This window comes from uncultured Salinisphaera sp. (genome assembly GCF_964012375.1).
Taxonomy (GTDB): domain Bacteria; phylum Pseudomonadota; class Gammaproteobacteria; order Nevskiales; family Salinisphaeraceae; genus Salinisphaera.
This window is the reverse complement of the sequence record NZ_CAXGSH010000007.1, coordinates 1-55,872: the sequence shown is the minus strand read 5'-3', so window position 1 is coordinate 55,872 and position 55,872 is coordinate 1. Positions and strand designations below refer to the sequence as shown.

Annotated in this window: 54 protein-coding genes (1 of these 54 only partly in view); 24 read left to right on the top strand and 30 right to left on the bottom strand. The window is 64.2% G+C overall.

Annotated features, from left to right (window positions below; translation table 11 throughout):
- A protein-coding gene (locus tag ABNU97_RS02605) for a TetR/AcrR family transcriptional regulator (protein WP_348765194.1) crosses the window boundary here: on the bottom strand, nt 1–155 show its beginning. Its footprint begins 472 nt before the window's first position; 155 of the gene's 627 nt are visible here — the first part of the coding sequence; it begins with the start codon at nt 153–155; the stop codon falls past the left edge of the window.
- A gap of 74 nt (nt 156–229) precedes the next feature.
- Here ABNU97_RS02605 and ABNU97_RS02600 point away from each other — a divergent pair, with 74 nt between their 5' ends.
- On the top strand, nt 230–709 hold the full coding sequence (locus tag ABNU97_RS02600) for a hotdog fold domain-containing protein (protein WP_348765193.1): 480 nt from the start codon (nt 230–232) through the stop codon (nt 707–709).
- Between the two features lie 66 nt (nt 710–775).
- Nucleotides 776–1,240, top strand: coding sequence for a DUF4442 domain-containing protein (locus tag ABNU97_RS02595; RefSeq protein ID WP_348765192.1), 465 nt, complete (start codon nt 776–778; stop codon nt 1,238–1,240).
- A 19-nt stretch (nt 1,241–1,259) separates the two neighbouring features.
- Here ABNU97_RS02595 and ABNU97_RS02590 read toward each other — a convergent pair whose 3' ends face one another.
- From ABNU97_RS02590 to ABNU97_RS02570, 5 genes are all read right to left on the bottom strand, one after another.
- Complete coding sequence (locus tag ABNU97_RS02590) at nt 1,260–1,577, bottom strand: hypothetical protein (RefSeq protein ID WP_348765191.1); 318 nt, start codon at nt 1,575–1,577, stop codon at nt 1,260–1,262.
- Between the two features lie 287 nt (nt 1,578–1,864).
- Complete coding sequence (locus tag ABNU97_RS02585; RefSeq protein WP_348765190.1) at nt 1,865–4,165, bottom strand: TonB-dependent receptor; 2,301 nt, start codon at nt 4,163–4,165, stop codon at nt 1,865–1,867.
- Between the two features lie 163 nt (nt 4,166–4,328).
- A complete protein-coding gene (locus ABNU97_RS02580; RefSeq protein ID WP_348765189.1) occupies nt 4,329–5,597 on the bottom strand; it encodes a sensor histidine kinase in 1,269 nt (422 codons plus the stop codon).
- A 64-nt stretch (nt 5,598–5,661) separates the two neighbouring features.
- Nucleotides 5,662–6,303, bottom strand: coding sequence for a response regulator transcription factor (locus tag ABNU97_RS02575; protein WP_348765188.1), 642 nt, complete (start codon nt 6,301–6,303; stop codon nt 5,662–5,664).
- A 443-nt stretch (nt 6,304–6,746) separates the two neighbouring features.
- Nucleotides 6,747–8,258: an aldehyde dehydrogenase family protein gene (locus tag ABNU97_RS02570; RefSeq protein ID WP_348765187.1), complete on the bottom strand. Its 1,512-nt coding sequence runs from the start codon at nt 8,256–8,258 to the stop codon at nt 6,747–6,749.
- Nucleotides 8,259–8,600: 342 nt separating this feature from the next.
- Between ABNU97_RS02570 and ABNU97_RS02565 the strand changes: the two genes are divergently transcribed.
- The 6 genes from ABNU97_RS02565 to ABNU97_RS02540 all read left to right on the top strand — a co-directional run bounded on the left by ABNU97_RS02565 (nt 8,601) and on the right by ABNU97_RS02540 (nt 13,404).
- Complete coding sequence (locus ABNU97_RS02565) at nt 8,601–10,532, top strand: sigma-54-dependent Fis family transcriptional regulator (protein WP_348765186.1); 1,932 nt, start codon at nt 8,601–8,603, stop codon at nt 10,530–10,532.
- A gap of 93 nt (nt 10,533–10,625) precedes the next feature.
- The gene (gene pqqB, locus ABNU97_RS02560; protein ID WP_348765185.1) at nt 10,626–11,537 is read left to right on the top strand and encodes a pyrroloquinoline quinone biosynthesis protein PqqB; all 912 of its coding nucleotides are present in this window, start codon (nt 10,626–10,628) and stop codon (nt 11,535–11,537) included.
- The gene (gene pqqC, locus ABNU97_RS02555) at nt 11,534–12,280 is read left to right on the top strand and encodes a pyrroloquinoline-quinone synthase PqqC (RefSeq protein WP_348765184.1); all 747 of its coding nucleotides are present in this window, start codon (nt 11,534–11,536) and stop codon (nt 12,278–12,280) included. The genes pqqB and pqqC overlap by 4 nt, the downstream gene beginning before the upstream one ends.
- Complete coding sequence (pqqD, locus tag ABNU97_RS02550) at nt 12,277–12,561, top strand: pyrroloquinoline quinone biosynthesis peptide chaperone PqqD (protein WP_348765183.1); 285 nt, start codon at nt 12,277–12,279, stop codon at nt 12,559–12,561. The genes pqqC and pqqD overlap by 4 nt, the downstream gene beginning before the upstream one ends.
- Before the next feature lie 305 nt (nt 12,562–12,866).
- Nucleotides 12,867–13,109: a type II toxin-antitoxin system ParD family antitoxin gene (locus tag ABNU97_RS02545; RefSeq protein WP_348765182.1), complete on the top strand. Its 243-nt coding sequence runs from the start codon at nt 12,867–12,869 to the stop codon at nt 13,107–13,109.
- Nucleotides 13,102–13,404: a type II toxin-antitoxin system RelE/ParE family toxin gene (locus tag ABNU97_RS02540; RefSeq protein ID WP_348765181.1), complete on the top strand. Its 303-nt coding sequence runs from the start codon at nt 13,102–13,104 to the stop codon at nt 13,402–13,404. The genes ABNU97_RS02545 and ABNU97_RS02540 overlap by 8 nt, the downstream gene beginning before the upstream one ends.
- A gap of 57 nt (nt 13,405–13,461) precedes the next feature.
- On the opposite strand, the gene pqqE is transcribed toward ABNU97_RS02540, so the two are convergent.
- Both pqqE and pqqA read right to left on the bottom strand, forming a co-directional pair.
- Nucleotides 13,462–14,640 carry a pyrroloquinoline quinone biosynthesis protein PqqE gene (gene pqqE, locus ABNU97_RS02535; protein ID WP_348765180.1) on the bottom strand — a complete coding sequence of 393 codons (1,179 nt, stop codon included), beginning with the start codon at nt 14,638–14,640 and terminating at the stop codon, nt 13,462–13,464.
- A 64-nt stretch (nt 14,641–14,704) separates the two neighbouring features.
- Entirely contained in the window at nt 14,705–14,782 is a 78-nt protein-coding gene (gene pqqA / locus ABNU97_RS02530; RefSeq protein WP_209059483.1) for a pyrroloquinoline quinone precursor peptide PqqA, read from the bottom strand.
- A gap of 266 nt (nt 14,783–15,048) precedes the next feature.
- On the opposite strand from pqqA, the gene ABNU97_RS02525 reads away from it, so the two are divergent.
- Both ABNU97_RS02525 and ABNU97_RS02520 read left to right on the top strand, forming a co-directional pair.
- Nucleotides 15,049–16,473 carry an ATP-binding protein gene (locus tag ABNU97_RS02525; RefSeq protein ID WP_348765179.1) on the top strand — a complete coding sequence of 475 codons (1,425 nt, stop codon included), beginning with the start codon at nt 15,049–15,051 and terminating at the stop codon, nt 16,471–16,473.
- Nucleotides 16,473–17,846: a sigma-54 dependent transcriptional regulator gene (locus ABNU97_RS02520; protein ID WP_348765178.1), complete on the top strand. Its 1,374-nt coding sequence runs from the start codon at nt 16,473–16,475 to the stop codon at nt 17,844–17,846. Before ABNU97_RS02525 ends, ABNU97_RS02520 begins: the two co-directional genes overlap by 1 nt.
- 9 nt (nt 17,847–17,855) lie before the next feature.
- On the opposite strand, the gene ABNU97_RS02515 is transcribed toward ABNU97_RS02520, so the two are convergent.
- The 3 genes from ABNU97_RS02515 to ABNU97_RS02505 all read right to left on the bottom strand — a co-directional run bounded on the left by ABNU97_RS02515 (nt 17,856) and on the right by ABNU97_RS02505 (nt 20,078).
- The gene (locus ABNU97_RS02515) at nt 17,856–18,515 is read right to left on the bottom strand and encodes a hypothetical protein (protein WP_348765177.1); all 660 of its coding nucleotides are present in this window, start codon (nt 18,513–18,515) and stop codon (nt 17,856–17,858) included.
- Nucleotides 18,516–18,590: 75 nt separating this feature from the next.
- A complete protein-coding gene (locus ABNU97_RS02510) occupies nt 18,591–19,238 on the bottom strand; it encodes a hypothetical protein (RefSeq protein WP_348765176.1) in 648 nt (215 codons plus the stop codon).
- Between the two features lie 177 nt (nt 19,239–19,415).
- Nucleotides 19,416–20,078 (bottom strand): response regulator, encoded by a 663-nt coding sequence (locus ABNU97_RS02505; protein WP_348765175.1) that lies wholly within the window; start codon nt 20,076–20,078, stop codon nt 19,416–19,418.
- A 416-nt stretch (nt 20,079–20,494) separates the two neighbouring features.
- Here ABNU97_RS02505 and ABNU97_RS02500 point away from each other — a divergent pair, with 416 nt between their 5' ends.
- The 6 genes from ABNU97_RS02500 (at nt 20,495) to ABNU97_RS02475 (ending at nt 25,056) form a co-directional block, all read left to right on the top strand.
- A complete protein-coding gene (locus ABNU97_RS02500; RefSeq protein WP_348765174.1) occupies nt 20,495–21,439 on the top strand; it encodes an NADP-dependent oxidoreductase in 945 nt (314 codons plus the stop codon).
- A 99-nt stretch (nt 21,440–21,538) separates the two neighbouring features.
- Entirely contained in the window at nt 21,539–22,426 is an 888-nt protein-coding gene (locus ABNU97_RS02495) for a LysR family transcriptional regulator (RefSeq protein ID WP_348765173.1), read from the top strand.
- A 96-nt stretch (nt 22,427–22,522) separates the two neighbouring features.
- Entirely contained in the window at nt 22,523–23,395 is an 873-nt protein-coding gene (locus tag ABNU97_RS02490; protein WP_348765172.1) for an SDR family NAD(P)-dependent oxidoreductase, read from the top strand.
- Between the two features lie 79 nt (nt 23,396–23,474).
- Nucleotides 23,475–24,017, top strand: coding sequence for an XRE family transcriptional regulator (locus tag ABNU97_RS02485; RefSeq protein WP_348765171.1), 543 nt, complete (start codon nt 23,475–23,477; stop codon nt 24,015–24,017).
- Nucleotides 24,014–24,709, top strand: a complete 696-nt coding sequence (locus tag ABNU97_RS02480; protein WP_348765170.1) for an AzlC family ABC transporter permease — start codon at nt 24,014–24,016, stop codon at nt 24,707–24,709. Before ABNU97_RS02485 ends, ABNU97_RS02480 begins: the two co-directional genes overlap by 4 nt.
- Nucleotides 24,706–25,056, top strand: coding sequence for an AzlD domain-containing protein (locus tag ABNU97_RS02475; RefSeq protein WP_348765169.1), 351 nt, complete (start codon nt 24,706–24,708; stop codon nt 25,054–25,056). The genes ABNU97_RS02480 and ABNU97_RS02475 overlap by 4 nt, the downstream gene beginning before the upstream one ends.
- A 28-nt stretch (nt 25,057–25,084) precedes the next feature.
- Here the strand turns inward: ABNU97_RS02475 and ABNU97_RS02470 are convergent, their stop codons facing one another.
- From ABNU97_RS02470 to ABNU97_RS02455, 4 genes are all read right to left on the bottom strand, one after another.
- A complete protein-coding gene (locus ABNU97_RS02470; protein ID WP_348765168.1) occupies nt 25,085–26,116 on the bottom strand; it encodes a ketoacyl-ACP synthase III in 1,032 nt (343 codons plus the stop codon).
- Nucleotides 26,117–26,390: 274 nt separating this feature from the next.
- On the bottom strand, nt 26,391–27,515 hold the full coding sequence (locus ABNU97_RS02465) for an FAD-dependent oxidoreductase (protein ID WP_348765167.1): 1,125 nt from the start codon (nt 27,513–27,515) through the stop codon (nt 26,391–26,393).
- Complete coding sequence (locus ABNU97_RS02460; protein ID WP_348765166.1) at nt 27,512–27,943, bottom strand: rhodanese-like domain-containing protein; 432 nt, start codon at nt 27,941–27,943, stop codon at nt 27,512–27,514. Before ABNU97_RS02460 ends, ABNU97_RS02465 begins: the two co-directional genes overlap by 4 nt.
- Before the next feature lie 193 nt (nt 27,944–28,136).
- On the bottom strand, nt 28,137–29,288 hold the full coding sequence (locus ABNU97_RS02455; RefSeq protein WP_348765165.1) for an MFS transporter: 1,152 nt from the start codon (nt 29,286–29,288) through the stop codon (nt 28,137–28,139).
- A 109-nt stretch (nt 29,289–29,397) separates the two neighbouring features.
- On the opposite strand from ABNU97_RS02455, the gene ABNU97_RS02450 reads away from it, so the two are divergent.
- From ABNU97_RS02450 to fhuB, 4 genes are all read left to right on the top strand, one after another.
- The gene (locus ABNU97_RS02450) at nt 29,398–30,153 is read left to right on the top strand and encodes an IclR family transcriptional regulator (RefSeq protein WP_348765164.1); all 756 of its coding nucleotides are present in this window, start codon (nt 29,398–29,400) and stop codon (nt 30,151–30,153) included.
- A 199-nt stretch (nt 30,154–30,352) separates the two neighbouring features.
- A complete protein-coding gene (locus tag ABNU97_RS02445; protein ID WP_348765163.1) occupies nt 30,353–31,120 on the top strand; it encodes an ATP-binding cassette domain-containing protein in 768 nt (255 codons plus the stop codon).
- A 26-nt stretch (nt 31,121–31,146) separates the two neighbouring features.
- A complete protein-coding gene (locus ABNU97_RS02440; RefSeq protein ID WP_348765162.1) occupies nt 31,147–32,046 on the top strand; it encodes an iron-siderophore ABC transporter substrate-binding protein in 900 nt (299 codons plus the stop codon).
- The gene (fhuB, locus tag ABNU97_RS02435; RefSeq protein WP_348765161.1) at nt 32,043–34,007 is read left to right on the top strand and encodes a Fe(3+)-hydroxamate ABC transporter permease FhuB; all 1,965 of its coding nucleotides are present in this window, start codon (nt 32,043–32,045) and stop codon (nt 34,005–34,007) included. The genes ABNU97_RS02440 and fhuB overlap by 4 nt, the downstream gene beginning before the upstream one ends.
- Nucleotides 34,008–34,218: 211 nt before the next feature.
- Here the strand turns inward: fhuB and ABNU97_RS02430 are convergent, their stop codons facing one another.
- The 7 genes from ABNU97_RS02430 to ABNU97_RS02400 all read right to left on the bottom strand — a co-directional run bounded on the left by ABNU97_RS02430 (nt 34,219) and on the right by ABNU97_RS02400 (nt 40,197).
- Entirely contained in the window at nt 34,219–34,953 is a 735-nt protein-coding gene (locus ABNU97_RS02430; RefSeq protein ID WP_348765160.1) for an SDR family oxidoreductase, read from the bottom strand.
- A 24-nt stretch (nt 34,954–34,977) separates the two neighbouring features.
- Nucleotides 34,978–35,388 (bottom strand): ester cyclase, encoded by a 411-nt coding sequence (locus ABNU97_RS02425; protein WP_348765159.1) that lies wholly within the window; start codon nt 35,386–35,388, stop codon nt 34,978–34,980.
- A 17-nt stretch (nt 35,389–35,405) separates the two neighbouring features.
- Nucleotides 35,406–36,179: an MBL fold metallo-hydrolase gene (locus tag ABNU97_RS02420; protein WP_348765158.1), complete on the bottom strand. Its 774-nt coding sequence runs from the start codon at nt 36,177–36,179 to the stop codon at nt 35,406–35,408.
- A 68-nt stretch (nt 36,180–36,247) separates the two neighbouring features.
- Nucleotides 36,248–36,826, bottom strand: coding sequence for a TetR/AcrR family transcriptional regulator (locus ABNU97_RS02415; protein WP_348765157.1), 579 nt, complete (start codon nt 36,824–36,826; stop codon nt 36,248–36,250).
- Nucleotides 36,827–36,909: 83 nt separating this feature from the next.
- Nucleotides 36,910–37,704, bottom strand: a complete 795-nt coding sequence (locus ABNU97_RS02410; protein WP_348765197.1) for an SDR family oxidoreductase — start codon at nt 37,702–37,704, stop codon at nt 36,910–36,912.
- A gap of 492 nt (nt 37,705–38,196) precedes the next feature.
- Nucleotides 38,197–39,756 carry a BCCT family transporter gene (locus tag ABNU97_RS02405; protein ID WP_348765156.1) on the bottom strand — a complete coding sequence of 520 codons (1,560 nt, stop codon included), beginning with the start codon at nt 39,754–39,756 and terminating at the stop codon, nt 38,197–38,199.
- Between the two features lie 39 nt (nt 39,757–39,795).
- Nucleotides 39,796–40,197, bottom strand: coding sequence for a hypothetical protein (locus tag ABNU97_RS02400; protein WP_348765155.1), 402 nt, complete (start codon nt 40,195–40,197; stop codon nt 39,796–39,798).
- Nucleotides 40,198–40,299: 102 nt separating this feature from the next.
- Here ABNU97_RS02400 and ABNU97_RS02395 point away from each other — a divergent pair, with 102 nt between their 5' ends.
- Nucleotides 40,300–41,199, top strand: a complete 900-nt coding sequence (locus ABNU97_RS02395; protein WP_348765154.1) for a LysR substrate-binding domain-containing protein — start codon at nt 40,300–40,302, stop codon at nt 41,197–41,199.
- A gap of 1,123 nt (nt 41,200–42,322) precedes the next feature.
- Here ABNU97_RS02395 and ABNU97_RS02390 read toward each other — a convergent pair.
- Nucleotides 42,323–43,999: a multidrug ABC transporter permease/ATP-binding protein gene (locus ABNU97_RS02390; RefSeq protein ID WP_348765153.1), complete on the bottom strand. Its 1,677-nt coding sequence runs from the start codon at nt 43,997–43,999 to the stop codon at nt 42,323–42,325.
- Nucleotides 44,000–44,006: 7 nt separating this feature from the next.
- Nucleotides 44,007–44,759, bottom strand: coding sequence for a siderophore-iron reductase FhuF (gene fhuF / locus ABNU97_RS02385; RefSeq protein ID WP_348765152.1), 753 nt, complete (start codon nt 44,757–44,759; stop codon nt 44,007–44,009).
- A 220-nt stretch (nt 44,760–44,979) separates the two neighbouring features.
- On the opposite strand from fhuF, the gene ABNU97_RS02380 reads away from it, so the two are divergent.
- Nucleotides 44,980–46,536 carry an NAD(P)/FAD-dependent oxidoreductase gene (locus tag ABNU97_RS02380; RefSeq protein WP_348765151.1) on the top strand — a complete coding sequence of 519 codons (1,557 nt, stop codon included), beginning with the start codon at nt 44,980–44,982 and terminating at the stop codon, nt 46,534–46,536.
- A 999-nt stretch (nt 46,537–47,535) separates the two neighbouring features.
- Here the strand turns inward: ABNU97_RS02380 and ABNU97_RS02375 are convergent.
- The 3 genes from ABNU97_RS02375 to ABNU97_RS02365 all read right to left on the bottom strand — a co-directional run bounded on the left by ABNU97_RS02375 (nt 47,536) and on the right by ABNU97_RS02365 (nt 51,465).
- Complete coding sequence (locus tag ABNU97_RS02375) at nt 47,536–49,593, bottom strand: TonB-dependent receptor (RefSeq protein ID WP_348765150.1); 2,058 nt, start codon at nt 49,591–49,593, stop codon at nt 47,536–47,538.
- Nucleotides 49,594–49,673: 80 nt separating this feature from the next.
- A complete protein-coding gene (locus ABNU97_RS02370) occupies nt 49,674–49,961 on the bottom strand; it encodes a hypothetical protein (protein WP_348765149.1) in 288 nt (95 codons plus the stop codon).
- 229 nt (nt 49,962–50,190) lie between these two features.
- Nucleotides 50,191–51,465: a PQQ-dependent sugar dehydrogenase gene (locus tag ABNU97_RS02365; RefSeq protein ID WP_348765148.1), complete on the bottom strand. Its 1,275-nt coding sequence runs from the start codon at nt 51,463–51,465 to the stop codon at nt 50,191–50,193.
- A gap of 177 nt (nt 51,466–51,642) precedes the next feature.
- Here ABNU97_RS02365 and ABNU97_RS02360 point away from each other — a divergent pair, with 177 nt between their 5' ends.
- Complete coding sequence (locus ABNU97_RS02360) at nt 51,643–52,140, top strand: Hsp20/alpha crystallin family protein (RefSeq protein ID WP_348765147.1); 498 nt, start codon at nt 51,643–51,645, stop codon at nt 52,138–52,140.
- 354 nt (nt 52,141–52,494) lie between these two features.
- Here the strand turns inward: ABNU97_RS02360 and ABNU97_RS02355 are convergent, their stop codons facing one another.
- Nucleotides 52,495–53,139, bottom strand: coding sequence for an NAD(P)H-dependent oxidoreductase (locus ABNU97_RS02355; protein ID WP_348765146.1), 645 nt, complete (start codon nt 53,137–53,139; stop codon nt 52,495–52,497).
- Between the two features lie 123 nt (nt 53,140–53,262).
- On the opposite strand from ABNU97_RS02355, the gene ABNU97_RS02350 reads away from it, so the two are divergent.
- Nucleotides 53,263–54,141 (top strand): LysR substrate-binding domain-containing protein, encoded by an 879-nt coding sequence (locus ABNU97_RS02350; protein WP_348765145.1) that lies wholly within the window; start codon nt 53,263–53,265, stop codon nt 54,139–54,141.
- A 20-nt stretch (nt 54,142–54,161) separates the two neighbouring features.
- On the opposite strand, the gene ABNU97_RS02345 is transcribed toward ABNU97_RS02350, so the two are convergent.
- Both ABNU97_RS02345 and ABNU97_RS02340 read right to left on the bottom strand, forming a co-directional pair.
- Entirely contained in the window at nt 54,162–54,698 is a 537-nt protein-coding gene (locus tag ABNU97_RS02345; RefSeq protein ID WP_348765144.1) for a 2,4'-dihydroxyacetophenone dioxygenase family protein, read from the bottom strand.
- 81 nt (nt 54,699–54,779) lie between these two features.
- Nucleotides 54,780–55,872: FtsX-like permease family protein (locus tag ABNU97_RS02340; RefSeq protein ID WP_348765143.1), on the bottom strand; the 1,093-nt coding region annotated here is incomplete at its 5' end.

The window sequence follows — 55,872 nt, the reverse complement described above, 5'->3', positions numbered from 1 at the left end:
CCAATGCTGCTGTTCGCCTGGCGACGTATTTGCTCGATGGTCATGCCGGTCAGGCCGTGCTCGTCGAAACAGGCAAGCGCGCTGGCCAGCAGCTTGTCGCGGCTGGAGCGCGATGCGGGCGCGTCGGTGTTCGCCGTCGTGGTTGCTTCAGTCATATTAGAATAATATTCTAGAATTAATTTCTAGCTGTTGCACGGTGCGCAGCGCTTATTCGAAGGTGCAACAGGCCATGTCCAAGGCATCCAAAATCCTCAAGATGTGGCGTCGGCTGGAACGCCGGCCCGGCGGTCGCTGGCTATTCAGCCGCGCCGTGGGTTGGCAGGCCCCTTATTTCTCCACGATTCGGCCGGCGGTTCGGGTGCTCGCACCGGGCAGCTGCGAGGTCGGCATGGATAAACGCCGGGCGGTGACCAATCATATCGGCTCGGTGCACGCCATCGCGATGTGCAATCTCGCCGAACTGGCCGGCGGCTTGATGACCGACGCGACCGTGATGCCCGACTATCGCTGGATTCCCAAGGGCATGACGGTCGAATACCGGGCGATCGCAAAGACCGACCTCATTGCCCATGCCCGCCCGCGCGATGCCGACGCGCCGCTGACGGCCAATGCCGACTATCCGGTGGTCGTCGACGTGCGCGACAGCGCCAGCCAGGTCGTTCTGCACGCCGAGATCACGATGTGGCTCTCGCGGCCGAAGTCGGGTTAGCACGTCGGGCAGTCGTATTGCGGTGTGTTGCGCGGTCACCAGGCAACGGTTCACAAGGGAGGCGTCATGAAACCCGGCACGCTGCGGCGAGCAATGAATATCTGGCCGCCGTTTCTATTCAGCGGTATTCGCGTCAATCGCATTTCCGGCGACTGGCGCCATGCCGAGGTGCAGCTCAAGCTGCATCGTTGGAACGCCAACTATTTCGGCACCCAGTTCGGCGGGCACCTGTTCAAGATGTGCGATCCATTCTGGGCGATCCTGGCAGCCGAACGTCTCGGCAAGGGCTATTACGTATGGGACGCAGCCGGTGCGATCGAGTTCGTGTCGCCGGGCCGCGAGACCGTCCATGCCGTATTCGATTTCGACGATACGGCACGCGATGAAATCGTTGCCGCCACCGCCGACGGTGGCAAACACCTGCGGTGGTTCGAAAACGAGATCAGAACAGCCGACGGCACGCTCGTGGCGCGTGCCCGCAAACAGCTTTACGTACGCCGCAAGGACAAGGGGCGCACGGGCCCTGGATGAGGTCGTTCGCCCCGTAGGCTCAGCCGGCGAACACGATCCGCCAGACGCTCATACGGACCCGATCGGAAGCGGCCGGATCCGAGGCTTGCGCGGCGTCTGCCGTGCCCAGGCCCGCCAGATCGGCGGCCAGCAGTCGGCCGAAGCGGCGCAGGCGATGACGCGCCATGAACGACAGCACGGCGATCGCGCCGAAGATGAGTCCGCTGGCCGGCTCGCCGTGCAGCATGGCGACGCTCAGGCCCAGGCAGATGACGCCGTTGAGCACGAGCACGCTGTCGTATTCACGGATATTGACCAGTCGTTTCTGTAGCAGCGACCGGGCGTCTGTCATGTTCATTGCTTGATCTCTCGCGCAGGGTTTTTACGGCACGCCCGAGTATCGGCGCGCAGAGCGCCGGATGAAGTGTTTCAGGTCAAATATCTTGGTTTTTTTCGCTGCCGACGATATCTGTTGCGCAGGCGCCTGTTTTCTTGAGCGAAACGTGCCGTGCGGGCCGGCGAGAGACAGAGAATGCGTCATCTCGTCGCGGTGCGTCGTCGAGGCAATTAAGAACAGGCGGCCGACCCGCGTTACGGAACAACGCCCTGCGGGCCGGCGCCTGCCGGAGGAGATCGAAAAAGAGCCTATAGTTCCACCCGGACTCCGCCCCAGATACCGCGCGGCGCGCCGGGGCCGATGAAGCGGGTGGCGTCGTCGTAGCGATCGCCTTCGAGCACTTCGTCGGCTTCGCCGTAGAGGCCGAAGGTTTCGTAGTCGGAATCAAGCAGGTTGTTCACCCGGATGAACGTCGTGATGCGGTCCGTGATCCTGAACGCGGCATTGGCGTTGACGATGGCATAGCCGTCGATCTTTTCATCGTCGGTGTTGGATTCGTCGCCGCGATAGATCTGGTCGCCGTTGCCGACCACGTCCATGCCCAGCCGCAGCCGGTTCGTCGGCGCCCAGTCGATGCCGACATTGAACAGATGTTCCGGAATCAGCGGGATGCGATCGCCCGAGTTGACCTGCTGGGTCGGGTCTTCGCCGGGCGCTGCGTTTTCATCGGCCAGCGGATGGTTGGGCGAATTGGTGACGAATGAATCGCGGAACTCGGCGTTGAGATAGGTGTAGTTCGCCGACAGCCGCCAGCGCTCTGCGAAGGCCCAGTCCAGGCCCAGCTCGACGCCCTGACGCCGGGTTTCGCCGACGTTGTCGAAATAGCCTTCGAAACGGGATTGGGCGGCGATGAAGAGGATGTCGTCCTGATTGTCCGAGCGGAACACGGCCGCATGCCAGCGCAGGTCGTCGTTGCCGCCGCGCAGCCCCAGTTCGTAGGTGGTGGTCACCACCTGCTCGAGCGGCGGATCGTCCACGAAGCCGTTGGGCAGGCGACACGGCGCATCCGGGTTGGCGCAGGTCAGTTCGACCGGCGTGGGCGCACGCGACGACTGCGACACGCTGCCGAAGGTGGTGAGGCTGTCGTTGACCTGCCACGTCAAACCGCCGGCCAGGTTCAGACGCTTGAATTCGTGATCGCCGGACAGGCTGGTGTCGTCGTCATCGTCGCCGCCGGCGAATTCCACGTCCGGAGAGGTGTCGTGCAGCGAGATCGAGGTGCGGTTGTAACGTCCGGCCAGCGTGCCTTCGAGCGTTTCGGTAATCGGCACCCGCTGCATGAAGAACAGGCTGGCGGTGCTGTTGTGCGCCGACACGCCGGTCAGCGATTCGCCGGATACGATGCCGCTGCCTACGGTGCCGCGTTCGTCGGTGAGGCTAGCCAGCTCCGTCTGCTGGGAGAAGTCGCTGCTGGCATAGTCGAGGCTGGTGCCCACGATCAGCTCGCCGCCGAGCACGCCGTTCTGGCGACCCTGCAGATTCAGGCCAAAGCCGTTTTCCTTGGTCTGCGACGTGTTTTCGGTGCCGCCGATCACGCTATCGCTGGCGACCAGCGGATTGCCGTCGGCATCGAAGACGATTTCCTCGTCGCCGCCGTCTTCGGCTTCTTCACAGAGCAGGCCGGCATTGCCGGCGTCTTCGCAGTCCTCGAACTCGGAGCCGTCGCCGTTGAACGTGTTGATTTCGTTGCGGCGGTAATAGGCCCCCCAGGCCAGGGTGAAATCCTCGCTGTAATCGCGCGTGCCGCGCAGGTTGAACATCACCATTTCCGGGCTGGTTTCATCGGGGTAGGTGAACACCGCGTCGCGACCTTCGGCGTCGGCGAGTTCGGCCGGGATGGCGCCGTTGCCGCGCAGGCTGTTGTCGGCCGCGGTGATCGAAAAGTCCAGCGTGCCGTTGTCGGTAATCGTGGAGAACTGGGTGAACAGCTGGGCCACGTCGGAGTCGGAGAAATCGCGCCAGCCGTCTTCCGACATGCCCTGGGCGGCGAAATACCAGGCATCGGTACCGTTGTTGCCACCGGCCTGCACATGGCCGCCGAAGCGCCCGAAGTCGCCGCCGAACAGCTCGGCCTCGGCGCCCTGGTAGGTAAAGCCGGTCTTGGTCTTGAGCGACAACGCGCCGCCCAGCGTGTTTTGCCCGAACAGCGGATTGGAGCCGGGGATGAGATCGATGGATTCGATCGCCACCTGTGGTATCAGGTCCCAGTTCACCGTGTCGCCGAAGGGTTCGTTGATGCGCACGCCGTCCTGATAGATCGACAGGCCCTGCGGCAGTCCGAGCAGCGGCGAGGCGGTATAGCCGCGGTAATTCAGATCCGGCTGGAACGGGTTGTTGGTGGCGTCGTTGACGTGGACGCTGCCCAGTTCCTGCTGCATGTACTGGTTGAGATTAAGCGTTTCGGCCCGCTCGATGTCCTGGCTTTCGGCGTGTTGCACGTTGGCCGGATAGCGATCGGCATCCACCTCGCTGCCGGCAAACGGCGTCGCGCCGATGATGTCGATGCCGCCCAGTTCGAGTGGCTGGGCGGTCGCGTTCTGTGTGCCCATGACGCATACCGCGCCCACCGTAAGGCCTAGTCCCCTGCGATAGTTCATCGCTCCCCGCACCGTTTTTATTATGTAGTGCTATCGAGTCTCGGCCGTGCGGATTGCGCTGCTCAATGGGGATTCTTCCCGATTTCGGCGGTATGCGACCTTTTGCCGAGGCCGTCTAGGCGAGCGGAATATCGGCCTGAATGCGGGTGCCGTGGCGACGTCGACTGTCGACCTGCAGATGTCCGCCAAGCAGGTCGATACGTTCGGCCATTCCGGACAGCCCGAGGCCGGGGCGGTAGGCGTCGGTATCGAAACCGCGCCCGTCGTCACGCACATCGACCTGCAAGCGATCGGTTCCCAGGGTCACCGAGATATCGATATGGGCAGGCCGGCCGTGCCGCAGGGCGTTGGTGAGCGCTTCCTGAACCAGGCGGAAGACGTGGATCGCGATCGGGGTGGGGATATCCGCCAGGCGGTCGTTGCCCGAGTAGACGAACGACACATCGCGATGGCTGCGCTGACGGCCGGCGACGTGGTTTTCCAGGGCCGCGTCGAGGCCGAGCTCGTCGAGACCCGGCGGACGCAGGCGCTGCATCATCAATCGGGTCTGGTCGTAGATCTGCCCGGCAACCGCGGCAATGGCTTCGGCGGATTCGGCGACGCCGGGCGGCAGCTTTTTGCCGCGCGAGAGAATGCCGGCGGCGTCGGCCCGGATTGCGGTCAGGCTCTGGCCGAGTTCGTCGTGCAGTTCGCGCGCGATGTTGTGGCGTTCGTCTTCCTGAATACGCAGCGAATGTTCGCGCAGGCGCCGGTTTTCGCGCTGGGCGGCGTCGAGCGTGGCGGCCATGTGATTGAACTGGGCCGCGATACCGTCGAACTCCGGCAGCGAGAAACGGGGCAGGCGAATACCGTAGTCGCCGTGCTCGATACGCGCGAGCGCGGCGTCGATACGCCGTACCGGTACAAGGGCGCGCCCGAACAGACGATAGACCACCACGATGGTCGCCAGATAGAACACGATCAGAAGGGCGAGCAATCCGCGGGTGTCCTGCCAGGCTTCCGCGATTTCGTCGTCGGGGTCGGCGAGGATCACCATGCTGTAGTCGGGTGCGACCGCGAGCCGGCGTTCGGGCAGGGACTCGGGCCGGGTCAGGGCGGCAAACCAGGCCGGTGCGCCGGCCGACTCGGGGTTGGTGCAACCCCTGGGCGACGCCTCGCCACGCTCGATCAACGACAGGCATAGATGGCGCAGGTGGCCTATATCCGACAGCTGCCGGGCGGCGGCAAGGGCATCGTCGTCCCGGCGGATCGTGTTGTCGACCAGGTCGCCGGCCAGGGCGATGCTGGCCTGCATCTCTTCGGTCACCGCGCGCTGGGCGTTATGGATGACCAGCCAGGTCGCCGCGCCCAGAATGACGGCCAGCAGCAGGGTCACGGCAATCATCAGCCGTTGCCGCAGGCGCAGTCGCCGGCTGGCCTGTCGCGGCGCGGGGGATTGCCGACACGCCCTAGAGCCCGACGACACCGGTACGAATCGCCAGTCGGGTCAGCTCGGCGGTGCCGCCCACGCCCAGCTTCGCGCGTAGACGCGATGCATGATTGGCGACGGTCTTGGGGCTGACGAACAGCTCCTCGGCGATATCGTTCACGCTCGAGCCCGAGGCCAGCAGGCGGAAAATCTCGAACTCGCGCGAAGACAGACAGGCCAGCGGCGACGTGCTGTCCTGTGCCGAGGCGACGATATCGTCAGCCAGGCCCGGGTCCAGATATTCGCGCCCGCAGGCCACCTGACGCACGCCCTCGATCAATACGTCGGCCACCGCCCGTTTGCCGATATAGCCGGTCGCCCCCGCGGCCAGCGCACGGCGCACGAAAATGGCTTCTTCGTGTACCGAAAACACCAGCACCCGTGTACCCGGGTGACGGCTGCAGATACGTCGCGTGGTTTCGATGCCGCTCATGCCCGGCAACGACAGGTCCATGACGATCACGTCGAAGTTGTGCTCGCGGCACAGGGCATAGGCGCGTTCGCCGCTATCGGCCTCGCCGGCGACTTCGATATCGCCGGCCAGCTTGAGCAGGCGCGCATAGCCGGCGCGCACGACGGCATGATCGTCGACGAGCAGAACCCGGATCGGCTGCTTGGGCATGGCAAACTCCTGACGCATTCGAGTACGCGTTAGGCCCTACGATAGCGTAATCGAACAGCGGCCCGGGCGCGCCAACCCGGCGACGGCAAAAGAAAACTTGATTATCCACGAAGCTCGGCACCGGCGTGAAGCCTTGAGCACGCACGCTGCTGCCGAGACATCCAGGCACGAAGGGACTATCAGAAAATCCGCGTAATCCGAGAAATCGGCGGTTCCTCTCGAGGAACGAAGCCATTACACGGTCGATTACGCAACTGCATGGACATCGTGCGGCGCCTGCGCGCTGCCTTTAGCCGTGTCGCGTGCATTGGCGGGCCCACTGCCTGCTTGAGCGCAGCAGCGAAGCCGCATACAAGGATCAGTAAAGAGAAAGCCGGCTGCAAGGGGGCGCAGCCGGCTTCGGGTACACGGCCGCCGAGGGGGCGCGACGGCCGTGTGCCGGGCTACAACGACACCGTCACGGTCTTGGTTTCGGTGTAGTTGTTGAGCACCTGGGCGCCCATTTCGCGGCCCCAGCCGGACTGCTTGTAACCGCCGAACGGCAGCGCCGCGTCGAAGATGTTGTAGCAGTTCACCCACACCGTGCCGGCCCGCAGCTTGGCGGCCAGCTTGTGCGCGCGGCCGATATCCTGCGTCCATACGCCCGAGGCCAGGCCGAACACTGTGTCGTTGGCCCGGTTGACCAGATCGCGGTCGAAATCGGAGAACTTCGTCGCCGTGACCACCGGCCCGAAGATCTCTTCCTGCACCACCTTCATGTCGTCGGAGACATCGGTAAGCACGGTCGGCTTCACGAAATAGCCGTCGCCTTCGCCGCGTTCACCGCCGGCGGCCGCTCTCGCGCCCTGGCTCTTGCCGGATTCGAGATAGCCGGTCACCCGGTCGAACTGGGTACGCGATACCAGCGGTCCCATCTGCGTTTCCGGATCCAGCCCCGGGCCGAGCTTGATGTTGCGCGCGAACTCGGCCACGCCTTCCACCACCTGGTCGTACACTTTTTCATGCACGAACAGCCGCGAACCGGCGGCGCAGCACTGGCCATGGTTGAAGAAGATCGCGTTGGCCGCGCCCGGAATGGCTTTGTCCAGGTCGGCATCGTCGAGCACGATATTCGGCGATTTGCCGCCCAGCTCCAGCGACACTTTCTTGAGGTTGCCCTTGGCGGCATCGACGATCAGCCGGCCCACTTCGGTCGAGCCGGTAAAGGCGATCTTGTCGACCATGGGGTGCGCCGCGATCGGCGCGCCGGCCTCTTCGCCGAAGCCGGTGATGATATTGACCACGCCATCCGGCACGCCGGCTTCCTGCATGATCTCGGCGAGCTTGAGTCCGGACAGCGGCGTTTCCTCGGCAAGCTTCATGACGATGGTATTGCCGGTGGCCAGCGCCGGCGCCAGCTTCCAGGCCGCCATCAGCAGCGGGAAGTTCCAGGGGATGATCTGGCCGCATACGCCCACCGGTTCGCGCCGGGTATAGGCATGCCATTCGGCACCCGGTGCATAGGGCACGCTCGGGGTGATCATTTCGCCGTTGAGCTTGGTCGCCCAGCCGGCCATGTAGCGAAACATCTCCGCGGCCAGCGGCACGTCGGCGGCCCGGGCGATGGAAATCGGTTTGCCGTTGTCCAGCGACTCGAGCTGGGCCAGCTCTTCCTGATATTCCATGATCAGATCGCCGATCTTCCAGACGATCTGCTGGCGTTCGGCGGGGGCCATCTTCGTCCACGGGCCATCGTCGAAGGCACGGCGCGCGGCCTTCACGGCCTTGTCGACATCCACCCTGGTGGCCGACTGGGCCTGGGCGATGACCTGGTCGTTGGACGGGTTGTAGACGTCGAACGTCTCGCCCGATTCACAGGCCACCCATTGGCCGTCGATCAGCATCTTGCGCGGGCTGTCGATGAATTGCTGGACGCTCGGTTCGAGCGATACTTCGGAAGCAGCTACTGCACACATATCGATTCTCTCCTCCATTGGTTTTATCGCGCCGGCAATCGCGTTGCGGGCCTCGGTTTTTACGTATTCGTCGTAGGTACGGCGAAACCGCAGATCCAAACCGCAAGATTCAGGCCATACGCCAGACGCATGAAAATCAGCGGGTTGCGCAAGCCGCCGGCCGCGCGGTGAGGGCTCGGCTGTCACGTTTTCGATACAGCAGCGTTGCAGCCTGCGCCACGGCTGATACACCCGCTTGTCTGCGCTTTTCGAACCTGCTAGAACCAAGACAGACCCGCGTCACAAGCGGGCGACATAAATGCGAAGACCCGTGCAACGCGCGGGTTCGTGCGAGGAGCAGCGATGGTCGATCTGGCGGCGCATCCTTCGACGGCGACAGTCCACGGCGACTCGGCCGATCTGGTGGCGGGTTCCTGGAACCGCTGCATTCGCGATTACGGGCTCGACCCGGCGCGTATCGAGCTGGACGTGGTGTCGCGCAGCCAGCTCAGCGCGCATCGCGACGAGCTGGCCGAGGTCGTCTGTCTCGCCCGCGACGAAATGGACAACCTGGCCGCCCAGATCGCCGGCGCCGGCTATGCGCTGATGATTACCGGCGCCCACGGCGTGATCCTCTACAACCGGGTGGACGCCAGCCTGCGCGAGAATTTCCGGGCCGCCGGGCTATGGGACGGCGCCAACTGGAGCGAGTGGCGCCAGGGCACCAACGGTATCGGCACCTGCATCGTCGAGCAGCGGCCGGTGGTCATCCACTGTGCTGATCATTTCGCCGTACGCCATACCGGCCTGAGTTGTTCGGCCGCGCCCATCCGCAACGCGGCCGGCGAGCTGCTGGCGGTGCTCGATGCCTCCTCGGTGCAGTGCGAGGGCACGCGCGCCGGCCAGATGCATACCGTGGCGCTGGTGAGCATGTCGGCCCGGCTGATCGAAAAAAACCTGTTCCTGAACGCGCACCGCGATTCGCGGGTGCTGCGCTTTCATGGCCGGCCCGAGTTCGTGGGCCTGATCCACGATGGCCTGCTCGCCATCGACGACGATGATCGTATTCTGGCCGCCGACGACAATGCCGCCCTTCAGCTGGGCGCGGACGGGCGCCAGGCGCTGATCGGCGAGTCGCTCGAGCAGATATTCGATATCGCGGGCGCCGAACTGGATGCAGCGGCCGAAAACCAATCCCGCACGGTCTGGCCTCTGCACGAGCGCGCACGCGGGCGTCGTTATTTCGCACGCTTGCACGCGTCGGCACGCCGCCGTGCCGTGCCGCGTGGTCTGTACATACCGGCGCGCGCCGCCCATCGTCGGCCGGGCCTGGATGAGCTGGCCGGCGCCGATCCGGTCATGGCCGAAAACGTGCGCTGTGCCAGGCGCGTGGTCGACCGACGTATTGCCATCATGCTGTGCGGCGAAACCGGCACCGGCAAGGAGGTGTTCGCCCGGGCCATCCACGAGGCAAGCACGCGGGCGAGCGCACCGTTCGTGGCCGTGAACTGTGCCGCCATCCCGGAAACGCTCATCGAGGCCGAACTGTTCGGCTACAAGCCGGGCGCGTTCACCGGCGCGAGCCGCGAGGGCATGCGCGGCAAGCTGCTGCAGTCGTCCGGCGGCACGCTGTTTCTCGACGAAATCGGCGATATGCCGCTGGCGCTGCAAACACGGCTGCTGCGCGTGCTGGAAGAACGCGAGGTGGTACCGCTGGGCGGCGATACGCCGATCGCGCTCGACCTCAACGTGATCTGTGCGACCCATGCCGATCTGGGCGAACGGGTGGCCGCTGGCGACTTCCGGGCCGATCTCTACTACCGGCTCGACGGCATCACGCTCACGCTTGCGTCGGTACGCCAGCGCGCCGACCGCGAGGCCCTGCTGCGTTCGGTGATCGCCGGGGAGCAGGACGACGGCAGCACCGCCATTCGCCTCGCCGAGGATGCGATGGCTGCACTGCTGCACTACGACTGGCCCGGCAATATCCGCCAGATGCGCAACGTCATGCGTACGGCGCTCGCGCTATGCGAAGACGGGCTCGTACGCCTGTCGGACCTGCCGGATGAGCTGGTCGAACACGCGCAACGCGGTGATGTGCTGGCGCGCGCGGCGCAAGCGGATGTAGCCGAGCCGGCCAACCCGTTGGCCAATGCCGAACGCGATGCCCTGATCGGCACACTGGAAGCCAGCGGCTGGAACGTCACCCGCGCAGCGCTGCAGCTGCAGACAAGCCGCAACACCCTCTATCGCAAGATGAAGAAGCACGGCATCGAGCCGTCGCAGAAGCGCTGATCGGCGTCTGGCGCAGAGCCGTATAGCCCCGAACGCAGCTGGCATGACTCCTGCCTGATTGAGCGACCGAACCGGTCTTCGCAGGATGAAATCATGTATGTACGCGTACTCGGATCGGCCGCCGGCGGCGGCTTTCCGCAGTGGAATACCAATGTCGGGCTCAATCGCAAGCTGCACGAGGGCACGACCCGTGCCCAGGCCCGCACCCAGTCGTCGATTGCTGTCAGCGCGGACGCCAAGCACTGGCTGCTGGTCAACGCCTCGCCCGATGTGCGCCAGCAGATTCTCGACTTCGAAGCACTTCGCCCGGCGCCGGAAACACGTGGTACCGGCATCGGCGCCGTGCTGCTCATGGATAGCCAGATCGATCACGCCACCGGGCTGACCATCCTGCGCGAGGGCGACACGCTGCCCGTCTGGTCGACGCGTCCCGTCTACGAAGATCTTACTACCGGTCTGCCGCTGTTCAACGTGCTCTCACACTACTGCGGCGTGGACTGGCACGAGATCGATACCGCGGCCGAACACTTCGCAATCGACGGCGTGCCGGGGCTGTCGTTTCGTGCGGTCGAGCTGTCCTCGGCCGCGCCGCCGTATTCGCCGCACCGGGGCGACCCGCATCCCGGCGACAACATCGGCCTGATCGTGACCGACGACGCCACCGGCGGCACGCTGTTCTATGCGCCGGGGCTCGGCGCGCCGGACGACACCATCGCCGCCGTCGCACGGCAATCGGATTGTCTGCTCGTGGACGGCACCTTCTTCACCGAAACCGAGATGATCGACCAGGGCGTGGGCGTGAAGCCCGCCGCGGCAATGGGCCATCTGCCGCAGTCCGGCGAGAACGGCATGCTGGCCTGGCTGGCGAAGTTTCCCGACAAGCGCCGGGTGCTCATCCATATCAACAACACCAATCCCATCCTCGACCCGGATTCGCCCGAGCGTGCCACGGTCGAAAACGCCGGGGTGGAAGTCGCCTATGACGGCATGGAAATAAAGCTATGAGCGTTGCCAACGACGGACAAAAGCCCTGGTCGCGTGACGAATTCGAAGCCCGCCTGCGAGCGATGGGCGCGCGCTATCACATCCATCATCCCTATCACCGGATGATGCACGAAGGCCGCTGCACGCCGGATCAGATCCGTGGCTGGGTGCTCAACCGCTACTACTATCAGGTCTGTATCCCCATCAAGGATGCCAACGTGCTCGCCAACTGTCCGGACCCGGCCGCACGCCAGCTCTGGGTCCAGCGCATCCTCGACCACGACGGCGCGCCGGGCGAAACCGGCGGCATCGAAGCCTGGCTGATGCTGGCCGAAGCCACCGGCCTGGATCGCGACCGCGTCGCCAACCTCACCGACTTGCTGCCCGGCGTGCGTTTCGCCGTCGATGCCTATGTGAACTTCGCCCGGCGTGCGACCTGGCAGGAAGCCGCCTGCTCATCGCTCACCGAACTGTTCGCGCCGGAAATCCATCAGCAGCGCCTGACCGGCTGGCCCGATCACTATCCCTGGATCGACGACACAGGGCTGAGCTATTTCCGCAAGCGCCTGTCGGAAGCACGGCGCGATGTCGAACACGGCCTGCGGGTCACGCTCGACCATTTCACCACCCGCGCCGAGCAGGAACACGCGCTATCGATTCTGCAGTTCAAGCTCGACGTGCTGTGGAGCATGCTCGATGCGATGTGGATGGCCTATGTCGAAGACCGGCCGCCGTATCACAGCTGCCCGGAGCCGCAGACATGAGCGCCGACACCCCCGTTTCCGATAGCGCCGTGCCACAGATCACCCGTGGCCATCGCCTGCAGTTCGAACCGGCGCAGGGCTGCCACGTCCTGCTCTACCCGGAAGGCATGATCACCCTCAACGACAGCGCCGCCGAAATCCTGCAGCGCTGCGATGGCCAGCGGTCCGTGCAGGCGATCTGCACCGATCTCTCGGCGGCGTTCGACGGGGCAGAGGTTACGGCGGATGTGCATGATTTCTTGAAGCTTGCCGCCTCGCACGGCTGGGTCATATTGGCTTGAGCCGAGTGCGATAGCTTGGGCAGCGCAGTCTGGCTATTACGAAGACGACGCTGCGCGCCTGGGACTTCCCCCCCCCCCGGGGGGTTGTGAGCCCGACGTTCGTTGCCGTCTCGACGCCATTTTGCGACTGTGTCGGAGGCAGTTGATGTAGGGCCGACAAACCAACGTTTATCGCGCTTACCTGTGTGGAATAGAACGACGGGGTTTGACCGAGTTCCCGGTTTTCTTCAAGCGGATAATCAAGCATTCCGGAATTGGTCGGCTTTGCTATATTGTGTTAATAAATCACACAGCGGTATCATTACATGGGCAGGACGACCAGTATCACCATCGGTTCTCAAATGGACGAGTTCGTGGGCAAATTGGTTGCCTCGGGCCGCTATGGCTCAACCAGCGAAGTCGTACGCTCCGCATTACGGTTGCTCGAACGCCAGGAACAGGCGACCGCCGCACTCCGGGCGGCTGTAGAAGCCGGAGAACGCAGCGGCGAGAGCGACGAATCGCTACGAGATATCGCCGTCCGGGTGAAGCATCGCCACGATGTATAGGCTGTCGACCCTTGCGGCTGAAGACTTTGCAACGATCTACGAATACACCCTGCTGAACTTCGGCGTCGATCAGGCCGATGCCTATACCCGGCATCTGGATCAGATCATGCGGCTGCTGGCTGAAACGCCTGATATGGGGCGCGAGTGTCCCGATATCGCCGAGGGGCTTCTTCGTCACGATCACCGTCACCACGTTATTTTCTATCGTGCCCGTGCGCACGACATATTCGTTATCCGCGTGCTTCATCAGCGCATGGAGCCATTGCGGCATTTCGATGATCTGGATATCGACTGATCGGGAAAACCCTACTCGGCGCGTTCGGCGGCAGCGGTTTGATTCGCGCCTAGCAGTTTACGGCCCCTCGCGTGCCAGCCGTGACCCGTGCAGCCGCTTGGAATTCTTCGGATTGCGAAACACGATCGGCTGGGCGGTGGGCGCTTCGACAGGCTGTGCGTTCGCGCGCTCGACGGCGTCGGTCACGAGATGATGCTGGGGTGATTTCGCACAGACCGGGTCGGTGGCGTACATGTCGCCGGTGAGCATATAGGCCTGGCAGCGGCAGCCGCCGAAGTCCTTGGTTTTTTCCGAGCAGCTGCGACAGGGTTCCTTCATCCAGTCGTAGCCGCGGAAATGATTGAAGGCGGGGGATTCGCCCCAGATCCAGTCGATGTCGTGATCGACCACGTTCGGGAATTCCAGGCCGGGTAGCTGGCGCGCGGCATGGCAGGGCAGGGCCACGCCGTCCGGAGCGATGGTGAGAAAGATATCGCCCCAGCCGCTCATGCAGGCCTTGGGCCGGTCTTCGTAGTAGTCCGGCACGACGAAATACAGCTTCATCGCGCCGCCACGCTCGCGGTATGCAGTCGTCACGCGTTCGGCATGGGCGAGCTGTTCGCGGGTGGGCATGAGCGCGTCGCGGTTATGCCAGGCCCAGCCGTAGTACTGGGTGTTGGCCAGTTCTACATAGTCGGCGTCGAGCGCTTCGGCCATGGCGATGATTTCTTCGATATCGTCGATGTTCTTTCGGTGCAGCACGATGTTGAGCACCATCGGGTAGCCGTGGCGTTTGATCGCACGGGCCATGTCCTTCTTCTTCTCGAAGCTGTCGCTGCCGCCGAGAAAGTTGTTCATCTCGGCGTTGCTGGCCTGAAAGCTGATCTGGATATGATCCAGCCCGGCCTCGGCGAGGCGTGCCACACGGGCGTCGTCCATGCCGATGCCCGACGTAATGAGATTGCTGTAGTAGCCGAGCTGCCGTGCTTCGGCCACGATTTCTTCGAGATCCTTGCGTACCAGCGGTTCGCCGCCGGATAGCCCGAGCTGGGCCGCGCCCATCTGGCGCGCCTGGCGCAGCACCTTCTTCCAGTCCTCGGTCGATATTTCATGCCCGATCTGCGCCATTTCGGTCGGATTACTGCAGTAGGGACACTGCAGCGGGCAGGCATAGGTCAGCTCGGCCAGCAGCCAGAGCGGCCGGGCCGGCGTTTCGCCGTCGTGGCGGGTGGGCAGCGTGGGCTGGATGGCGCTCATAATTGACTCGATGCGCACGAGAAAGGGGGCCGCGAAGCCCCCTTTGTCGTACGTGACAGCCGGTTTAGCGGTTGTTCACGTACATCGTGATTTCAAAGCCCAGACGCAGGTCGTGGGCCTTCGGGGTCGTCCACTGTTTCATTCCGATCTCCTTGGTTTTATCGGTAACTGGCAACCGTGATCGATGCATCGACCATGCCAGCCACGAAGCGTGGGTTGGTCCGTCAAGCAGTTGGGCACCAAGGCCTTTTTCAACCGCCAACGCAGCGCGTCGGCGGTGGCCGATCGTTGGCCAGAATGGCCAGTATTGGCTACTCGGGATGGCCAATACTGGCCGCCAGGCCGGCCATGCAGGGCGTGGTGCCTCGGGCATTTCGGGGATACGCCCGCGACGGCTAGACTCGCGGAATGATTCTGCGTCCTGCCGATTCGCTCAAGCGCCTGATCCAGCGCTATCAACTCGCGCTGCTGCTGGTATTGATGGCGGCCGCGGGTTTTGGCGCGCTATGGGCGAGCTTCTGGCAGGCGGGCTATCAGCGCTCGCTGCGCTCCAACGAACTGCTGATCGAAGCCCAGGCGGTACGCGGCGACCTGTATCGTCAGATCAAGACGGTCGACGCCTATGCAAGCGAGGGGCCGAGCGACGACTACTGGCAACGGCTGTATCGCATCGACGAGCATTTCTACCGGATGCGCCAGGTCGCAGATACCCCGGCAGAACAGGCCAGCATCGCCCGTATGGAAGCCGCCTACGGCCTCATTCTTGCCGCCATGAATCGGGTGGTGACCACCCCGGACAGCGACGCGAATCAGGCCGCCTTCGATACCTGGCAGACCGGCGATTTCGAAAGCGCTTACAGCCGTCTTACGCAGCAGGTCGCAGCGCGCCGCGATGCCCTGGCCGAGCGCATGGGCTTGTGGAACCGCATGGCCCCATGGCTGGCCTGGCTGCCGCTGCTGTTCGGTATTGCGCTCGCGCTCTGGCTCAACCGCCGGTTCGTGCGTGAATTCCTGCGTCCGCTCGAACGGCTGGTGGCGGGCACCGGCGAAATTGCCCAGGGGCGGCTGGATTATCGGCTGCGTCCACAGGGGGTGGCCGAGGTTCGGCATCTGGCCGACACGCTCAATGCCATGGCGGCCGAGCTCGACCACAAGCGCCAGGCGCTGGTCGAGCGCGAGCGCGAAGCGGCGCTCGGCGCGCTCGTACCCGTTATTGCCCACAATATCCGCAACCCGCTGGCCGGTATTCGTGCCAACGCGCAGATGCTGGATCGCCAGGCCACGGCCGACGAGATCGAGGAAACCGGCGCCGACATCATGGACGCGGCCGACCGCCTGGAACGCTGGCTCGGCGCGCTACTGTCCTATCTGCATCCGCTCGATCTCGAGCGTAGGCCGTGCCAGCTGGATACCATCGTCGACGGTGCGATTGCCGCTCTCGGCGGTCGACTGGCCGCTGCCGATATCGCGCTGGAGCGCGAGCGTGCGCCGGTCGCGGTGAACGCCGACGCGCCGCTGCTGGAACAGGCGCTGCACGGCCTGCTGGCGAATGCGCTCGAAGCATCGCCGCCGCAGTCGCGCATCGTGGTGGCCACGGCGGTCACCGACGACGGCGCAGCACAGCTGGATATCGTGGATGCCGGCCCGGGCATGGCCCTAGTGCCCGACCTGCGTTCGAGCGCGCCGTTACCCACCACCAAGCGCCGTGGCACCGGTCTGGGTATTCCCTTCGCCTACAAGGTCATCCAGGCCCATGGCGGTATGCTGGAATACCTCTCGGCGCCGGGTGGTGGCACGCGCGTGCGTGTGAATTTGCCTGCGAGTAAAGCCTGATGAACGCGCCCCACATCCTGTTGTTGGAAGACGAGGGCGCGCTGGCCCGTGCGCTGGACCGGCGTCTGCGCCGCGACGGCTATACCGTGGCGGTGTGCGAGAACATCGCCAATGCCAAACTGGCCGCGCGTCGCCGGCCGCCCGATCTGGCGGTGCTGGATCTGCGCCTGCCCGACGGCTACGGGCTGGATTTTCTCGACTGGCTGCGCGGCGAAATTCCGGACATACCGGCGCTGGTGATGACCGCCTACGGCGAGCTCGACGATGCCATCGCCGCCATGCGCCTGGGCGCGGTGGACTTTCTCAAGAAGCCGCTCGATCTGGACGCCCTGCATCGCGTGGTCGCCGATGCGCTGGCGCGCGAAACCCCGGGCACGCGCTCGGCCCGCGACACCCCGACCGATAGCGCGCCGGACACGGCGCTGATCGGCAACAGCGCAGCCATGCGCGAGCTGTATGCCCAGCTCGATCGGATCGCGGCCCTGGGCACCGGCGAGGCACCGCCGAACGTGCTGCTCACCGGCGAAACCGGCACCGGCAAGGATCGTGTCGCGCGTCTGTTGCATGCGCGCTCGGCGCGCGGCGCGCACCCGTTCGTGCAGGTGGACTGTGCCGCCCTGCCGCAGGATCTGGTCGAAGCCGAGCTGTTCGGCCACGAAAAAGGGGCCTTCACCAACGCACATCGCGCCCGGCGCGGCCTGCTTGCCGCTGCCGGCGAGGGCACCGCCTTTCTCAACGAAATTGGCGAGCTGCCCTTGTCGCTACAGGCCAAGCTGCTTACCGCGCTTGAAGCACGCACCGTGCGCGAGATCGGCGGCGATACCGAGCGCGCCATCGGCGCCTGGTTCGTGGCCGCGACCAACCGCGATCTGGCCGCGATGATGGCCGCCGGCGACTTTCGCCAGGATCTCTACTACCGGCTCAACGTGCTTACGTTGCACCTGCCGCCGCTGCGCGAACGCGGCGACGACGTGCTGGCCCTGGCCGAACACTTCGTTGCGCGGACCGCCGAACGCTACGGCCGGCCGGTGCCCGATATCGACGCCCCCGCGCGTGCGGTGATACGGGCATATGCCTGGCCGGGCAACGTGCGCGAACTGCGCCACGTCATCGAGCGCGCCGTGCTCGTGCATGCCGAGCACGTGGTGGAAGTCGCGCACCTGCAGTTGCCGATGCCCGCGAACGCGGACGGGCCGGGGCTCGGTACCGGGCCGGACGAGGCCACGCCCACGCTGGCCGATAGCGAACGCCATCTCATCGAACGCACCCTGGCCGAAACCCGCCACAACATCTCGGCCGCTGCCCGTCGGCTGGGCCTGAGCCGGGGGGCGCTGCGTTATCGGCTCGAAAAATACGGGCTGACCGGCGATTGAAGCGATGCCTCAGCCATGCGCGGTGTCGAGCTGTTGTTCCAGCCAGTGCTGCAACCTGTGGCGCGCGCGGCGTCGGGTCATGCGCTTGGTGCTGATGGCGACCGGGCTCATCAGCTGGTTGTCGTCGCCGCGCACCAGGAACTTGCGTTGCGCGCCGATCACGCCGCCTTCCGGGCCGTAGCTTGCGATCACGGTGACCTTGAAGTTGCGCACCGACAGACTGCGCAGCGGCTGGCTTTCGTCGGCGCTCAAGTCTTTGTGCCGTTTCGCGGTCTGGCGCAGCAGCGAACGAAAGGTCCCCAGGTTCATCTGCTCGCCTACGCGCAGCGGCCCCTGGCGGGTGACTTCGCGCGGATGGTTCTCGCTATCGCGCGGCTGGGCTTCGTCGAAGTCGGTGATGGCCTCGGTGTATTCGTTTTCCTGCGTGTTGTGCCGTGCACGGATCGTCATCGTGATGCTGTGGATATAGATCGGCTCCTGACTCATGTTGCTGATCAGGCAAACCGAATCCACCTGCTGGCCCCAGCCCTGGTTGATCAGGATGCGCGCCTGGCGTTGCCGCCGAAAGCCCGAATAAAGCAGATGCGCATAGAAAAGCCATACCGCCAGCGTGCCGACGCTGGCAAAGAAGGACAGGGCCTGGGCGTTGTTATTGATCCATTCCCACATGGTCGCGTCGGATGTTGCCGGGTGGTGGTTGCCGGGCGTGGATGCAGCCGGCGGCGTGTTGCGGATCGCCGGTGGTCAGGTCGGGGGCTCTGCGCCGCGGTTTTCGGTCATGGTCTGTAAGCGCTGGCGCAGCAAGCGCACATCGCGGCGCGATGTGCGCAGGCGGGTGCCCTTCGGGTCGGGCCGTATCTGGCCGTTGTCTGAATCCACGAAGAACCGGTGGGCGGCGCCGATCATCTGTTCGTATGGCCCGGCGGTGATCACCGCCGTAATCGAGAACGACTCGAGCCGTTGCCAGAGTTCGGCGTCATCGTCGGCTTGGAGCAGGCCGGCCTTGCGCGCCGCCTCGGCCACCAGCCATCGAAACGGCCCGAGTACCAGTTGCTGGCTCGACCCCACCGGGCCCTGGCCGATGTCCTCGGCGCTGTAGCTTCGCGGCTGTGCCTGCCATTCCTTTTCCACCGGCGCGGTGTGGTGACCGCCGTCGCTTTCATGAAGATCGACGAACACGCCGCGCAGGAAAACGAACTCCTTGCCCATATTGCTCAACAGGCAGGTCGAATCCAGGCCGCTGCCGTTGCCCTGGGTGATGAACAGCCGTGTCTTCTGCTGGCGGCTCTGGTTCGCGGACAGAATCTGGCCGTAGACCGTCCATACGATCAGGGTGGCCGCCGTAGCGATCACGGTCAGTGCGGCGGCATTGTCACTGATGAGTTGCCACATCGCAGCGCTCCGTGGCGCTAAATGGATGCGCAATATAGGCCGCGCAAACCAGGGCGGTATATCGTGACGATCCGGTGGGCAAATGTACGGGTAGCGTAGCGCCAGGGCGCGGTGCTAATCGCCCGGCCGGCTCGAAAAACCGGCCGGGCATGGCATGGTGCGTCGCGGTGGCCAGCGCTATGGCCGGCAGCCCCGCGCGCCATCCGCGTGGGCGGCGTCCGGCGGTTGCGGCCGGTCGCCGGGCTGGGCCAGACAAACGATCTTGGTCAGCGTGGCCACCGAGGCGATATCCAGCTTGGCCATGATGTTGGCGCGGTGGCTCTCGGCCGTGCGCTTGCTGATGCCGAGCGTGACCGCCACCTGACGTGTGGTCAGGCCGTCGGCCAGTGCCCCCGCGATTTCGGCCTCTCTCGGGGTGAGCCGTTCGAGCTGGCGGGCATAGGCCTGACCGGCCTCGTGCTGCCCACGTTGGCGTGTGCCCCGGCGCAGGCAGCATTCGATTTCGGCGAGCAGCTGCTCGGCACGCGCGGGTTTGGTCAGAAACCCGGAGGCACCGAGCTGCATGGCCTCGACCGCTAGTCGGATCGTGGCATAGCCGGTGATGAACACCGTCCTGACACCCAGCCCCGCGGCGCTGATCTTGCGCTGCAGTTGCAGGCCGTCCATGCCGGGCAGGCGCATATCCACGAGCGCACAGCCCGCGTCGATGCGCGGCGCGTGGCTCAAGAATCGTTCCGCGCTACGAAAGCAGCGCACCGCGTAGCCGGCATCGCTGGCCAGGCATTTCAGGGATTCGCGTATCGCGTCGTCATCTTCTACGACATAAATGGTCTCTTTCACTTATTTGCTCCTGGGCGATTCTTGCGTTTTGCGTTATTGACGGGAGCCCAGGCCTTGTATGAGCAGGCGTGCCTTGACCTGCAAGGGGCGCATGCCCCGGTCCGTTGGATTGCGATGAATGATGAAACGGCAGCGGCTGTCCGGACATACAGCCATGCCGTGACCCGTCTATCTACGACCGTTCGCCAGCATTTCAAGAGTTCATTTATCGCGCCCGATCGCAGGAAGCGCTCGGCGCAGCAGGCGCTACAGCGCAACGACGAACAGGCCGAGCTAGAAACGCGAAATGCGCCGAAGCCCGCGATACCGCGTCGGCACGAGCCTTGCGGGCGCGGCCCGCTGACGCAGGGGTGAGGGCGGCGGGTGCGGTGCGATATATTTGTATCATCCAGCCATTATGTTGAAGTCTGTCCCCGATGAACGTCGTTGCCTTTGAAGAGTTCGGCCCCGCGCATAATCTCGTGCTGGCCGAACGCCCCATGCCTGTCTGTGCGCCGGACGAGGTGCTGATCAAGACTGCTGCCGTGAGCGTGAACCCGGTGGATGTCAAAACCCGCCAGGGCGAAGCGCTGGCCTCCCAGCTTGACCACGCGCTGCCGCTGATCCTGGGCTGGGACGTGGCCGGCGAGGTCGTGGCCGTCGGCGATAACGTCAAGCACCTGAACGAAGGCGATGCCGTATTCGGCATGATTCGCTTTCCCCTGCCGCCCAATGGCTATGCGCAGTACGTCACTGCGCCGGCGGACGAACTCGCTGTCATTCCGGCCGGTGTGTCCTGGGAGGCCGCCGCGGCGAGCACGCTGGCTGCACTCACCGCCTGGCAGGCGTTCACCCATTTCGGCGAGCTCAAGGCCGGCGATCGGGTGCTGATTCATGCCGCCAGCGGCGGGGTGGGGCATTTCGCGGTGCAGATGGCCAAGCACATCGGCGCGTACGTCATCGCCACCTCGTCGGCGAAAAACAAGGCATTCGTCGAATCGCTGGGGGCCGACGAACATATCGACTACAAGGCGGAACGTTTCGAAGACGTAACCGGCGATATCGATTTCTGTCTGGAAACCCAGGGCGGCGCCCAGTTCCAGCGTTCGGTGAGCGTCATGCGCGATGGCGGCACGATCATCAATCTGCCGTCCGGGCTGGTCGAAAGCGATCGCGAGGCCGCCGAGGCCAAGGGGCTGGTCGTGAACTATTTCATGCATGTGTTCCCCAGCGGCGAGCACATGCACGAGATCGCTGCGATGCTGGGCGAGGGTACGCTGGTGCCGCATATTTCCGAACGCTATGCGCTCGAAGACACGGCCGCCGCCCACGAACATATCGAAAGCGGGCGTACCGTCGGCAAGGTGGTGATTACGCTGTAACGCATCCGTGGCCGATCCGTGGCGACCGTATCGCGCTCGATCGGACGCGCCCCCGCGCGTGTAGGCTGATGCGTTCGAGGCCGGTGCGTGGATAGTGGGATGATCGAATTACGTCAGCTGCGCCAGTTCGTGGCGGTGGCCGAAGAGCTGCATTTTCATCGCGCGGCGAGGCGGCTGAACATGTCCCAGCCGCCGTTGAGCGCGGCTATCAAACGCATCGAGGACGAGGTCGGCGAAGCGCTCGTCGTACGCGGCCAGCGCGAAAACCTCCTGACCGCGGCCGGTGCGGCATTTGCCGAACAGGCACGACAAACGCTGGCCGCGGCGGAGCGCTGCGTGCCGGCGGCCCGCGCGGCCGCAGCCGGTCAGACCGGGCGGCTGCGTATCGGCTATGTCGGCAGTGCGATGTACGGGCGTCTGCCGGCTGCGGTACGGGCATTTCGGCGTGCCTGGCCGCAGGTGCGGGTGGACCTGATCGAAGAAACCACTGCCGGCCAGATTCGAGCCCTGCACGAGCAGGCCCTGGACCTGGCCGTGGTACTGCCGCCGCTGGCCGATGACCGCCACCTCATACTGCAAGCCTTCGATCGCGACCGGCTGGCCATCGCGGTGCCGGCGGAACATCCGCTGGCAGGCAAAGCCGATCTTTCGGTCGCCGACCTCGCCACCGAGGCGTTCGTATTCTGGCCCGGGCATGAAGGCCGCGGCTTTTTTCGGCGTGCCTTCGATCTGTGTCATGCGGCCGGTTTCGAGCCGGACATCGTCCAGGAAGCCCGCCAGATTCACGGCGTGATCGCGCTGGTCGCGGCCGAAGCCGGCGTGGCCATCGCGCCGGCGAGCATGGCCTCGGTACGCAGCAACGAAGTGCATTACCGCGTTCTCGACGGCGATCCGGCGGCCGTGTTCGAGCTGGCCGTGGCCCGGCGTGGCGACTGCGATTCGCCGGTGGTGAGCAACTTCCTGCACGGCGTGCAACAGCCGCGCTGATACGTGCGAAGTATCGCCGAGCCGCCTCAAAGGTATTAGCCGGCGGCGCGGGCGGTGCCTAATCTTGCCGGCTCATTTTTCGCCCACGAGAGCCCCATGCTTGATTTCAATAAACGTATCGCCCTGATCACCGGCGCCGGGCGCGGTATCGGCCTGGCCTATGCCCGGGCGCTGGCGGCCCGCGGCGCCCACGTGGTGGTACACGACGGCGGCACCCGCAACGACGGCAGCGGCCGCGACGACACGGTGGCCGAACACGCCGCCGAAGATATTCGCCAGGCGGGGTATTCGGCCGAGGCCGCCAGCGACGACATCGAAACCCGCGCCGGCTGTCGGCAGCTGGTCGAACGTATCGTCGCCGAGCACGGGGGGCTGGATATCCTGATCCACAATGCCGGCTGGGTGGGCTACGAGGCCATAGACGCGCTTACGCCGGCTTTTCTCGAGCGGGCCATGGCTATTCATCTGAACGCGCCCGCCTGGCTTGCCCAGGCAGCCTGGCCGGCGATGGTCGAACAGGGGTATGGCCGTATTCTGCTTACCACCTCCGACCGTGCGCTTTATCCCCAGTATGCCCAGCCGGGTCTTGCGGCCTATGCGGCCACGAAGATGGCGGCGGTCGGCCTGATGAATGCGCTGGCACTGGAGGGCGCGGCGCACGATATTCGCGTGAACGCGATTTCGCCGGTCGCCAAGACCCGTATGTGGGGCGTGACCGAGCAGCCGACCGAGCTCACCCCGGACAGCGTCGCCCCCGGCGCGGTGTTTCTGGTCAGCGAGGCCTGTGGCGACAGCGGCTGGGTTCTGCGTGCCAGCAACGGCCAGTTCCATGCCGTGCGCGCCCAGGAGGCCGCGGGCGTCGACTACCCCCGCGATATCCGCGGGGTGGCCGCCGATAGCGCCGAAAGTCTCGCAGCACGCTGGGCCGAGGTGGCGCCCCTGTGCGCGGAATATCGCGCGACCGGCTGAGCCGCGTCGGCGGACGGGTTTTGCGGGGCGATACCTAATTCCAATACAATGGAAATCCGCTCCATGGCCATTCTCAACGATGGATAGCGCCACCCCGCAGGATTTGCACCGTGCGTTCGCAGAGCGTATCAAGTCGTTTCGCACCGCCCGCGGCATCACCCTGGTCGGCCTGTCGGCGCTGACCGGTATCGGCAAGTCCACGCTGTCGAATCTGGAGCGCGGCCAGGGCAACCCCACCATCGAGACGATATGGCAGCTCGCCCAGGTGCTGGACGTCGGCTACGGGGAGCTGGTGGGGCATGCCGCGCCGCAGGCGTCGGTGGCCGCCGGGGTTTCGGTGGCGCTCGTCGATCGCGAAGACGCCGAGCGCAGGATCGAGACGTTTCGCATGCGCTTCGAAGCCGGCGCCTGTCGGCCGGCCGATGCCCATGCCGCCGGCGTGCGCGAGCACGTGTTGGTGCTGCGGGGCAGCCTGACGGTGGCCACGCCGGCCGGTCGGGCGCTGCTGCGGGCGGGCGATGCCTGGACATTCGCGGCCGATCAAACCCATCGCTACGAAGCGGGCAGCGCCGGCGCGGCCGCACTCGTATCGGTCGTCTATCCCAGCGTGCGGCCAGCATGAGCCGGCGGCGTGGTCTGCTGCGTGGCCTGCAGTCGGCGGGGCCGATCTGTCTGGGCTATATCCCGGTGGCCATCACCTTCGGCGCCGCGGCCACGAGCTTTGGCTATCCCGTCTATGTGCCGCTGCTGTTCTCGGCCGCGATCTTTGCCGGCGGCAGCCAGTTCATCCTGCTGGCCGCGCTGCACGACGCCACGCCCTGGCCGTATGTGGTGGCCCTGTGTGCGCTGGTCGATTCGCGGCATATCGTCTACGGCGCGTTTCTGCGCCGCATATTCCCGACGCGCCTTTCGGCGCGCTTACCCCTGGCCATGGGCCTGACCGACGAGGTGTTCGCTACCGCGCTTACGCGGCGCGATGCCGCGCCGGGCCGGCAACTCACCGCCTGGCTCGCCGGTCTGGCCGCGGCGGCTTATCTATCCTGGGTCGCGGGTACGGCATTGGGGGCCGTATTGGGCGCGGTGCTCAGCCATGCGGCGCCGGCGCTCACCCAGGCGCTGGATTTTGCCTTGCCAGCGCTGTTTCTGGCCCTGGCGCTGGACAACCTCGACCGCGAGACGGCCGCGCCGCTATTGGCCGCTGCGGTGGCCGCGCTAGCTGCAATCTGGGTCGGCAATATCGTGCTGGCCCTGGCGGCCGGCGTGGCCGCCGCGACGGCTGTTGCGGTATGGCGTCGTCGCGCGGCGGCGGCATGAACGACGCGTCGCTGTTCATTGCTATCGCTGGCATGGCGGGGGTGACCGCGTTCAGTCGTGTTCTGCCGTTCTTGTTGTCGCCCCGCAGCCGGCTGCTCAAGCTGCTCGCGGGCGATCACCCGGCGATACGGATCGCAGGTCCGGCGTTGCTGGTGGCCCTGGCCGTGGCGAGCCTGGCCAGGCCGGTGATCGAAAGTCCGACGCGGCCGACGCTGCTGAGCTACGGCATCGGCGCGGTGGCGACCGCCCTGGTTCTACGCTGGCGCCAAAGCGTGGGCCTGGCCGTGGTGGCGGGAATCGTTGCCTTCGGGCTCGCCGGGCCGGCCACGCGCTGGCTTTTGTCCTAGAGCCGCACGCGGCCCGGCCGTGCGTGAATCAGGCAGCGGCGAAGTCGTCGGGCAGGCGTACGAGCGTGGCGCCCCAGGACAGCCCGACCCCGAAGCCGACCAGCAGCAGCAAGGCGCCGGGTTTGATCTGGCCCCTGGCCGCGCCGCGCTTGATGGCGATCGGAATGCTGCAGGACACGGTGTTGCCGATGTCTTCCATGCAGACCACGAAGCGCTCGGCCGGCAGGTCCAGCTTCTTGCGGATGCCTTCGAGCACGGTGGCACTGGCCTGGTGAGGCACCATGGCATCGATGTCGTCCAGGCTCACGCCGGCTTTGGCGCACAGGGCATCGATGGCCTTGGGCACTTCGCGCAGGGTGAACTCGATCACCGCGCGCCCGTTCATGTAGATGTTGTGATCGCTGCGGGTATTGCCGTGGCGGTCGGTGTATTCCTCCACCGGGCGGTCGATCGCGCGGTTGCGCAGGCCGCTGTTGGGCACGATCAGATCCTGGGCGCCGGAGCCGTCGGTGCCGTAGACGAACGGGCCGATCGCCTCGGCGCCGTCACCGGCGCTCATGAGCGTGGCCGCGGCAGCATCGCCAAACAGCGCGCGCACGCTCTTGTCGCCGGGATTGACGAACTTGCTGTAGGTATCGGCGGTGACCAGAAGCAGCTTCTTTGCCTGGCCGGTTTCGATCAAGGCCTTGGCCACGCCCAGCGCATAGATATAGCCGGAACAGCCGAGATTGATATCCAGCGCGCCGATATGCGTACCCAGGCCCAGCCGTTGTTGCACGAGACAGGCGGTGGTCGGGGCGAGATAGTCCGGCGTCTGGGTGCAGAAAATCAGATAGTCGATATCGGCCACGTCGGTGCCGGTACGCTCGATCAGCGCCTCGGCGGCGATCACGCCGAAGTCCGAGGCGCATTCCTCGTCGGAGGCGACATGACGCGCGCGGATGCCGGTCTTTTCGGCGATCTTTTCCAGCGGCCAGTTGGGGAAACGCGCCGCGATTTCCTCGATCGACTCGGTGCGCGCCGGCAGCATGTACTCGATGGCATCGATCACGGCAGCCATCAGCGACGGCCTCGGCGGTGGTTGAGGGCTCGATAGGGCAAGGTATCTCTCCCGACGACAGCGGCAATCACGAGTCTATGCATAACACAGGCGCCGACGCGCAAAACGCTCAATATCGGCGTCCGTACGGTGCGCGTCAATGCACGTACGCGAGCGTATGCTGCGCTTGGGTGCGAGCAATGCCGCCAATGCGCAGGTCGCGGGCGCGTGCGGAGCCCGGCAATAGCCGGCGTGACGCGGCGCAGCATGCGGGGCTGCTGCGCCCGGTGCCGGCTTAGCTCACCCGATAGCTTTCGATGAAGCGACGGTCGAGCCAGTGCTTGAGCCACACGCTGGTCCGGCCCAGCCACCACCGTTGTCCACGCGTGGCCAGGCCGGTGCCGTCGCCGAGGTCGAGGATCGATAGCCACTTCGATTGGGGGTCGTAGCGGTCGAGCGTCTGGCCCCGCAGGCTGGCCCGCAGGTTGGCCAGCAGCACCGGCGCCTGGCGAACGCCGAAAACGCCGAGGCGCGCCAGCGCATGGCCATGAATATGCGCACAGTCGCCCACCGCGAATACCCGCGGATCGTCGACGCTGCGCAATGTATCGTCCACCACCAGGCCGTCGTCGAAGGCGAGGTCGAGGTTGGCCAGCCAGGGCGGTGCGACCAGCCCGGTTGCGACGACGACATGCGCGGCGGCAATACGTTGGCCGTCGTCGCAGATCAGTTCGCCGTCGCAGCGTTCGGTTACGCGCCGGTTGTACTGAATCTCGATACCGAGTGCGGTCAGTTTTTCGGCCAGCCGCTTGCGTGCGCCTGCCGGTAGCGACGGGGCGAGGGTCGCGCCACCTTGCAGCAAGCGAATGGCGGGGCGCGCCGGCGCGGGTGCATGACGACGGGCGAGCGCAGCGATATTGGCGGCCACTTCGCAGCCGGTGGGGCCGCCGCCGATGACCGCGACCGGCGGTGCCTCGCCGGCGGCGAACGCCTGGCTCAGGGCGGTGCGCAGGCCCTCGAGATTGGCGATGGGCTTGACCGGCCAGCAGTTCGTATCGGCCGTACAGCCGCTGATCGTGTCCTGCGCCACGCCGCTGCCCACGTTGAACGACAGCCAGTCGTAGTCGAGTGCCTGCCCGTCGGCGAGGTGCACACGCCGCTGTGCGCGCTCGACCGACGCCACCTGCCCGGCCACGAAGGCGCCGCCGTGGTTTTCGACAACCGCGCGCGGGTCGATCTGATCGTCTTCGGCATCAAACCGGCCGCCGAGCATGCCGGTGGCCCGACCGGAGTACCAGAAGATGCCCGGGTCGATGAGCGTGACCTCGGCGCCGGCCTTGGCCAGCGCATCCGCATGGGCGGCTACATGCAGATGGGCATGGCCGGCGCCTACGAGTACGACCCGTGTCGAGGGGCTCACGCCGGCGTATCGCGATCCGGATGTTCCACCGGATACCCGGCCGCGCGCCAGTCGCCATAGCCGGCCTCGAGTACTTTCACGTCGCGATAGCCGTTGGCGGCCAGCGCGGCCGCACCGCGCGCAGCACGGATGCCGGCGGCACAATAGGTCACCACCGGCGTATCGTGGGTGACCGAGATCTGCGGCTGGGCTTCCAGCGTATCGATCGGGTGGTGCACCGCGCCCGCGATATGGCCCTGCGACCATTCCCCCGGCTCACGCACGTCGATGAAGCGCGCACCCGCCTGGTGGGCTTCAAAGGCGGCGTTGAGATCGAGCACGTCAACCGGCGTATCGGGCGCCGCTGCGTTCGCCCGGCCTGCGGGGGCCGTCGATGTGCTGCTTTGTTCCTGGCCGAACCAGCGACGCAAGCTGTCGATAATCGTCATAGGCGCTGTTTGCCTTCTTGTATGGCCTGCCCAGCCCGGTCGGCCGTCTCAAAGCGAAGGCGCGTCGAACCGGTCAAGCCAGGTTGGAAATGGCTGAACGTTGGCAAGGATGCGCCTCCCACGCGTATGCGGTCGAGTCTATCGGCCGGTTTAAAGCGCCCGGCTCGGCCGGGGACGGGCCGTGCTGCTCGTTTCAGCGCGTGGCGCCGGAGGTCACCAGACCGCGGGCCACGCCGATCGACCCCGCTACCACAACGCTGGCCGCGCCTGCGATACACAGCGCCACTGTCGGCGGGCCGGGAATGAAGTCCGAGAACGATGCCAGGAATTGCCCCAGGAAGATCGCGACCGAGAGATAGGACAGGTTGCGGCCGCGCACCTCGGCTGCGCTGCCTTCTACGGTCATGTGATTGACCAGCGGCACCGACAAACCGAAGCCGGTGCCCATGGCGATACAGCACAGCAGCAGCCAGGCGGTGCTGCTCACCCAAGCGAATAGCCCATGCGCGACAGCGAAGAATAGAAAGGCCACGGCCAGCGTGGCGAAGCCGCCCAGCCTGCTCACCACGCGCGGCATGACGAAGGCGGCGCCCACCGCGACCAACGAAATGAACGACAGGAAATACCCGGTTTGCGGTTCGCTATAACCCAGGGCATGCAAATGGATGGGCAGCTTGACCACCGCGAAGAAGAATATCGTCATCGCCGCCAGCGCGAGCAGGTAGACGGTTTTGAGCGTGGCCGACAGACGGCGGGCCTGCGCGGTGGGCCGTGGGTTATCGCGGGCCGCGGGTGGGCTTGGCACGCAGCATAGAACCATCCCCAGCATCAGCCAGGCGAACAGATAGAGCACAAACGGCCAGCGCCAGCCCAGGCTCGCCAGCTGGCCGCCGAGGGCGATGAAGATCACGCCGCCCAGTTCGATGGTCATGCCCTGGCGGGCGATCATGGTGAGCCGGTCCGGGCCGCTGTAGAACGCCGATATCAGCGCCGTGCCCGAGGTCATGACCAGCGCGGTCGCCGCGCCCAGCAACAGCCGGTTGGCGAATACCAGCCACATCCCGTGCAGGGCCACGGCGGCCACACCCAACAGCCCGTAGGCGAACAGCCCGGCACACAGCATGCGATAGGCCCCCAACCGATCGATCAGATGCCCGGCCACGGGCCCGAACAGCACCACGCCCAGCGCCGGCAGGGTGACCAGCCAGCTCGCCGCCGAGGCCACGCCCAGATTCTGCGCGATGCTCGGCAACCCGGGCACCACCACGCAGCCCACCATGATCGTGAGGCAGGCTACGGCAAGCAGGCTGAAGGCCGCGACGGGACCGGGTTTTTGCGCACTCATTTAACCACCTATCGGATACAATGACCGATAGACGGATATGTTAGGCCTGACACGCGGCGCGTCAAGCGGCAGAATCCCCGCATCCGCCTACCGCGCGTATCGTGTGCCCATGACAGAAGTACAGCAGTCCTCGAACGGCCAGGTCATCGCTCGTGCTGCCCAGATCCTGGCCGCTCTGGAAGCGGCCTCGGAGGGTCGTACCGTTTCCGAACTGGCGCGCACCACCGGCTTGCCGCGAACCACCGTGCACCGTCTGGCCAGCGCCTTGCTCGACCAGCAGCTGCTGGTCGAGGGCGAACGCGGGCTTCGGCTCGGCCCGGCGATTGCCCGGCTGGCCACGGCAGCGCATACCGATATGGTGGCCGTGGCACGCCCGCATATCGAAGCCCTCGGCCGGCGCACCCGCGAAACCGTCGACCTGTGTCTGGATCGCGGCACGCATGCCATTTCGGTGGATCAGTACGTCTCCGATCGTGAACTGCGGGTGGTGTCTCAGGTCGGCACCGCGTTTCCCATTCACTGCACCGCCCATGGCAAGGCCCTGCTGGCGGTACAGGACGAGGCACGGCTGGCGAGCGTGCTCGGCGAGACCTTGCAACCCTGTACGGCGGCCTCGCACACGCGCCTGACCACGTTGCAGGCGGAATTAGGCACGGTCCGGCGCACCGGCATTGCGGTGGATCGCGAAGAACACGCCGACGGGGTCTGTGGCCTGGGGGTGTACATTCGCACCGGGCTGAGCGGTAACTACGCCGTTTCGCTGGCGGTACCGGCGCTACGCTTCGAGCCGCATTACGACGAGTTGGCCGTGGCACTGCGTAAATGCCGGGCCGAAATCGAGGCGGTCTTTCAGGGCGGCGGCTAAAACTCTGCGCCCACACGTTACGCCCGGGCGTCGCCGGCGCCCGGCTGGGCCGTAAAGCCCCGGCTGTCCTGGATAGTGCCGGGCGAGGGGCGACCAATGCCGCTTCATCTTTTTGATAAGCATTCGTATTTAGCTTATTCTCGGGCACCTGCCGAGTCACCGCGCGGCGTACGCATAGAGCCACGCTGCGGAGAAGGTCATGTTCGAACTCAACGCCGCACGCTTCGAGGTCAATGGACGCTGTCTTCTCGAAGCCACCGATCTGCGTTTCACGCAGGGCTTGGTCTATGGCCTGATCGGGCACAACGGTTCCGGCAAGTCCACGCTGCTCAAGCTGCTGGCCCGCCAGCAGAGCGCCAGCCGTGGCCAGGTGTCCTTGAACGGGCGCGCCGTGGGCGAGTGGGGCGATCGTGAATTCGCCCGCGAAGTGGCCTATCTGCCCCAGCAGTTGCCGGCCGCCACCAGCCTGACCGCGCGCGAACTGGTGTCGTTCGGGCGCTACCCCTGGCAGGGTCTGCTCGGACGCATGACCCGCGAAGACAAGCGCGCCGTGGCCCGGGCGATGGAAATCACCCGTATCGAGGGCATGGCCGATCGCATGGTGGATACCCTCTCCGGCGGCGAGCGCCAGCGCGTATGGCTGGCCATGCTGCTGGCCCAGGGCAGCCGCTTTCTACTGCTCGACGAGCCGCTCTCGGCGCTGGATATCGCCCATCAGGTGGATACGCTCGCGCTCATCCGCGAACTGGCCACCACGCTCGGCATTGGCGTGATCATCGTGCTGCACGACGTGAACATGGTCTCGCGCTACTGCGATCAGCTGGTGGCCCTGCGCGGCGGCAAGCTGCTGGCCCAGGGCGCGCCGCGCGAACTCATGTGCGATCAAACGCTCGAGGAAATTTACGGTGTGCGCATGCGCGTGATGGCGCACCCGGCCGACAACCACCCCATCGCCGTCGTCCAGTGAGGCGGCGGGCCGCTGCCGCCCGTGCCGTGCCGGCACGGCGCGCGATCTGCATAGGCTGGCTGCTCGGGCTGGCCTTGTTTTTTTGTGCCGTGCCCGGCTTTGCCCAGGCCGAAGATGCCCCGCGCGTGGCCGTCATCGACTGGGGCCAGGCCCAGACCCTGATCGCCATCGGCGCACCGCCGGTGGCCATGTCGCAGATTCCGGCCTACAACGAATGGGTGGCCGCGCCCGACGTGCCCGAGGGTGTGCGTGATCTGGGCCTGCGCGTGCAGCCGAACATGGAGCTGCTGTCGCAGCTGGATATCGATGTGATCACCATTACCTCCATGTATTCCGGCCTGCGCGAACGGCTGGCCCCTATCGCGCCGGTGAAGACGATCGATATCTACGACGGGCAGGGCGCTGTGTGGGAGCAAACCGTCGAATCCACCCGTCGCCTGGGCGCGCTGGTTGGCCGCGAGGCGGCCGCCGATGCGCTTATAAACGACACGCAGGCACGTATCGACGCCTGTGCGGCGCAGGTGCCCGAGCAGACCAAGCCGCTGCTGGTGGTGCAGTTCATGGATGCCCGGCATGTGCGTGTCTATACCCAAAACAGCCTGATCGGCAGCGTGCTCGAGCGCATGGGCATCGCCAACGCCTGGCAGGCCGGCGGCAACTACTGGGGCTTTGCCACGGTGCCGCTCGAACGGCTCGCCTCGATCGATAACGCCCGCATGGTGGTGGTCAAGCCGCTGCCCGTGGGCGTGGCCGAAGAGATCGACACCAGCGTGCTCTGGCATCACCTGCCGGCCGTGAACAATGCCCCGGTGCTCTACGTGCCGCCGGTATGGGGCTTCGGCGGGCTGCCCTCGGCCAGCCGCTTTGCCCGTGTTCTGGTAGACGCGCTGGGCGAGGACTGCAGCGCCGGCCGGGCCGGGTCATGACCACGCCCTGGGTCACACCGGCGCGTTTGTGTGCGGGCTTCGCGCTGCTGCTGGCGGTGCTGGCCGCCTGCGTGCTGCACCAGAACTCGGCAGTAGGCATTGCCGCCCTCTGGGCCGACGGCAACGATATCGCCGGCGTGCTGGCCCGCTACAACTGGCTACCGCGCGTGACCGCCGCACTCGTTGGCGGCGCCGGCCTGGCCCTGGCGGGCGTGCTGTTTCAACAGACCTTACGGAATCCCCTGGCGGCGCCCACCACGCTGGGCGTGGTCGGCGGCGTACATCTGGCCTTGCTTCTGGGCACGTTGTTCGCGCCGGCGCTGATGCTGCATGCACGCGGGCTGGTGGGCTTTGCCGGTGGTGCGGGCGCCATGGCGCTGGTGTTCGCGCTGGCCTGGCGGCGCAATCTTGCCCCCACGGTGGTGGTGCTGGCCGGGCTGGTGGTCAACCTCTATTTCGGCGCGCTCGCCGTGGTGCTGCTGCTGTTCAACGAAGAAGCGCTGCGCGGCATGATGATCTGGGGCGCGGGCTCGCTCGCCCAGAACAACTGGGACGGCGTGCTCTATCTGCTGCCGCGCCTGGCGATCGCCGGCGTGGCTGCGGTAGCCTTGTCACGCGCGCTCGCGCTGCTCGATCTCGACGATACCAACGCAAGAAATCTGGGTATCTCGCTGGCCTGGCTGCGGGCGGCAAGCCTGGGGCTGGGCGTGTTCGCCAGCGCCGTGGTGATCGTCGAACTGGGCATCGTCGGCTTCATCGGCCTGGCCGCACCGTCGATCGTGCGTCTGGCCGGCGCGCGCCGGCTGGCCAGCCGGCTTGTCTGGGCGCCGATATTCGGCGGGCTGCTGCTCGCGGTTACCGATCAGGTACTGGAACTGATCACGCTGAATTCGTCGATGCTCATCCCCACGGGGGCGACCACGGCCGCACTCGGCGCGCCGCTCCTGCTGTGGCTCATCCCGCGCCTCAATCTGGCACGCGAACCCGGCTCGCCGCCGTCGCCCGCGCCGCGCAGCCAGACGCCGGGCCGACTCGTTGCCGTCCTCGCCATTGGGCTGGTGGTGGCCGTCATCGTCGCGCTGTTCGTAGGCCAAGGCGCAGACGGCTGGGACTGGCCGTTCACCCGGCCCTGGGACGAAACCGGCCTGTGGCGTGTGCCCCGTGTGCTCGCCGCCGGCGCGGCCGGGGCGATGCTGGCCGTGGCCGGCACGGTCATCCAGCGTGTGTCCGGCAACGCCATGGCCAGCCCGGAAGTGCTCGGCATCAGTGCCGGCACCGGTCTCGGCGTGCTGGCAGTCGTGCTGCTCTTGCCCGGCGCCGGCGTGCCTGTGTTGTTGGGGGCCGGCATGCTCGGTGCGCTGGCATCGCTGGCCGTACTGGTCGGCCTCAACGCCCGCAGTGATTACGAACCCGAACGCGTGCTGCTTACCGGCATCAGCGTGCTGTTTCTGTTCGATGCCGTCTCCAAGATCGTGCTCGCCGGCGGCGACCCACGCACGCAGCAGCTATTGGCGTGGATTTCCGGCACCACCTACTACGTCGAACTGCCGCTGGCCGCGACCGTCGCCGTGCTCGGCCTCGTTCTGTTCGCCGTCGTCCGACCGCTACAGGTCTGGCTTGATCTGCTCCCGCTGGGCATGCCCACCGCCCGGTCACTGGGCGTCAACGTCGGTATCAGTCGGTTGCTGCTGCTGGTGCTGGTCGCGCTGCTCACCGCCGGCGCTACCCTGGTGGTCGGCCCGCTGAGCTTCATTGGCCTGCTGGCACCCAACCTCGTGCGCATCATGGGCCTGGCCCGTGCCCGCCACCAACTCGCCGGCGCGGCCGTTCTCGGCGCCCTGGTCATGGTCATGGCCGACTGGGTCGGCCGCATGCTGCTATTCCCCAGCGAAATCCCAGCCGGCATCGTCGCCACGCTCATCGGCGGCAGCTATTTCATGTGGCGGTTGCGGCGGCTTTAGGCAAGATTATTCGCGAATAAGGCCACATATGCGTTTGACTGCACCAGCATCTTCACATAGTCGACCTTGATGCCAACCGTCGTTCCCAGCTTCGCACGTCCCAGCGGGCGCCGTGCAGCGCGTAGATCGTTCCGCCATAAGGCCGCCGGAAATCATCTATGGCCGACTACCAGTTTGAACTGCGTTCTAAAAGCCGCGAGTACGCGCCCGGTTACGGAAAACTGAGCTGAGCCGTCCTCCCGCCATCGACGTTGTAAATCTGCCCGGTAATGAACGCAGCCTCATCAGCAGCGATAAAAGCCACCAGCGCCGCCACTTCTTCAGGGATTCCCGCGCGGCCCACAGGATGGATGCTGGCGATATTCCGCTCGAACGACGCTGGGTCGCCAGCGTTCTTGACAAGATCGGCGTTCAAGTCGGTGTTAATCCATCCGGGCGCCACGGCGTTGCAGCGTATGCCCTCGTGCCCGTGATCCACCGCCACGGCACGCGTCAACCCGTGAAGCCCAGCCTTGGCGGCGCAATAGGCTGCATGGTTGGGATTGGAAGCGAGGCCTTCGAGCGACCCTATGTTCACGATGTTGCCGCCGGTTTCGCGTAGAAACGGCAGCGCTGCGCGGATCAGCAGAAACGGTGCCGTCAGGTTGACGGTGAGGTTGCGCTGCCACGCCTCGGGCGACATATCTTCTATCGATGCTTCCTGCATCATGCCGGCGCTGTTGACGAGCACATCAAGGCGACCCGCCCGGTCGATGACACGAGCCACAACCTGCGCCGGCACTTGCGGATCCGAAAAGTCAGCCGGAATCGAATCGAATTCCTTGTCCGCGCCGCGCTGGGTGGTGAACACAGTAGCGCCTTCGTCACGCAAGCGGCGTGCGATGGCGCGACCGATGCCAGAGCGCCCGCCGGTGACCAGCGCCACCTTGCCTTCGAAGCGATTCATGCAACGACTCCCTCACGATCTTCGTTAATACGCGTTATCCAGCTGGCGATGTACGTCCGCTGAATCGAAATGCGCACGCTTCGTTCGGATCTTGCCGTCTTCGATCGTCAGCCACATCGCCAGGGAAAAGCGCACACGGTTGCCGGTGGGCTCGATGCCGTTAGCGTTACCGGTATGTAGGCCATCGAACAGCATGTATGCCGCCACTTGATCGCCTTCAGCCAGCAATTGTTGGATGGAAAATTCGAACGGCGAGAAAGAATCGAAGTTCTTCTTCTCCGAGCCGATGAAGCCGTCGACGCCGTGGATAGGTTCATCGACTTGCAGGTAGAACACGAAATCCTCGTGACAACAGCGTGCCGCCGCCTCGTAGTCTTCGCGGGCAATGGCGTTGTAGAAATCGCGAACGATCTGCTTGTTTTGGTCGGTGGACATGATCAAGGCTCCGCAGATTAGAACGAGTAGGCTTCGTCGTCGGCCGGAACGAGTACGCGATCGGTCATATCATGCGCCTGCACGTATTCGCGCAGTGCATTTCGGCTCAGCGCACAATGGTTGACGGCGTCGAGGTGGCTGGCCACGAGCGTCGCCTCCGGCATCGTTTCGTAGACTTTGGTCACATCGGTCGTACCCATGATGATCGACCCTAGCCCAGGCACCTGCGCATCCCCGGCATTGAGTACGATCACGTCAGGGGTGTGCCGCGCGAGATTGTCCTCGACGTGACGGTTCCAGACCGTATCGCCCGCCACATAAAGCGTGCGCGCCTCGTCCGGATGTTTGAATACCACGCCACAGACTTCGCCCAGAATCTCCGGGATCGCCGCGAGCGCTTCGTCACTGCCGTGTTGACCGGGTGTGCGAATGAGCGATACGCCGTTGAACTCGCTATTTTCAGTCAGCACGCGCACGTCCTCGAACCCCTGAGACGCAAGGAGTTCCGCGTCGGCCGCATGCTGGGCGAATACAGGCAAGTCCTTGGGCACATTGGCAATCGCGGCCTCATCCCAATGATCGTCGTGCGTATGGGTCACGATCACGGCGTCTACGTCCAGAATCTCTTCCATCGACGTCTGCAGCGGAATTCGCGGGTTACGCAGATGATCGTTCAGCGTGCCTTCGAAACCCGAATAGACTTCCGTATCGCCAAGGTAGGGGTCGAGCAAGAACTTCACCCCACCGATGTCGATACGCAGAGTGGCGTTACGGATCTGTTTCAGTTTCATGGCTATGACTCCTTTTAAGGACCGATCGGTCCAAATTGAACAAATAAAATATCGACGCGCTCTCTGACTCAATCGAGGATCGCTAACAACTCATCGAGTGCATGATTCAGTCGAGTTTGAGGACTACCCGCCCGGACCAACACCTGGAAACCGGGAAACGCGACAACCATGAGTTGTGCGATATTCCGCGCATCGCGCCGCGTGGCGATACTGCCAGCACGCTGCCCTCGTTCGATTGCTTCGGCCAGTGCGTCCTCGATCTTTTGAAAATCCTCATCAACCCGCGTGGCGATGGCCTCGTCGTGTGGTGCCAGCTCGACCGCCTGATTGATACTCATGCAACCATTGATGAATTCGGGCGCTTTCGCATCCGAGACGATCATGCGAAAGAACGTTGCAATCGACTCCTTTGCGTTGTCGCCTGCCAGCACCCGATCCATGTCACGCAGACGGTCCGCCCGGTAGCTGTCGAAAGCTTCCAGCAGGCACTCGTGCTTGCTGGCGAACGTGTTGTAGAAACTGCTCTTACTCAGGCCCGTCGCCCGCATAAGGTCCGTCATCGAAGTGGCTTCGTAGCCCTGGTGCCAAAAGACTTTGAGCGCTTGCTGGAGCACCTGCTTCCGATCAAATTGTTGCGGTCGAGGCACCGGCGACTGTCCTGCGGTGTGTACTAGCCGCCATTATGGACCATTTAGTCCAGAATGCCAAGTTCTTTTCGTGCGCGTAACGTTCATCGTGAATGAGCGTACGAACTCAAGCGATTGATGGCGCATGTCTCGCCGTCAAGCAACGCGACCGCTCGGGCACGCCGATTTTTGATCCACATGACGTGGTGTCGGCGCCACCCACGCTCGTGAATACGGCGATGGCTATTGAAAAGGCGTTGAGGCGGCGGCTCGTAGCGGCGGGCAAGAGCCGCCCATTGCCATTGTTCCTGCCAGGTTCGCAGATCGAGTTCGAACGTCCACGCCCGTCGATCCTGCTGATGCAGAAACCAGTACGAGGCGGCGATTCCTTTCAGATCGATCAACTGCTCGCAGGCCGCCTTTTTCGTGCCATCCGGCATGGCCTGATCCATCTTGTCGCCGTCGATCCCGCCGTCGATCACTACATGGCTGATATGGATACCGTCGCTCGCATGCTCTTTGGCCAGAGCCGCTGCGAGATTACCCAGCCCACCTTTGGCCGCATTGAAGGCACCGTAACCGGCGCGGCCCCGAAGCGAGGCGCTGGCACCCGTGAAGATCAGCGTGCGCGGTACACTCGAACGCTGTCCGGCCGCGCGCATGCGCCGTACCGTTTCGCGGCCGAACAGAAAACCACCGAGACAGATCGTACGCCAGCTCTGCTCGAAGTACGAAGCGGTCATATCGTGGATACGACCGGGCGTATTGTTGCCCACGTTATAGATGACGCAGGCGATATGGCCGCCGGCAGCTTCGACCGCATCGAACAAGTCGACGACACTCTGTTCGTCGGTGGCATCCGTAACACAGGCCGAAGCCTGCCCGTCTGCTGCTTTGATCGCAGCAACCGTGCGATCCAGTTTGGCCCGGCTACGGCCGGCTACTTAGACATGATGCCCGCCTTCAGCGAAGCGGCGGCAAAGAGTGGCGCCCAAGCCCCGTTCAGGGCCGACGTCGAGTACTATGGTATGGGCTGTATTCGTCGACATCATTTACCTTGCTTTGGGTCGCTCAATAACACTCACCGTATTGGATACGCGACCATCGTGCTCGAAGCGCTCTCAAAACACCGTGTAACCCGACTACCAACGCAGGGATTGTTGCGACACGCGCTGCCACGAGCCGCTGCGGCAAGACAACCGCCCGCAAATGAAGACAGCGAGGGTTGCGCCAGCACGACCAAACCCAGGCCCGGAAGAGGTCAGGGCCAGCCGTGTTCTCGTAGATCAACCGCCTTACAAAGTTCTCTAGCACTCCTGACCAGCCTCCGTATGCCGTCAGCCGAACCTGCCGGCTGACGGCATGTGCATCACGGCATTGGCCGCCGCTATCTAGGCTCGCGAAACGGCAGGTGATGCAAAGCGAAGCTCTTCCGACATAGCGCGCTGCAAGGTGAAGCACATCCCCAGCAGCACAAAGCAGAATGGCAGCCCGGACGCCACCGAAGCGGTCTGGATCGCGCTCAGGGGATTGCCGCCACCGAGTGTGCCCGCTATCAACAGAACCGCGGCGATCACGCCTTCGAGGATGGCCCAGAACAGACGCTGTTGCCAGATCGGATGCGGATCGCCGCCGTTCGTGAGGATATCGACCACCAATGAGCCGGAATCCGAGGAGGTTGCGAAGAACAGTGTGACCACGACGATCTGCAGCATTGCGGCGATGCCGGCGATCGTGCCGGCTACCGGCAAGGCATCCAGTACCACGAAGATCATATGCGAGGCATCCGCGTCGAGCAGTGCCTGGTTGCCGCCGCCCTCGAGCAGACTGTACAGGGCCGTTCGGCCGAAGATCACGAACCAGATGATCGACGCACCACTGGGCACCAGCAGCGTGCCGAGAATGAACTGCCGGATCGTGTACCCGTGCGATATACGCGCGATAAACATGCCCACAAACGGCGACCAGGAAATGAACCAGCCCCAGTTGAACAACGTCCAGGCGGTCTGGAACGCCTCGCCCTGCTCGTCGGTAAACAGCCGCAGGCTCGTGAGCGGCAGATTCTGGATGTAGTAACCGAGGTCGTTGCCCAGATAGCTGAGGATATAGAGTGTCGGGCCAGCGATGAATACAAACAGTGCCAATACGCCGGCCAGTGCGGCATTGAATAGCGACAGGCGTCGTATACCCGCACTGATGCCCATCATCACGCTGGCGATCGCGACCAGTTCGACCACGAAAATGATCGCCAGCTGTGTGCCGAGCCCGCTGCTGACCGGCAAGAGGCTGCTGAGCCCGGCTGCGATCTGGCTCGCGCCCAGACCGATCGACGTCGCCAAGCCGAACAAGGTACCGAAAACCGCCAGTATGTCGATGGTATGGCCGATCGGGCCGTTGATCCGGTCACCGATCAATGGGTAAAACGCCGAGGCCGGCTTGAGCGGCAAGCCGCGGCGATACGAGAAATACCCGAGCGCCAAGCCCAACACGATATAAGCGCCCCACGGATGCAACCCCCAGTGATAGAAGGTGTAGTTCATGCCGGTCTTGGCCGCCTCTACGGTTTCGGGTTCGCCGAAAGGCGGATTCTGATAGAGCATGACCGGCTCGGCCACGCCGTAGTACACGAGCCCGACGCCCATGCCACAGGTGAACATCATCGACAGCCATGAGAACGTACCGAACTCGGGCCTCGAATCGTCCGGGCCCAGGCGCAGATTGCCGGCGCGGCTGAACGCGACGCCAAGCACGAACACCAGAAAAGCGGCCATGCTGAATACATAGAGCCAATCGAAATAGGTCGTGATGAAGTCGTTGACTTCATTGGCGACCCCGGCAAACGGTGCCGGCGCAAGCGAAGCCCAAGCGACCATGACGAGCATGATGCCGCCGGATATCAGAAATACCGGCGGATTTGTATGGGTTTGGATATAAGTTTTAAGTCGGGACAAAACGATGATCCTGTTGATATTGAAGCCGTGACGATCGGCTCAGTCGGTCGGTTGAGAGGCATTCGCCCGGTGGCGGCGCTTGTGACGCAATGCTTCATTCGCATCCATTTCCTTGGGCAGCCGCAACGCCCACTGCAGCTCGGCTCGACCGAAGCCGAAGCCGGCCAGCACATGGTCATCGCGAGACAGCAGCGCCCGCAGCCAGCGACGGTTGTGCCAGGCGAGCAGCCGTACACGGATATGCTGGATCAGATCCAGCGACGGCATGGCGGGCGCGTAGATATAGGGTTTTTGCGCGGGCTGACGATCGCGCGGGTAACGCGCATCGCCACCCGCTAGATCGAGATCAGCTAGAACGCGCTCACGTGTGCGACGTGCCTGTGCTCTCTCGGTGCGCTGTGTCGCTGCCGGCTTATCGTGTGGCTTGTTGCATCTATCCATGACGCGGTCCGAACGTATCGATCGAGGCGCGCAATATGGACTTGCCAAATTAATCTGTGAAACGCTTATTATTGATTCATCTATCAAATTATCTGATACGTCATGCGCGCCCCTGTTCTCGATCTGAAGGCACTACAAAGCTTCGTAGCTATCGTCGAGAGCGGCAGCTTTACAGCCGCCGCAAAGCAGATGAACTATTCGCAATCCGCGATCAGCATGCAGCTACAGCGTCTGGAAGAATCGCTCGACGTCGCGCTACTGGCACGCACGTCGCGACAGCTCAAACCGACGCGGGCCGGGCGCGAAGCATTGGGATACGCACGTGAAATGCTTCGACTGAATGCGGAGCTCAGAGAGCGGCTGTCCGATAGCGAAATCGCCGGTAAGGTCCGGCTTGGATTACCCGCGGATTTTGCGCTCTACCTGCCGGAGACGCTGGCATTGTTTGCCGAGCGATACCCTCAGGTCGAGATGGAGGTGCGATCCGAACTGAGCGTGACCCTGGTCAAGCAGGTGACGGCTTGCGAGATCGACATGGCGATCGTTACTCGTGAATCGAGCGCACGGGGCGGCAAGCAGTTACGCCGCGAGCCGCTGGTCTGGGTCGCAGCGCCGGGGTCGGGCGCGTATCTAAGGCGCCCGTTACCTCTGGCGGTATGGCCCCAGGGTAGCTGTGCTTTTCGGTCGGCCGCAACGGCAGCGCTCGACCGCGCGGGGATAGCGTGGCGCTCGGCCTACGAAAACCAGGCATTCGGTGCGCTGCGCGCGACCGTCATAGCGGGCTTGGCTGTCACCGTGGCCATACCCAGCATGGTCGACTCGGAACTTCGGATTCTTCAGCCAGAAGAGGTTGGTTTGCCGGAGTTGCCGACCATCGATATCCGACTCTATCGAAGCACCGGCCGCGCGACACTTGCCGCCACGTCGCTCGCTGATCTTATCGTCGAACGAGTTCAAAACATCGGCAGTTACCTTAGGGATATGCCCGCTCTTGGCCGTTAGCGGCCCAAAGCGGACGTAGTCATCGTGAACTTGCAGGGCGCGATTCCCTTGTCTTCGTCGACGGCTGGTGAGCAGTGCCTATAACCCGTTGATAAAATAACAGAAATAGCGAGGCGCTTTCAGCTTCTGCTTAAAGAACGCGTCGCCTTTTCGTCTCCTCTCAGCAAGCTAGAAGCTATTTTAAAAGTGCACACGCCGCCCGATAAGAGCAGTGCCAAGATCATCCGTTTGCACAAAGTGCGGCAGGCTCAAGCTTGCCAGGCTATCTTGCAAGCACGCGAAGAAGGTTTAAGGCACGAGCGAAACGGTGGCTTGCTCGTCGAACACAAAGGAAGGAATTACCTACCCAGCTCGATGCTACGAAGCGTTATTGCTCGAACGCCCGGAGGGATAAAAGCGGTTGAGGACAATGGCCTTATGATAAACGGCCGCGCCATATGTTAGCGGGTAAAAAAGTGCGAAGTCCCGCCAAGTTGATCCTGCTTGCTTTGATACTCGTGACCATAGGCGGGTGCGCTCAATCAGGTACGGAAGAAAACGACAACACGGTACAAAAGCTCCGGACAAAGTTGAATGATCGATATAGTGAGATTGAGCAACTCTCAAACTATTGTGTCGATTTGCCGGAGCTTTCGAGGATGGAAAGCGATGGGGACTACACCCTTATAAGCTCGGGCATGCAGTTGCGGAGTAATGTCGCGGCATCGATAACTCGTTTGATGAACGAGCTCGATGTCTCGATCCTGCGATGTTCAAAGACGACTAACGACGGTAAAAAGTTATCTGCGTCGCAAATCTACAATGAAGCTACCGGTTTCGTTTTCGCTGGCACAGCGAATGGATTCACGAGGGTGTACGGCGCCCCCCGAAGTACATTCTTCGACGAAGAAACTGGGCAAGGAACATTTATGGCAGATCGCAGCTGTGCCAAAGATTGTTGGTACCTTTTTACGTTCCACTAACAAGACTAGTGTTCGTTACCGTGTTGACGATACTTTGCCATCAATTAGCACGATGATTTGTCGTCGCATCAGGCTTGCGAATCGACAGTTACAAAGGCTGCTTCTGGCCGAAAGCAGACTTGAACTAACTCCCCCGGTTCTCGGTGCCGAGCTGCTCTCCATCAGCTTGGCGCAATCCGCGCGACCGCATCCTGACTGGCCGCATCTCGCGCCGCGCCGGTCAGTTCCGTCAACTGACCGCCGCGCATTTCCAGCAGGCGGTCAGCATGTTCGAAGTAGTGGTCATCGTGGCTGATGGCGAACACGGTATGGCCACGGGCGGCGAAGGCGGGGAGCAGTTCGCGGTAAAACACGCGGCGGAAGGTGGGGTCCTGGTCGGCGGCCCATTCGTCGAGCAACAGGATGTCGCGGGATTCGGCCAGGGCCAGCATGAGGGCCACGCGTTTGCGTTGGCCCTGGGAGAGCTGGGTGTCGAGGATGCGTTCGCCTTCGAGCGCGAGTTTGTTGGTGAGCCCCAGGCGTTCGCGCCAGTCCTGGATGAAGGCGTCGTCCACGGGGGCGCCGTCGCTGGTGAGCAGTTGTTCGAACAGGTGGAAGTCGGTGAATACGGCAGCGAACAGGTGCTGTAGCGATGCGCGCCGGTTGGCATCGATGACGTGACCATCGACAAGAATCTGGCCGGATTTGGGTGCGTAGAGGCCGGTGATCAGGCGGGCGAGGGTGGTCTTGCCGCTGCCGTTGCCGCCGATCAGGAATACCAGTTCTCCGCGGCGCAGGGTGAGGTCGATGGGGCCGATGGCAAAGCCGCTGGGCGTATCGGCTTCGGCCTCGTCGCCGTCGTAGGCGAAGCAGACCTGGCGTAGTTCGATGGTCTGCCAGTCGGCGCTGATGGGCGCGGGTTGGTCGAAGCCGTGGGCGTGTTCGGCCAGGGCCAGCGTGCGCAGCTTGTCGAAGGCGACCTGGGCGGCGATGAGCGTGGGCAGGGCGCCGATGGCACCGATGAGTGGCGTGCGTACGAACAGCAGGGTGAGCGCATAGGTGGCGGCCACGGCCGGCGTCGCCCAGCCCAGGCCGTTGGCGAGGAAGAACACCAGCCCGATCGCGCCCAGCATCATGATGTTGGTGCAGTTGTTGGCCGACAGATGGAAGGTGTCGGCGCGAATGATGTGGCGCTGGTAGCGACGGGCGTTGTCGGTATAGGTTTCGTCGAACAGCCGGCGTGCGCGGGCACGGTTGAGGCGTAGTTCCTTGCGCCCGTGGATGACGTTTTCGTAGTCGCGATAGAGCGCGTCCTCGGCCTCGCGCACGAGCGCGATATGGTGATAGACGCGCCGCACCAGCCAGGCGCCGAAGCCCATGGTGGCGCCGATCCAGACCGCGGTAATCGCCAGAATGGACAACGACAGCCAGCCGAGATACAGCACGCTGGCTACGGTGAGAATGCTGCCCTGCACCAGCTCCGGCAGGCGTACGAAGGCGATGGTGACGTTGCGGATGTCCGACGACAGCGCTGCCAGCAGGCGCGCGCTGCCCAGGCGCTCGATACGCTCGATATCGGTATCCAGTATCTGTTTGACCAGGCGCGAGCGCAGATCGAACACGAAACGATGGCCGAGCGTGGTTAGGCCGAGCTGGGAGGCCAGCGAAATCGCCAGCAGCAGGACGATGAGGCCGAAGAACTGGGGCAGGGCCGACAGCGCACCGCTGCCTGTTTCGATCAGCCGCGAATTAATGAAGGCGATCACGCCGATGCCCAGCCCCGCGCTGGCCATGCTGCCGACGAGCACGGCAATGAAGGCAGCGCGATAGTCGCGCCAGATCAGGCGAAGCAGTTCCATTCGGGCGTTATCCGGTAGCGCGGTCGGGTTCGGCGCGGTGCATGGCGCGCGGGCAGTTGGAGCACAGATCCCAGCGCGAATCGAGATCGCGCATGCAGCACAGCCGGCGACACTGTTCCACGGGTTCGCCGTTGCCGTCGAGGGTGCCGGGCGGGCAGCGTTTGTGGATGCGGTGAAACGGGTTGAAGCCGCCGTCGGGGCGTTGCCGGCAGGTCATGAGCGCACGCACGGCAGCCAGGCGTTCGGGCGGAATGCGCTGCTGGCGTTCCAGCTCGCCCAGTGCCCAGTCGAAGTAAACGCCGGCATTGCTCCAGAACACCCGCGTGGAGAGCCGGCAATGCTGGGACAGCGTGGCGATGACCGGGGCAAAGGCATCATCCACGAGCGCGCTGAAATCGTGCCCCGGGCGGTCGCTCACGGGCGCACTGCCGGTCGCGAACAGAAACTGGGCCGCGGTCCCGTCGTCGTCGCAGACGACACGCATGCTGTTCAGGTCGAAATCCAGCGCGCGGTCGCTGGCCAGCTGCGCGACCAGGGTGGCGATGCCCAGCCGGGCAAAAAAGTATTTTGACCACTGCGATGCGCGGGCACGCGGCTCCGTGCATTCGTGGCGTTCGCCAAAATGCGTCAGCAGCAGATCGAGCCGGGCCGGATCGGTCAGGGCGACGGCCTCGATCGTAGCCGCCGACGGCGCTGCCTCGGCGTGCAGGAGCACGTCCGAAAACGAGGCGAGATCATCATGAAAATGGTCAGCGAACATCGCAGCCGGGCCGGTGGCTAGAGGTCTTGTGCGCCGCGCTCGCGCCAGACGATAGGAATGATTATCAATACGTTAACGCGGGCGGGCTACCCCTTGCCAGTTTATGCGGTAAGCTAGGCCAGGCTAATCTGACATTGCGCCTTGTCAGAAAGAGCGGAAATTGATATTTTTGAAGTCCGCCAGACCGCTGGCACCCACTTGCACCGCCACGGAGCGCCCCATGGCCGTTACCGAACTCGTGTCCCGCTTCAATCCGCTCACCTCCCATCCGAAGATCGATACCGATATGCATATCGCGATCATCGGCGCCGGGTTTTCCGGTCTGGGCATGGCCATCCGGCTCAAGGAAGCCGGTGTGGACAGCTTCACCATTCTGGAGCGCGGCAGCGAGGTCGGCGGCACCTGGCGCGACAACCACTATCCGGGCGCGGCCTGCGACGTGCATTCGCATCTGTACTCGTTTTCTTTCGAGCAGAGCGCGACCTGGTCGCGCAGCTTCGGCCAGCAGCCGGAGATTTTCGACTACATCAAGCGCTGTACGGACAAGTACAAGCTGCGCCAGCACGTGCGCTTCAACACCACCATCGTGGGCGCCGATTTCGACGAAGACACCGGCATCTGGAACGTGCACACGGCCGACGGCGAAACGCTGACCGCCAACGTCGTGGTGTCCGCCGTCGGCGCGCTGGCCGACCCGGCCTGGCCGCGGATCGAGGGCCTGGACAGCTTCACCGGCAAACTCATGCATACCGCCCAGTGGGACGACGACTACGATCTGGCCGGCAAGCGCGTGGCCGTGATCGGCTCCGGCGCGAGCGCGATTCAGGTGGTGCCGGAAGTGGCCAAGCAGGCCGAGCATCTGACCGTGTTTCAGCGCACGCCCAGCTGGATCATGCCCAAGCCGGATCGGCCCATCAGCGCCGAGAAGCAGGCCGAATACCAGGAATCGCCGTCCAAGCTGCATCGCCGGCGGGCCAAGATCTACTGGATCAACGAACTCTTCGCGCCTTTCGTCATTTCCGACTTCGGCCCGTTCAAGCGCGTGGCCGAGAACATGGCCAAGGGCCATATCAAGAAGCAGGTCAAAGACCCGGCCATGCGCAAGCAGGTTACGCCGGACTACAAGATCGGCTGCAAGCGCATCCTGATCTCCAACGACTGGTATCCGGCGTTGCAGCGCGACAACGTGGAGCTGATTTCCGACGGCCCGGCGAAGATCACCGAAAACGGGATCGTCACCCAGGACGGGCGCACCATCGAGGTGGATGCCATCGTCTGTGCCACCGGCTTCAAGGTGCCCAGCAAGGCCGCGCCGTTCCCCACCAAGGGCCGCCAGGGCGTCGACCTTAACACCGCCTGGGACGATGGCGCGGAAGCCTACAAGGGCGTGACCGTGTCCGGCTTCCCCAACCTGTTCTTCCTGATGGGCCCGAACACCGGCCCCAGCCATACCTCGGTGCTGGCCTTCACCGAACAGCAGATGGACTACATCCTGCAGGCCATCGCCCACATGGCGAAAAAGAAGCTGCGCTTCATCGACGTGAAGAAGTCGGTACAGGACAAGTTCAACCGCGGCATCCAGTGGCGCATGAAATACACCTCCTGGACCTCGGGCTGCAACAGCTGGTATCTGACCGATTCCGGCAAGAACACCACGCTGTATCCCGGCTTCAACTGGGAGTACAAGCTGCGCCTGATGCGCTTCAAGCCGAGTGAATACGAAGAGGTGAAGCAGAGCGCCTCGAAGACGGCGCGTTCGCGCAAGAAAGCGGCCTGACGGCAGGCTTTCACTGATTGAATCGACCCCGAGCGTTGGCACAGCGCTCGGGGTTTTTTATGAGCACTGCCGGGTACGCCGTATCTGGAACAATGCCGCGCTGCCCGCGCTGCCCGCGCTGCCCGCGTAGGTTGGCTTAGGCCACAGGCCGTAAGCCAACGCGGAATAGCCGTCGTTACCGATTTGGAACAGGCGGGTTGAATCAACACCGCCGGCTGCGTTCGGTGTTGGATTACGCTGCGCTAATCCAACCTACGTGTCGGAAGAGCCGGCCGAGTGAGTGCCGAAAGCCTCGTCGTTTGAGGCCTTCGCTTTCTGAATGAACTGCCGGGGCGAGTTTCGACTTAGGATTTCGCGCTGATGCGCGAGCCACTTCTCTTTGTTTGCCCAAAGAGAAGTAGCCAAGAGAAAGGGCACCCTGTCTTGCGCCGATGCTGCGCGTCGGTTCCCTGCGCGGCTGCGGCGTCAAGCGGGCCAGCCGGAAACTCGCTTCGCTCAAACATCCGGCTGACTTGATCCGCTTGTCGCCTCCACTGCTCGGCGCTACGCCCAAGGGGGCCGAATACAGACAAGCTCGCTGGCGCTCGCTCAACGTCACGGCTTTTGTAGTCGGCTTAGCGAAGCGTAAGCCGACAAGAACGCAGCCAAAGTGCCAGTTTTAAGTGCATAGTCGTATAGACGCCGTGCTAGGCGTTAGCCGACTGTATTTGGGCCCCGTGTGGAGCGAACGAGGAGCACAGGGCCGAAGGTGTCCGGCGCACGGTGCCGGTGCGCGTAGCATGTTTGAGGAGCGCCAAAGCGATTTGAGTTCTGCGCGCATCCCTTCGGCACGCGCATCGCAGAGGTTCGGCGCGCTTCGCGCCGACGCGCAACCCGCGCGTCTTAAGTTAGCAAGCTGACGTCCGGCCTGCGCTCTACTTATGGCCGCTGGGCGAGCCCCAACAAAAAACGCCCCGGCAAAGCCGAGGCGTTTTCTCTCCCAGTTCCAGCGACGCGGAACTAGAACTTCACGTTCACCCCGGCAATCACGCTGCGTCCCGGCTGGGCGACGCGCAGGAACGAGGTGCTACGCACGATCTCGTCGTCGAGCAGGTTGTCGCCGCGCAGATAGACCATGGTTTCGGTATCGTCGTAGCCGGCCAGGCGATAGCCCACGAAGGCGGTGAGGTCGGTATAGCCGGCGGTTTCGTCTTCCAGCGGGCCCTCGTTGTCCTGGCGGCTGGCGCGCAGGGCTTCCACGCTGCCCAGCCAGGTCTTGCTGTCGTAGTCCAGGCCCACGCCGTAGCGCCCGGGGGTGATACGCGGCAGGTTGGTGTCGTTGTCCAGCTCGGCCCGTACGTAGTCGCCCAGCACGCGTGCGGTCAGACGATGGGCGCCTTCGATCAGGTCGTAGCCCACCTCGGCTTCGCCGCCGTAGAAGGTGGCATCGGCCGCGGCGTAGTCGATGAGCAGGAATTCGCCATCCGGCGCGAACTCGCCTTCTTCGTTCACACGGTCGGCAATGCCGTCGGAAGCGGGTGTGCCGGTGCCGTCGGCGTCGACGCCGGCATCGACCGAGCGCTGGTAGATGTAGTCGTCGTACTTGGTATAGAACAGGCTGGTATCGAAGCGCAGGCGGCCATTGATACGCCGCAGGCCCAGGTCGAAGCTGTTCGCCGCTTCTTCGCCGAAATTGCCGTTGCCGCGTTCGTAGGTGAGCGTGGCTTCGTGCGGACCAAAGCTGTAGAGCTCTTCGGTGGCCGGGGCACGCTCGTAGCGCCCGGCGGTGGCGGTAAACACGTAGTGATCGCCGATGGTGCGCTTGGCGCCCAGCGATACGCTGATCGGGGTGTGGTCGGTGTCCGAACGGTCTTCGCTGGTGTCCTGCTCCTGGTATTCGACGCGCAGGCCGCCCTGCACGGTCCAGTTGTCGTCGAGCGGGCGTTGTTCGACCCAGAAGGCCGCCAGCGATTGCGTATCGGTGGCAGGGACGAACGACTCTTCTTCGCCATAGGCCTTGAAGTCGCGGTCGAAACCCTGCACGCCGAAAATGCCGGTAAAGCCGGCGACCGGCGCGTGCTCTGCGGCGATACGGAATTCGGTTTCCTTGTTGTCGAAGAACGCTTCCGGGGTTTCCTCGCCTTCGGTATGCAGGTAGTCGGTATAGGCGCCGGAGAATTCGAGCCGCTTGATGCCGGGAGCCACGTCGTAGACCTCGCCCTTGAGGTCGTAGCGGTCCTGGGTCAGACGGATCTGCGCTTCTTCGCCGGGGATGCCGTATTCGCGCCCGAAATGGCTCACCGCGCCGCCGACATAGCCCCAGTCGCCGGAATAAGACGAGCCGGCGCTGTAGGTGTCGGTATCGGTGGCGCTGTTGTCGATCAGGCGGCTGTTGTCGGCCTCGTAGTCGTCGGTCAGGCGCTTCAGGCCCTGCACGTTGAGGGCGAAGTCGCCGATGCCGCCGGTGACATCCAGTCGCTGCAGTCGCTGGCCCAGCGTGCTGTCGCCGCGTTCGAGTGTGGCCTCGCCGGTGATGCCGTCGGGTGCGGTCATGGGGATACGGTCGGTGACCACGTTGACCACGCCGCCGATGGCGCCGGAGCCGTAGAGCAGCGTGGACGGGCCCTTGAGCACTTCGACCTGGCGTGCCGAATAGGGGTCGATACTGACCGCATGATCCTGGCTGAGCGTGGAGACGTCGGCCGAGGCCAGGCCGTTTTCCTGTACGCGCACGCGCGCGCCAGACTGGCCACGAATGACCGGGCGGCCCACGCCCTGGCCGAAATCGGCCGAACTGATGCCGGGCGTGTCGGCCAGCGTGGCGCCCAGGCTCTGGCCGCGCTTGCGTACCAGTTCGGGGCCGGTAACCACGGTGGCGGCTTCGATGGCCTGGCTGGGGTCTTGATCGTCAAAGGCCAGGGCTTCGACCGAGATCGGCGCCAGCAGCGTGCTTTGGGCGGCGCTATCGCGGTCGTTGTCATTCGCGCGTTGCGGTTGGGCGAATAGAGGTTGCCCGGCCCCAAGCAGGCACATGCCGGCCGCGGGCACGAGCAGGCGTGCATATTTCGAGTAAGCCATGAGAAGAGTTCCGTCTGATATACGAACCCGCGACAGGGGTTCGAAGAAATGCCGCTACGGCGGCGCCTGGGTTGTTACGGTCAGACGAAACGTCGGGGTGGGGCCCGTGCGGCATGGTGGCCGAGCTGGATACGGGCATGGCCGGCATGGATCGGCTGCGCCGCCATGCGGGGCCGGGAAAGGAGGAGCGTCAGCGCTGCGGCCTGGGCCGGGGGTGCGCCGGGCGAATGTCCGTGTACGCAGCTCGTACAGGCATGATCGATATGGGCAACGTCGATCGGATGATCGAAGGCATGGGCGAACACGAGCGCCTGCACGCACAGCAATGCGAGCACCACGAGCGCACGACGTAAATGCCTGTTCCCCATCCCCAATCGAACTCATGTTCGCCGGCCGGAAAAGCCGGTCGGCGCGAATATTACGTTATAAAGTTGCAATAAACCAGCGAGGCGTCGCTTTTTATGGCGCTAAGCGCACCGGCGTCCGCCAAATCCCCGAGCGTTACGGCACGTATTCGCGCACGCCATAAAAAAGCCCCGCGTACCCAGGGCACGCGGGGCTGATACGGGTCTGACACACCCGTTGATGTAGCCGCGATCAGTCGCTGGCGCGTGTCACCTTGAATACGGTGCCGCCCGCATCGTCGCTGATATAGAGCGCGCCCTCGGGGCCCTGGGCGAGGCCGGCGGGGCGATGTTCGGCGCTGCCGGGCGAGGCGACGGTTTCGCCGCTGCCGGTAAAGCCGGCCGCCCCGGCGAAGTCTTCATAGTCGCCGCTGGCCTTGCCGTTTTTGAACGGCTGGTAGATCACCCGATAACCGGCCTGCGGGCTCGGCGCGCGGTTCCAGGAGCCGTGAAAGGCGATGAAGGCGCCGCCGTCGTATCGGGAGCCGAAGCCGTTGCCGTCGTAGAACAGGATGTCCATCGGTGCCCAATGGGCGGGATAGGCGGCCAGCGGTTTTTCGTAATCCGCACAGCGGCCGACCTTGTCGCCGTCGCCGCCGTATTCCGGGCCGAGCACTTTCTTGTCGGCTTTCGGGTCGTAGTAGCAGAACGGCCAGCCGAAATGATCGCCTTCGTCGATGGCGAACAGTTCCTCGGCGGGCAGATGCGCGCTTTGTTCCTGGGTGAACTTGTCCGGCCAGTTGGAGTGCAGCTGATCGCGACCGTGCTGGACGCCGTAGAGCTGGCCGTCGTACCAGTCGAGCGCGAACATGTTGCGCAGGCCGGTGGCGTATTCGGTTTCTGGCTTGAAGGTCTGGCCGGTTTCGGTGGCCGAGAAGGCCCAGATGCCGCCGTGGTTATCGAGCAGCGGGCAGGGGTCCTGGCCTTTCGAGCCGGGCTGACGATCGCTTTCCTGGCAGGCATTGGACGGCGCGCCGTTATTTACGAACAGCTGGCCGTCTTCGCTGATCGCCAGTCCGCGCGCGGCGTGCGACGACTGCTGTGGCAGGCCGGTGACAATATGTTCGGGCTCGCCCTGCGGCACCAGGTTACCGTCGAGCTTGTAGCGGTAGATATCGGTGACGGTGGCGGCATAGAGCCAGCCGTCGTGAATCGCAAGACCGGTCCCGCCGCCTTCGCCGAAGGTCTTGCGCTCGTCGGCCACGCCGTCGTCGTCGCTGTCGCGAAGCGCCATCAGGCCGTGGCCGTCCACATCGTTGGCCAGATTTATATAGACGACACCGTTGTCGGCCACCGCCAGATGTCGGGGCGTGCCGGCATCCTTGGAGAACTGCGTTGCACAGAAACCGTCGGGCAGAGCGAGCCCGGCGCTGTCGCAGCCCTCGGCCGCGCTTGCACTGCCGGCCGCAAAAAGACCCGTTGCAGCCAGGGTGGCGGCGCAGAGCGTGGAGAACGTCAACGTTCGCATCGATGATCCATTGATGGTGACAAATCCGTGCGTCGGTTATAGCAGTTACCGAAGATCCCACGCAAAACCCCATAAAAACGATCAAGCAACTATTGAAACGTTTATCGGCGGCCCTATCTTTCCTGACGTAGCAACGCAGCCCGTTGATTGAGGGCGAAAAATTAAGGAGGAATGATCATGGCCATTCAGCGTTATCAGAACCGTTTCGAGCCGAGCAGCCTGCTCGCCCAGTTCAACGACGAGATCAATCGCATGTTCGTACAGGACAACAATGCCTTCCCCGCGCTTTCCGGCGGGGCGTGGACGCCGAACGTGGATATCCGCGAAACAGGCGATGCCTATCACATCGAAGCCGAGGTGCCGGGCGTGGACCCACAGGCGATCGAGGTCACCCTCGACAAGGGCGTGCTCACCCTCAAAGGCGAGCGCAATGAAGAAAAGACCGAGGAAAACGGCCAGGCCCGCTATCGCGAGCGTCGCTTTGGCTCATTCGTGCGTCGCTTCTCGCTGCCGGAAACGGCCGATGAAGACAATATCGACGCCCGGGCCGAACATGGTGTGCTGCGGCTGACCATCAACAAGAAGGCCACCGCCGAGCCGCGCCGTATCACCGTGCGTAGCGGCGAGCAAACGACCCCGGCCGTTACGCAGGAGCGGGAAAAAGCGAGCGCCTGAGCAGCGCGGTTAAGCCGGAAACGGGGCCAGTCGGCCCCGTTTCTTTTTCAAGGAATCTCTGCATAACCTCTCGCGGCTCGCGTTCGCCCTGGAAAGACTTTCAAGGTCAAATGCGTTGCGACAAGACGTCCGAGCGCAGCGCCTGCCTCATTGGCAGGTCAAGCTCGGCAACGCAGTCGCAGCGTCTGTGAGGCCGAACCCCTTCGGGGCCGGGGCTTTGCGCGCGCCTGGTCGGCGTCGAGGCAGTCGCACCGTGCAACCAGCACGCTACGCCTCCCTCTCCTTGCCAGCCACGCGCAAAGCACACCGGCGCGACCGTGACAGGTTGTGCAGAGATTCATTAACTTATAGCGGTCAGTCGGTACTCAGCGCGGCGGCCAGTGCGACAACCTGTTTTTTCGCTTCGGCTTTCGATTTCTCGAAACGCTCATCGCCGAATTCCTGGTATTCGGTACCCACGTGGTGGATGTTCTTCGCACCGAGATAGCCGGCCACGGAACGCAGATGCGGCAACAGATGCCCGGCCTGTTCGTTGAGCTGGCCGGCGCTGAAACCGAATTCGCCCGAGGATGTGAGCACCACCAGCTGTTTGCCGCCGAGTATCGGCTCCAGCGGCCGGTCGCCGCGGCCGAGATCGAAGGTGAACGTGCGATTGATGCGTACCACCTGGTCGACCCATGCCTTGAGCGCGGCGGGCATGCCGTAGTTGTACATGGGCGTGGTGATGACCAGCACGTCCGCTTGTTCCAGCTCGTCGATCAGCGTGTTCGACAGGGCCAGTGTTGCCGTGGCCTGTGCGCTGCGCTCCTCGACCGGCGTGAACGCGGCGGCGATCCACGCTTCCGAGATGGCCGGCGGCGGCTGGGTGCCGACATCGCGGCGAATGACCGCGGCCTGTGGCTCGGTCTGCTGCCAGCGGTCGATAAAACGGTCGCCGAGCATACGGCTGAGAGAGCGCGCCTGTCGGGCGCTGGCGTCGATACGCAAGATGGTGGTCATGGCGGATTCTTCTGCAACGGTGCATGGATAAGTTCAGCGCAACTATCCGCCTTCGCTAACAATCGTGACAAAGGCAAAGAAAACACCTATAGATGAACGAAACTCATCCGCTATAGAGCCGCTTTGTCGTTTCCTTCTCTTGCCGCACTGCGAGCCTTCGAGGCGGCGGCCCGCCTGGGCAGCTTCAAGGCCGCGGCCGAAGCGCTGCATCTGTCGCCCACCGCGGTGTCGCACCATATCCGGGGACTGGAAGCACAGCTGGGCGTATCGCTATTCCTGCGCCACACGCGCGCGATCACGCTCACCGAAGCGGGCGGGGTGTTGTCGCAATCCGCCTCGCGCGCCTTTGCCGAGCTCGAATCCGCAGTCGCCGCGATTCGAGACAACGAAAACCGGCTGGTCGTATCCACGACGCCGGCGTTTGCCACGCTCTGGCTGGCCCCGCGTATCGACGACTTCGAGCAGCGCCATTCGGGGCTGCGGGTGCAGGTTTTGTCGTCCACCGCGCCGGTTGATATGACGCGCGATCGCCAGGTGGATATTGCGATTCGCTATTCGGCGGCGGATGTCGTTGCGCCCGAGGGGCAGGTGCTGGTGCAGGAATCGGTGGCTGCGTTTGCCAGCCCGGATTATCTGGCCCGTCATGCCAGGCCGGAGACGGCCGAATTCCTGGTCACCCGCTGGGCATCGAATGGGCTGGCGCCGGTCGACTGGCGGGCATGGCAGGCTGCGGCCGGTGAAACGCTGCCCGATAACGCTACGGTGCGAGGCTTCGCGCACGAGCAGGAGGTGGTGCAGGCAGCGTTGGCGGGCAAGGGCGTCGCATTGGTCAGCGAACTGCTGGTACGGGATATGGTGGCCCGCGGCTGGCTCGTGGCCTGGCGGCCGACGGTGCGACTACCCGGCCATGTCTATCGACGGGTGGCCGGGCCATTGAGCGCCCACACCCGTCGCGTCGCCCTGTTCACGGCCTGGCTGCAGGACGCGCTTGTCTCAGATTGAGCCGTGGCGGGCTCTGCGCTCTAGCGAAACAGCGTATCGATATGGTCGGCGCCGATGCCGACCCGGTCGTAGTGCTCGCGGCACAGGGCGATATAGTCGTGTACGTCGAAATAGCCGTCCGACTCGCCGTTCTCGTCGAGCCAGATCAAAGGCCCCTTGACCACGAAGAACACGCGCATCGGATCTTCGTGCTCGTAGGCCACCAGCGTGTGGCCTTCGCCCGGGGTTTCGTAGACGAAGTCGCCGGCGGTAGCGATCCAGTCGTGTTCCAGATACCCCCATTTGCCGGAGATGGTGTAGGCGAACACTTCGTTGGGGTGATAGTGACGGTTGACCAGGCCCGCGCCCTTGGCCATGAGCACGTCGCACCAGCGGTTCGACGATGGCGAGATCCATAGCGGCCGAGACGACACGGTATCGCTGAAGGGCACGTAATAGCGCTCGTCTTCGGTGGGCGCATTGGCGATATGCACTTCCGGCAGCGTATCCGGCTTGAAGCTGTTCGGGATCGGCGGGATATCGCGCCAGAATTCGGCGGCCGGGCTTTTGGTGGCCATGGTGTCTCCTCGAGCTGATCGTTATAGGTCAGCGCCGAGTGTCGATGCGCAGGCGATCGTATGCAACGCCGCCCGCGGGCGTTAGTCGCTGGCGCGCAGGCTGGTCCAGGCCGGCTGGCGCAACACATCGCGTAGCGAGGCCAGCCCGGAGAGGGCGATTACGGCAGTGGCGCTGGTGATCGCGATCAGCCACAGGGGCCAGCGCCAGGCATAGCCGAGGTCGAACACCCAGACGGCGAGCACGATAGCCGTGACCTGGGCGATCGCGGCGGCCAGCAGCGATGCACACAGGCCGATGAGCAAGCATTCGCCGAAGGTGGCCTGGCGCAGCCAGCTTGAACGGGCGCCGAGTGCGCGCAGCAGCGCGGCTTCGCGCAGGCGCTCGGCGCGGCTGGCCTGCATCGCTGCCAGCAGCACCACCAGCCCCGCGGCCAGGGTGAAGCCGAATACCAGCTCGATCGCCAGGCTCAGCCGGTCGATCAGCGTGGTGAGCTGGTCGAGGATGGCGGCAATATCGATCACGCTGATATTGGAGAACTCGCGCACCAGCGCGCCAATCACGCCGTGGGCGCTGTCGGGCACGTACAGGCTGGTGATATAGGTCGCCGAGAATTCATCCAGCACGCCCGGCGCGAACAGCACATAGAAATTCGCCTGCAGGCTGGACCAGTCGATTTCGCGAATGCTTTCGATGGTCGCCGTGACCGGCGTGCCGGTGATATCGAAGGTGAGGCTGTCGCCCACGCCCACATCCAGGCGTTCGGCCACCGAGGTATCGATGGACATGCGAGGCTTGCCGGTATCGCCGGCATCGAACCACTGGCCTGCCACGATGCGGTTATCGTTTTTTAGCGTGTCGGTCCACGACAGATTCAGCTCGCGCCGGGTCAGCTCGCCGGCCTGCTCGGCCAGCGCCGCGTCGTCTTCGATCGCGGTGCCGTCCACTGCCGTCAGCCGTCCGCGGACCAGCGGGTAGAAGTCGGCGTCCAGGCCGGCTTCTTGCAGCCGTTCGGCGACCGCCGGCTGTTGTTCGCGGGTGATGTTGATCAGAAAACGGTTGGGCGCATCGGCGGCGATATCGGCTTGCCAGCCGGCCAGCAGGTCGCCGCGTACGATCACGAGCATGAACAGCATGGTCAGGCCGATGCCGAAGGCCACGATCTGCAGCGCGCTG

Bases quoted from the DNA above. Each gene is read 5' to 3' on its own strand.
- ABNU97_RS02430 (WP_348765160.1), bottom strand. From the start codon at position 34,953: ATGAATCGCTTCGAAGGCAAGGTGGCGCTGGTCACCGGCGGGCGCTCT.
- ABNU97_RS02475 (WP_348765169.1), top strand. From the start codon at position 24,706: ATGAACGACGCGTCGCTGTTCATTGCTATCGCTGGCATGGCGGGGGTG.
- ABNU97_RS02395 (WP_348765154.1), top strand. From the start codon at position 40,300: ATGCGCGCCCCTGTTCTCGATCTGAAGGCACTACAAAGCTTCGTAGCT.
- ABNU97_RS02500 (WP_348765174.1), top strand. From the start codon at position 20,495: ATGAACGTCGTTGCCTTTGAAGAGTTCGGCCCCGCGCATAATCTCGTG.
- ABNU97_RS02345 (WP_348765144.1), bottom strand. From the start codon at position 54,698: ATGGCCACCAAAAGCCCGGCCGCCGAATTCTGGCGCGATATCCCGCCG.
- ABNU97_RS02575 (WP_348765188.1), bottom strand. From the start codon at position 6,303: ATGCCCAAGCAGCCGATCCGGGTTCTGCTCGTCGACGATCATGCCGTC.
- ABNU97_RS02380 (WP_348765151.1), top strand. From the start codon at position 44,980: ATGGCCGTTACCGAACTCGTGTCCCGCTTCAATCCGCTCACCTCCCAT.
- fhuB (WP_348765161.1), top strand. From the start codon at position 32,043: ATGACCACGCCCTGGGTCACACCGGCGCGTTTGTGTGCGGGCTTCGCG.
- ABNU97_RS02445 (WP_348765163.1), top strand. From the start codon at position 30,353: ATGTTCGAACTCAACGCCGCACGCTTCGAGGTCAATGGACGCTGTCTT.
- ABNU97_RS02450 (WP_348765164.1), top strand. From the start codon at position 29,398: ATGACAGAAGTACAGCAGTCCTCGAACGGCCAGGTCATCGCTCGTGCT.
- ABNU97_RS02515 (WP_348765177.1), bottom strand. From the start codon at position 18,515: ATGTGGGAATGGATCAATAACAACGCCCAGGCCCTGTCCTTCTTTGCC.
- ABNU97_RS02590 (WP_348765191.1), bottom strand. From the start codon at position 1,577: ATGAACATGACAGACGCCCGGTCGCTGCTACAGAAACGACTGGTCAAT.
- ABNU97_RS02425 (WP_348765159.1), bottom strand. From the start codon at position 35,388: ATGTCCACCGACCAAAACAAGCAGATCGTTCGCGATTTCTACAACGCC.
- ABNU97_RS02455 (WP_348765165.1), bottom strand. From the start codon at position 29,288: ATGAGTGCGCAAAAACCCGGTCCCGTCGCGGCCTTCAGCCTGCTTGCC.
- fhuF (WP_348765152.1), bottom strand. From the start codon at position 44,759: ATGTTCGCTGACCATTTTCATGATGATCTCGCCTCGTTTTCGGACGTG.
- ABNU97_RS02490 (WP_348765172.1), top strand. From the start codon at position 22,523: ATGCTTGATTTCAATAAACGTATCGCCCTGATCACCGGCGCCGGGCGC.
- ABNU97_RS02580 (WP_348765189.1), bottom strand. From the start codon at position 5,597: ATGATTGCCGTGACCCTGCTGCTGGCCGTCATTCTGGGCGCGGCGACC.
- pqqD (WP_348765183.1), top strand. From the start codon at position 12,277: ATGAGCGCCGACACCCCCGTTTCCGATAGCGCCGTGCCACAGATCACC.
- ABNU97_RS02480 (WP_348765170.1), top strand. From the start codon at position 24,014: ATGAGCCGGCGGCGTGGTCTGCTGCGTGGCCTGCAGTCGGCGGGGCCG.
- ABNU97_RS02470 (WP_348765168.1), bottom strand. From the start codon at position 26,116: ATGGCTGCCGTGATCGATGCCATCGAGTACATGCTGCCGGCGCGCACC.
- pqqC (WP_348765184.1), top strand. From the start codon at position 11,534: ATGAGCGTTGCCAACGACGGACAAAAGCCCTGGTCGCGTGACGAATTC.
- ABNU97_RS02525 (WP_348765179.1), top strand. From the start codon at position 15,049: ATGATTCTGCGTCCTGCCGATTCGCTCAAGCGCCTGATCCAGCGCTAT.
- ABNU97_RS02595 (WP_348765192.1), top strand. From the start codon at position 776: ATGAAACCCGGCACGCTGCGGCGAGCAATGAATATCTGGCCGCCGTTT.
- pqqB (WP_348765185.1), top strand. From the start codon at position 10,626: ATGTATGTACGCGTACTCGGATCGGCCGCCGGCGGCGGCTTTCCGCAG.
- pqqE (WP_348765180.1), bottom strand. From the start codon at position 14,640: ATGAGCGCCATCCAGCCCACGCTGCCCACCCGCCACGACGGCGAAACG.
- pqqA (WP_209059483.1), bottom strand. From the start codon at position 14,782: ATGAAACAGTGGACGACCCCGAAGGCCCACGACCTGCGTCTGGGCTTT.
- ABNU97_RS02495 (WP_348765173.1), top strand. From the start codon at position 21,539: ATGATCGAATTACGTCAGCTGCGCCAGTTCGTGGCGGTGGCCGAAGAG.
- ABNU97_RS02540 (WP_348765181.1), top strand. From the start codon at position 13,102: ATGTATAGGCTGTCGACCCTTGCGGCTGAAGACTTTGCAACGATCTAC.
- ABNU97_RS02375 (WP_348765150.1), bottom strand. From the start codon at position 49,593: ATGGCTTACTCGAAATATGCACGCCTGCTCGTGCCCGCGGCCGGCATG.
- ABNU97_RS02420 (WP_348765158.1), bottom strand. From the start codon at position 36,179: ATGAAACTGAAACAGATCCGTAACGCCACTCTGCGTATCGACATCGGT.
- ABNU97_RS02370 (WP_348765149.1), bottom strand. From the start codon at position 49,961: ATGGGGAACAGGCATTTACGTCGTGCGCTCGTGGTGCTCGCATTGCTG.
- ABNU97_RS02520 (WP_348765178.1), top strand. From the start codon at position 16,473: ATGAACGCGCCCCACATCCTGTTGTTGGAAGACGAGGGCGCGCTGGCC.
- ABNU97_RS02485 (WP_348765171.1), top strand. From the start codon at position 23,475: ATGGATAGCGCCACCCCGCAGGATTTGCACCGTGCGTTCGCAGAGCGT.
- ABNU97_RS02360 (WP_348765147.1), top strand. From the start codon at position 51,643: ATGGCCATTCAGCGTTATCAGAACCGTTTCGAGCCGAGCAGCCTGCTC.
- ABNU97_RS02355 (WP_348765146.1), bottom strand. From the start codon at position 53,139: ATGACCACCATCTTGCGTATCGACGCCAGCGCCCGACAGGCGCGCTCT.
- ABNU97_RS02400 (WP_348765155.1), bottom strand. From the start codon at position 40,197: ATGGATAGATGCAACAAGCCACACGATAAGCCGGCAGCGACACAGCGC.
- ABNU97_RS02565 (WP_348765186.1), top strand. From the start codon at position 8,601: ATGGTCGATCTGGCGGCGCATCCTTCGACGGCGACAGTCCACGGCGAC.
- ABNU97_RS02510 (WP_348765176.1), bottom strand. From the start codon at position 19,238: ATGTGGCAACTCATCAGTGACAATGCCGCCGCACTGACCGTGATCGCT.
- ABNU97_RS02365 (WP_348765148.1), bottom strand. From the start codon at position 51,465: ATGCGAACGTTGACGTTCTCCACGCTCTGCGCCGCCACCCTGGCTGCA.
- ABNU97_RS02585 (WP_348765190.1), bottom strand. From the start codon at position 4,165: ATGGGCACACAGAACGCGACCGCCCAGCCACTCGAACTGGGCGGCATC.
- ABNU97_RS02545 (WP_348765182.1), top strand. From the start codon at position 12,867: ATGGGCAGGACGACCAGTATCACCATCGGTTCTCAAATGGACGAGTTC.
- ABNU97_RS02570 (WP_348765187.1), bottom strand. From the start codon at position 8,258: ATGTGTGCAGTAGCTGCTTCCGAAGTATCGCTCGAACCGAGCGTCCAG.
- ABNU97_RS02600 (WP_348765193.1), top strand. From the start codon at position 230: ATGTCCAAGGCATCCAAAATCCTCAAGATGTGGCGTCGGCTGGAACGC.
- ABNU97_RS02460 (WP_348765166.1), bottom strand. From the start codon at position 27,943: ATGACGATTATCGACAGCTTGCGTCGCTGGTTCGGCCAGGAACAAAGC.
- ABNU97_RS02390 (WP_348765153.1), bottom strand. From the start codon at position 43,999: ATGGAACTGCTTCGCCTGATCTGGCGCGACTATCGCGCTGCCTTCATT.